Source organism: Pseudomonas sp. GM84 (assembly GCF_000282535.1).
Classification (GTDB): Bacteria; Pseudomonadota; Gammaproteobacteria; order Pseudomonadales; family Pseudomonadaceae; genus Aquipseudomonas.
This window is the reverse complement of record NZ_AKJC01000078.1, coordinates 1-56,868: the sequence shown is the minus strand read 5'-3', so window position 1 is coordinate 56,868 and position 56,868 is coordinate 1. Positions and strand designations below refer to the sequence as shown.

At 58.5% G+C, this 56,868-nt stretch carries 50 protein-coding genes and 2 pseudogenes (1 of these 52 only partly in view); 15 read left to right on the top strand and 37 right to left on the bottom strand.

Annotated features, from left to right (window positions below; translation table 11 throughout):
* The 6 genes from PMI38_RS05615 to exbB all read right to left on the bottom strand — a co-directional run.
* Positions 1-887, bottom strand: the 5' portion of a protein-coding gene (locus tag PMI38_RS05615) for an aminoacyl-tRNA deacylase and HDOD domain-containing protein (RefSeq protein ID WP_008091618.1). It extends 517 nt beyond the left edge of the window; 887 of the gene's 1,404 nt are visible here — the first part of the coding sequence; the start codon lies at positions 885-887; its stop codon lies off the left edge, out of view.
* A 78-nt stretch (positions 888-965) separates the two neighbouring features.
* A complete protein-coding gene (gene recG / locus PMI38_RS05610; RefSeq protein ID WP_008091615.1) occupies positions 966-3,044 on the bottom strand; it encodes an ATP-dependent DNA helicase RecG in 2,079 nt (692 codons plus the stop codon).
* A 3-nt stretch (positions 3,045-3,047) separates the two neighbouring features.
* Positions 3,048-3,974, bottom strand: a complete 927-nt coding sequence (locus PMI38_RS05605) for a hydrogen peroxide-inducible genes activator (protein WP_008091613.1) — start codon at positions 3,972-3,974, stop codon at positions 3,048-3,050.
* A 94-nt stretch (positions 3,975-4,068) separates the two neighbouring features.
* Positions 4,069-4,803 (bottom strand): energy transducer TonB, encoded by a 735-nt coding sequence (locus PMI38_RS05600; protein ID WP_008091610.1) that lies wholly within the window; start codon positions 4,801-4,803, stop codon positions 4,069-4,071.
* Positions 4,800-5,228, bottom strand: coding sequence for a TonB system transport protein ExbD (gene exbD / locus PMI38_RS05595; protein WP_008091608.1), 429 nt, complete (start codon positions 5,226-5,228; stop codon positions 4,800-4,802). Before exbD ends, PMI38_RS05600 begins: the two co-directional genes overlap by 4 nt.
* A 3-nt stretch (positions 5,229-5,231) precedes the next feature.
* Positions 5,232-6,203, bottom strand: a complete 972-nt coding sequence (exbB, locus tag PMI38_RS05590) for a tonB-system energizer ExbB (RefSeq protein ID WP_008091606.1) — start codon at positions 6,201-6,203, stop codon at positions 5,232-5,234.
* A 190-nt stretch (positions 6,204-6,393) separates the two neighbouring features.
* Here exbB and PMI38_RS05585 point away from each other — a divergent pair, with 190 nt between their 5' ends.
* The gene (locus PMI38_RS05585; RefSeq protein WP_008091605.1) at positions 6,394-7,251 is read left to right on the top strand and encodes an SDR family oxidoreductase; all 858 of its coding nucleotides are present in this window, start codon (positions 6,394-6,396) and stop codon (positions 7,249-7,251) included.
* 125 nt (positions 7,252-7,376) lie between these two features.
* Here the strand turns inward: PMI38_RS05585 and PMI38_RS05580 are convergent, their stop codons facing one another.
* From PMI38_RS05580 to PMI38_RS05560, 5 genes are all read right to left on the bottom strand, one after another.
* The gene (locus PMI38_RS05580; protein WP_008091604.1) at positions 7,377-8,102 is read right to left on the bottom strand and encodes a hypothetical protein; all 726 of its coding nucleotides are present in this window, start codon (positions 8,100-8,102) and stop codon (positions 7,377-7,379) included.
* A gap of 55 nt (positions 8,103-8,157) precedes the next feature.
* Positions 8,158-8,538 (bottom strand): RidA family protein, encoded by a 381-nt coding sequence (locus PMI38_RS05575; protein WP_003253379.1) that lies wholly within the window; start codon positions 8,536-8,538, stop codon positions 8,158-8,160.
* Positions 8,539-8,561: 23 nt separating this feature from the next.
* Positions 8,562-10,670 (bottom strand): bifunctional GTP diphosphokinase/guanosine-3',5'-bis pyrophosphate 3'-pyrophosphohydrolase, encoded by a 2,109-nt coding sequence (spoT, locus tag PMI38_RS05570; protein ID WP_008091596.1) that lies wholly within the window; start codon positions 10,668-10,670, stop codon positions 8,562-8,564.
* 59 nt (positions 10,671-10,729) lie between these two features.
* Positions 10,730-10,993: a DNA-directed RNA polymerase subunit omega gene (rpoZ, locus tag PMI38_RS05565; RefSeq protein ID WP_008091595.1), complete on the bottom strand. Its 264-nt coding sequence runs from the start codon at positions 10,991-10,993 to the stop codon at positions 10,730-10,732.
* A gap of 264 nt (positions 10,994-11,257) precedes the next feature.
* A complete protein-coding gene (locus tag PMI38_RS05560) occupies positions 11,258-12,130 on the bottom strand; it encodes a LysR family transcriptional regulator (protein ID WP_008091594.1) in 873 nt (290 codons plus the stop codon).
* Positions 12,131-12,376: 246 nt separating this feature from the next.
* Between PMI38_RS05560 and PMI38_RS05555 the strand changes: the two genes are divergently transcribed.
* The 3 genes from PMI38_RS05555 to PMI38_RS05545 all read left to right on the top strand — a co-directional run bounded on the left by PMI38_RS05555 (position 12,377) and on the right by PMI38_RS05545 (position 16,127).
* Positions 12,377-13,720: a glutamine synthetase family protein gene (locus PMI38_RS05555; protein WP_400714084.1), complete on the top strand. Its 1,344-nt coding sequence runs from the start codon at positions 12,377-12,379 to the stop codon at positions 13,718-13,720.
* A 4-nt stretch (positions 13,721-13,724) separates the two neighbouring features.
* A complete protein-coding gene (locus PMI38_RS05550; protein ID WP_008091592.1) occupies positions 13,725-14,504 on the top strand; it encodes a gamma-glutamyl-gamma-aminobutyrate hydrolase family protein in 780 nt (259 codons plus the stop codon).
* Positions 14,505-14,588: 84 nt separating this feature from the next.
* Positions 14,589-16,127 (top strand): APC family permease, encoded by a 1,539-nt coding sequence (locus tag PMI38_RS05545; protein WP_008091590.1) that lies wholly within the window; start codon positions 14,589-14,591, stop codon positions 16,125-16,127.
* 138 nt (positions 16,128-16,265) lie between these two features.
* Here the strand turns inward: PMI38_RS05545 and gmk are convergent, their stop codons facing one another.
* Both gmk and PMI38_RS05535 read right to left on the bottom strand, forming a co-directional pair.
* Positions 16,266-16,886: a guanylate kinase gene (gmk, locus tag PMI38_RS05540; protein WP_008091588.1), complete on the bottom strand. Its 621-nt coding sequence runs from the start codon at positions 16,884-16,886 to the stop codon at positions 16,266-16,268.
* Between the two features lie 13 nt (positions 16,887-16,899).
* The gene (locus tag PMI38_RS05535) at positions 16,900-17,763 is read right to left on the bottom strand and encodes a YicC/YloC family endoribonuclease (RefSeq protein WP_008091587.1); all 864 of its coding nucleotides are present in this window, start codon (positions 17,761-17,763) and stop codon (positions 16,900-16,902) included.
* Positions 17,764-17,990: 227 nt separating this feature from the next.
* On the opposite strand from PMI38_RS05535, the gene rph reads away from it, so the two are divergent.
* Together rph and PMI38_RS05525 are read left to right on the top strand one after the other, a co-directional pair.
* Positions 17,991-18,713: a ribonuclease PH gene (gene rph / locus PMI38_RS05530; RefSeq protein WP_008091585.1), complete on the top strand. Its 723-nt coding sequence runs from the start codon at positions 17,991-17,993 to the stop codon at positions 18,711-18,713.
* Positions 18,714-18,736: 23 nt separating this feature from the next.
* Complete coding sequence (locus tag PMI38_RS05525) at positions 18,737-19,105, top strand: DUF4870 domain-containing protein (RefSeq protein ID WP_008091583.1); 369 nt, start codon at positions 18,737-18,739, stop codon at positions 19,103-19,105.
* 125 nt (positions 19,106-19,230) lie between these two features.
* Here PMI38_RS05525 and PMI38_RS05520 read toward each other — a convergent pair whose 3' ends face one another.
* The gene (locus PMI38_RS05520) at positions 19,231-20,010 is read right to left on the bottom strand and encodes an exodeoxyribonuclease III (protein ID WP_008091582.1); all 780 of its coding nucleotides are present in this window, start codon (positions 20,008-20,010) and stop codon (positions 19,231-19,233) included.
* Between the two features lie 80 nt (positions 20,011-20,090).
* On the opposite strand from PMI38_RS05520, the gene pyrE reads away from it, so the two are divergent.
* Positions 20,091-20,732: an orotate phosphoribosyltransferase gene (gene pyrE / locus PMI38_RS05515; protein WP_008091580.1), complete on the top strand. Its 642-nt coding sequence runs from the start codon at positions 20,091-20,093 to the stop codon at positions 20,730-20,732.
* 151 nt (positions 20,733-20,883) lie between these two features.
* Here the strand turns inward: pyrE and argB are convergent, their stop codons facing one another.
* From argB to coaBC, 4 genes and pseudogenes are all read right to left on the bottom strand, one after another.
* Positions 20,884-21,789, bottom strand: a complete 906-nt coding sequence (gene argB, locus PMI38_RS05510) for an acetylglutamate kinase (RefSeq protein ID WP_008091578.1) — start codon at positions 21,787-21,789, stop codon at positions 20,884-20,886.
* Between the two features lie 30 nt (positions 21,790-21,819).
* Positions 21,820-23,193 (bottom strand): annotated as a pseudogene (locus PMI38_RS05505) (phosphomannomutase/phosphoglucomutase); the annotation flags it as partial.
* Between the two features lie 135 nt (positions 23,194-23,328).
* The gene (gene dut / locus PMI38_RS05500) at positions 23,329-23,784 is read right to left on the bottom strand and encodes a dUTP diphosphatase (protein WP_008091574.1); all 456 of its coding nucleotides are present in this window, start codon (positions 23,782-23,784) and stop codon (positions 23,329-23,331) included.
* A 5-nt stretch (positions 23,785-23,789) separates the two neighbouring features.
* Positions 23,790-25,001: a bifunctional phosphopantothenoylcysteine decarboxylase/phosphopantothenate--cysteine ligase CoaBC gene (coaBC, locus tag PMI38_RS05495; protein ID WP_008091572.1), complete on the bottom strand. Its 1,212-nt coding sequence runs from the start codon at positions 24,999-25,001 to the stop codon at positions 23,790-23,792.
* Positions 25,002-25,130: 129 nt separating this feature from the next.
* On the opposite strand from coaBC, the gene PMI38_RS05490 reads away from it, so the two are divergent.
* Positions 25,131-25,691: a JAB domain-containing protein gene (locus PMI38_RS05490; protein ID WP_008091571.1), complete on the top strand. Its 561-nt coding sequence runs from the start codon at positions 25,131-25,133 to the stop codon at positions 25,689-25,691.
* A gap of 425 nt (positions 25,692-26,116) precedes the next feature.
* On the opposite strand, the gene PMI38_RS27490 is transcribed toward PMI38_RS05490, so the two are convergent.
* The 4 genes from PMI38_RS27490 to PMI38_RS05480 all read right to left on the bottom strand — a co-directional run bounded on the left by PMI38_RS27490 (position 26,117) and on the right by PMI38_RS05480 (position 28,884).
* The gene (locus PMI38_RS27490; RefSeq protein WP_008091569.1) at positions 26,117-26,578 is read right to left on the bottom strand and encodes a hypothetical protein; all 462 of its coding nucleotides are present in this window, start codon (positions 26,576-26,578) and stop codon (positions 26,117-26,119) included.
* A gap of 38 nt (positions 26,579-26,616) precedes the next feature.
* Complete coding sequence (locus PMI38_RS27485; protein ID WP_238540171.1) at positions 26,617-27,729, bottom strand: ATP-dependent nuclease; 1,113 nt, start codon at positions 27,727-27,729, stop codon at positions 26,617-26,619.
* Between the two features lie 10 nt (positions 27,730-27,739).
* On the bottom strand, positions 27,740-28,126 hold the full coding sequence (locus tag PMI38_RS27480) for an AAA family ATPase (protein WP_008091564.1): 387 nt from the start codon (positions 28,124-28,126) through the stop codon (positions 27,740-27,742).
* A gap of 143 nt (positions 28,127-28,269) precedes the next feature.
* Positions 28,270-28,884: a hypothetical protein gene (locus PMI38_RS05480; RefSeq protein ID WP_008091563.1), complete on the bottom strand. Its 615-nt coding sequence runs from the start codon at positions 28,882-28,884 to the stop codon at positions 28,270-28,272.
* Positions 28,885-29,189: 305 nt separating this feature from the next.
* Between PMI38_RS05480 and PMI38_RS05475 the strand changes: the two genes are divergently transcribed.
* On the top strand, positions 29,190-29,423 hold the full coding sequence (locus tag PMI38_RS05475; protein ID WP_008091562.1) for a hypothetical protein: 234 nt from the start codon (positions 29,190-29,192) through the stop codon (positions 29,421-29,423).
* An 822-nt stretch (positions 29,424-30,245) separates the two neighbouring features.
* On the opposite strand, the gene PMI38_RS05470 is transcribed toward PMI38_RS05475, so the two are convergent.
* From PMI38_RS05470 to PMI38_RS05440, 7 genes are all read right to left on the bottom strand, one after another.
* Complete coding sequence (locus tag PMI38_RS05470) at positions 30,246-31,964, bottom strand: hypothetical protein (protein ID WP_008091561.1); 1,719 nt, start codon at positions 31,962-31,964, stop codon at positions 30,246-30,248.
* 57 nt (positions 31,965-32,021) lie between these two features.
* Positions 32,022-32,903, bottom strand: a complete 882-nt coding sequence (locus PMI38_RS26145; RefSeq protein ID WP_008091560.1) for a hypothetical protein — start codon at positions 32,901-32,903, stop codon at positions 32,022-32,024.
* Between the two features lie 214 nt (positions 32,904-33,117).
* Complete coding sequence (gene dsr1 / locus PMI38_RS05460; RefSeq protein ID WP_008091559.1) at positions 33,118-36,936, bottom strand: anti-phage defense-associated sirtuin Dsr1; 3,819 nt, start codon at positions 36,934-36,936, stop codon at positions 33,118-33,120.
* A gap of 519 nt (positions 36,937-37,455) precedes the next feature.
* Positions 37,456-38,235, bottom strand: a complete 780-nt coding sequence (locus PMI38_RS05455; protein ID WP_238540170.1) for an amidohydrolase family protein — start codon at positions 38,233-38,235, stop codon at positions 37,456-37,458.
* 229 nt (positions 38,236-38,464) lie between these two features.
* Positions 38,465-39,526: a hydroxyacid dehydrogenase gene (locus tag PMI38_RS05450; protein WP_008091556.1), complete on the bottom strand. Its 1,062-nt coding sequence runs from the start codon at positions 39,524-39,526 to the stop codon at positions 38,465-38,467.
* Between the two features lie 60 nt (positions 39,527-39,586).
* On the bottom strand, positions 39,587-40,975 hold the full coding sequence (locus PMI38_RS05445) for an MFS transporter (RefSeq protein WP_008091553.1): 1,389 nt from the start codon (positions 40,973-40,975) through the stop codon (positions 39,587-39,589).
* A 424-nt stretch (positions 40,976-41,399) separates the two neighbouring features.
* Entirely contained in the window at positions 41,400-42,053 is a 654-nt protein-coding gene (locus PMI38_RS05440) for a GntR family transcriptional regulator (RefSeq protein WP_008091552.1), read from the bottom strand.
* A 252-nt stretch (positions 42,054-42,305) separates the two neighbouring features.
* On the opposite strand from PMI38_RS05440, the gene PMI38_RS05435 reads away from it, so the two are divergent.
* On the top strand, positions 42,306-42,947 hold the full coding sequence (locus PMI38_RS05435; RefSeq protein ID WP_008091551.1) for a 4-carboxy-4-hydroxy-2-oxoadipate aldolase/oxaloacetate decarboxylase: 642 nt from the start codon (positions 42,306-42,308) through the stop codon (positions 42,945-42,947).
* 556 nt (positions 42,948-43,503) lie between these two features.
* On the opposite strand, the gene PMI38_RS05430 is transcribed toward PMI38_RS05435, so the two are convergent.
* The 6 genes from PMI38_RS05430 to PMI38_RS26450 form a co-directional block, all read right to left on the bottom strand.
* Positions 43,504-43,986, bottom strand: coding sequence for a hypothetical protein (locus tag PMI38_RS05430; RefSeq protein WP_008091549.1), 483 nt, complete (start codon positions 43,984-43,986; stop codon positions 43,504-43,506).
* Between the two features lie 252 nt (positions 43,987-44,238).
* A complete protein-coding gene (locus PMI38_RS05425; RefSeq protein ID WP_008091547.1) occupies positions 44,239-44,559 on the bottom strand; it encodes a helix-turn-helix domain-containing protein in 321 nt (106 codons plus the stop codon).
* Between the two features lie 514 nt (positions 44,560-45,073).
* Positions 45,074-45,433, bottom strand: a complete 360-nt coding sequence (locus PMI38_RS05415; protein ID WP_043273093.1) for a hypothetical protein — start codon at positions 45,431-45,433, stop codon at positions 45,074-45,076.
* Positions 45,430-47,832, bottom strand: coding sequence for a hypothetical protein (locus PMI38_RS05410; protein WP_008091545.1), 2,403 nt, complete (start codon positions 47,830-47,832; stop codon positions 45,430-45,432). Before PMI38_RS05410 ends, PMI38_RS05415 begins: the two co-directional genes overlap by 4 nt.
* Complete coding sequence (locus PMI38_RS26455) at positions 47,829-49,526, bottom strand: site-specific integrase (RefSeq protein ID WP_238540169.1); 1,698 nt, start codon at positions 49,524-49,526, stop codon at positions 47,829-47,831. The genes PMI38_RS05410 and PMI38_RS26455 overlap by 4 nt, the downstream gene beginning before the upstream one ends.
* On the bottom strand, positions 49,429-50,625 hold the full coding sequence (locus PMI38_RS26450) for a tyrosine-type recombinase/integrase (RefSeq protein WP_008091541.1): 1,197 nt from the start codon (positions 50,623-50,625) through the stop codon (positions 49,429-49,431). The genes PMI38_RS26455 and PMI38_RS26450 overlap by 98 nt, the downstream gene beginning before the upstream one ends.
* Positions 50,626-50,668: 43 nt before the next feature.
* Between PMI38_RS26450 and PMI38_RS26445 the strand changes: the two are divergent.
* Positions 50,669-50,836: pseudogene (locus tag PMI38_RS26445) on the top strand (JAB domain-containing protein); the annotation flags it as partial.
* Positions 50,837-50,970: 134 nt separating this feature from the next.
* On the opposite strand, the gene PMI38_RS05405 reads toward PMI38_RS26445, so the two are convergent.
* Complete coding sequence (locus tag PMI38_RS05405) at positions 50,971-52,560, bottom strand: ABC transporter substrate-binding protein (protein ID WP_008091537.1); 1,590 nt, start codon at positions 52,558-52,560, stop codon at positions 50,971-50,973.
* Positions 52,561-52,920: 360 nt separating this feature from the next.
* On the opposite strand from PMI38_RS05405, the gene rpmB reads away from it, so the two are divergent.
* Positions 52,921-53,157, top strand: a complete 237-nt coding sequence (rpmB, locus tag PMI38_RS26440) for a 50S ribosomal protein L28 (RefSeq protein WP_008091535.1) — start codon at positions 52,921-52,923, stop codon at positions 53,155-53,157.
* 10 nt (positions 53,158-53,167) lie between these two features.
* The gene (gene rpmG / locus PMI38_RS05395; RefSeq protein ID WP_003253507.1) at positions 53,168-53,323 is read left to right on the top strand and encodes a 50S ribosomal protein L33; all 156 of its coding nucleotides are present in this window, start codon (positions 53,168-53,170) and stop codon (positions 53,321-53,323) included.
* A gap of 142 nt (positions 53,324-53,465) precedes the next feature.
* On the opposite strand, the gene PMI38_RS05390 is transcribed toward rpmG, so the two are convergent.
* Positions 53,466-53,825 carry a cupin domain-containing protein gene (locus tag PMI38_RS05390; protein ID WP_008091526.1) on the bottom strand — a complete coding sequence of 120 codons (360 nt, stop codon included), beginning with the start codon at positions 53,823-53,825 and terminating at the stop codon, positions 53,466-53,468.
* Between the two features lie 196 nt (positions 53,826-54,021).
* On the opposite strand from PMI38_RS05390, the gene PMI38_RS05385 reads away from it, so the two are divergent.
* Positions 54,022-55,515, top strand: a complete 1,494-nt coding sequence (locus PMI38_RS05385) for an aldehyde dehydrogenase (RefSeq protein WP_008091525.1) — start codon at positions 54,022-54,024, stop codon at positions 55,513-55,515.
* Positions 55,516-55,699: 184 nt separating this feature from the next.
* Positions 55,700-56,839 carry an MFS transporter gene (locus PMI38_RS05380; protein WP_008091524.1) on the top strand — a complete coding sequence of 380 codons (1,140 nt, stop codon included), beginning with the start codon at positions 55,700-55,702 and terminating at the stop codon, positions 56,837-56,839.
* Positions 56,840-56,868: the final 29 nt, after the last annotated feature.

Genomic DNA, 56,868 nt, shown 5'->3' with positions numbered 1-56,868 from the left:
GTGTAGATCGACTGCTGCCAGTAGGGTGTAGCCTGCTGCGGATGATCCTTGGGCAGGCTCAGGGTCTTGCCCAGCGCCAGGCCCAGGGCCAGGTTGATCACCAGGTCGAAGCCCAGCACACGAACGATGGCATCTTCCACCGAGCGAATCTTGCCGGGTGAGGCGTAGTAGGGCGATGCGGCCCAACTGACCACCTGGGCAGCCAGGGCGGGGTCGGTTTCGACCACGCCGGTGATGTCGTCGATGCTGGCGTTGGGGTCGACGCGCAGCTTGATGATCTTCTGCGCAGTGTCGGCCAGCGGCGGGATCTCGATGGTTTCTTCCAGGCGCTTCTGGATGCGGCGGGCCGTGAACGCCTGGACGGCCTGGGTAATTTCCCTGGAGTCGTCGTCTGGCCGGTCGAGGTTAGGGCGAATCTCCCTGACCGGTTGACCGAAACCGCCGGCGCTGGCCTTTGCCAGCATGCGCTTGTAATCGTCACGCTTGATTTCCAGCAACAGGCCCGCCTCGCCAGACTGGATCAGCAGGTGTTCGGCATCGAGCAACTTGCCTTCGTAGAGGCACGGCGAACTGGTCAGTGCCGGAATGCCAGGCAGGGCCTTGAGCTGGTGCTTGTCGAGCATCTGCTTGAGGCGTGTGACGGGTACGGCCTTGAGCTTGCGACCGGTCAGCTCTTCCAGGCGATTGAGGTCGAGCAGCTTGGTCTGTGGGAACAGCACCATCAAGGCGCCGATCTCGTCGTCGAGCAGGATCGCCTGCACGCGTGCGGCGGCTGGCAGCTGCGGATGATCTGGCACCTCGCGGTAGGCCACGCCCAGTTTTTCGAGCAACAGCCGGATGACAGACGGGGCGTGCGGGGTTGCGGTGTCCAAGGCAACTTCAGTCATGGTCTGTATCCACAAATTCTTTGAAACGCGAAGTATAACCAGCCTGATCGCAAAGCTGGATCCATTCTGGGACAGGCGTCACACCTGGCCATATTGCTGGCCGTGACGCAGCCAGCGGTCAAGCAATGGGCTGACATGCTCCGGCCAGCGCGCCAGCAGGGCCTGGGCGGCGTCGCGCACCGCCGGCAGCAGGTCGGCGTCACGCATCAGGTCGGCGACCTTGAACTGCAGCAGGCCGGTCTGGCGCGTCCCGAGCATCTCGCCAGGGCCGCGCAGCTCCAGGTCCTTTTCGGCGATGATGAAGCCATCGTTGGTTTCCCGCATGATCCCCAGGCGTTCGCGACCGATCTGCGACAGCGGTGGGTGATACAGCAGCACGCAGTGGCTCACCGCGCTGCCCCGGCCAACCCGGCCGCGCAGCTGGTGCAACTGCGCCAGACCCAGGCGCTCGGGGTTCTCGATGATCATCAGGCTGGCATTGGGCACGTCGACGCCCACTTCGATCACCGTGGTGGCCACCAGCAATTGCAGGTTGCCTTGCTTGAATTCGGCCATCACCGCGGCTTTTTCCGCAGGTTTCATGCGCCCATGGATCAGGCCTACGCGCAGCTCGCCCAAAGCACTGCCGAGGTCTTCATAGGTGCTTTCGGCGGCTTGGCAGGTGAGTTCCTCGGATTCTTCGATCAGGGTGCATACCCAGTAGGCCTGGCGGCCTTCGGCACAGGCGGCGCGCACCCGCTCGACCACCTCGAAGCGGCGACTGTCGGCCACCAGCACGGTATTCACCGGTGTACGGCCTGGCGGCAGTTCATCGAGCACCGAGGTGTCGAGGTCGGCATAGGCGCTCATGGCCAGGGTGCGCGGGATCGGTGTGGCGGTCATGATCAGCTGGTGCGGGCACAGTTCGCCGGCCACGCCCTTTTTGCGCAAGGCCAGGCGCTGCTGCACACCGAAGCGGTGCTGTTCGTCGATGATCGCCAGGGCCAGGTGCTTGAACTGCACCTCTTCCTGGAACAGCGCATGGGTGCCGACCACCATCGGCGCACCCTTGGCGATCTGCTCCAGGGCGCTGGCGCGGGCCTTGCCCTTGAGCTTGCCGGCCAGCCAGGCGACTTCGAGGCCCAGCGGTTCGAGCCAGCGCTTGAAGGTGATGTAGTGCTGTTCGGCGAGAATCTCGGTGGGCGCCATCAGCGCCACCTGGTAGCCGGCTTCCAGGGCCTGCAGCGCGGCCAGGGCGGCGACCACGGTCTTGCCGGCGCCGACATCGCCTTGTACCAGGCGCATCATCGGCTCGGCCTGGCTCAGGTCATAGGCGATTTCGTTGGCCACCCGCTGCTGCGCCCCGGTCGGCTGGAAGCCCAGGTTGGCCAGGTACTGCGCCTGCAGGCGCTTGGCCTTGGGCAGTACCGGCGCGCGCAGGCTGCGCAGGCTCTCGCGCAGGCGTTGCTGCGACAGCTGGTGGGTCAGCAGCTCTTCGAAGGCCAGGCGATGCTGGGCCCAGTGCTGGCCCTCGGCAAGCTCGTCGAGGTCGGCATCGGCCGGTGGGTTGTGCAGGTAGCGGATCGCATCGTCCAGCGGCGCCAGGTGATAGTCGCGGGCCAGCTCGTCGGGCAGCCAGTCCGGCAGACTGCGCGGGCCAAGCATGCCCAGGCTCTGTTGGCAGAGCAGGCGCAGGCGCTGCTGGGTGAGCCCTTCGGTGGACGGGTAGATCGGCGTCAGGGTCTGCTCGACCGGTGGCGCTGGCTCGTCGCCGTTGAGCGCGCGGTACTCGGGGTGGTAGATCTCCAGGCCCGAGGCACCCGGCCGGGCCTCGCCGTAGCAGCGCAGGTGGGTGCCGCGTTTGAGGCCCTCTTTCTGCGCATTGCTGAAGTGATAGAAGCGCAGGCTCAACACGCCGCTGCCATCGCCCAGGCGCACCACCAGGCTGCGGCGCTTGCCCATGGTCACATCGGTACCGCTGACCACGCCTTCGATCACCGCATCCTGCCCCGGGCGCAGTTGGCCAATGGGCACCACGCGGGTGCGGTCCTGGTAACGCAAGGGCAGGTGGAACAGCACGTCCTGCAGATTCTCCAGGCCTACCTTGGCGAGTTTTTCCGCCATGGCTTCGCCAACGCCCTTGAGCGCGGTGACCGAGACCTTCGACAGCTCACTCATGGATCAGGCCGATTGTTCCACGGGCGGCTTGGCCACCGAGCAAAGGCGAATCGAGTCGGCGAGGATCTCGATGGCCTTCGGCCGCGGGAAGCTGGCGCGCCAGGCGATAGCCACGGTACGGAACGGTGCCGGTGCGGTCAGTGGGCGAACTTCGATCACCCCTGGCGCGTAGTGGTGGCTGTGCACTGCAGACAGCGGCAGGATCGACACGCCCAGGCCGGAGGCGACCATGTGGCGGATGGTTTCCAGCGAGCTGGACTCGACCGTGGTGTGCTTGGCGCCTTCACCGCCCTTGTTCAGCGTCGGGCAGGCTTCCAGAACCTGGTCGCGGAAGCAGTGGCCCTCGCCGAGCAGCAGCAGGCTCTTGTCGTTGAGCATGGCGGTGTCGATGGTCTTTTTCGCCGTCCAGGGGTGGTCGGCAGGCATCAAGGCACAGAATGGCTCATCGTACAGCGGCAGGGTCAGTACGTCGGCTTCGTTGAAGGGCAGGGCGATGATCACCGCGTCCAGTTCGCCGTTGCGCAGTTTCTCGCGCAGCACGTGGGTGAAGTTTTCTTCGATGTACAGCGGCATCTGCGGCGCCACGCGGTGCAGCTGCGGGATCAGGTGCGGGAACAGGTAGGGCCCGACCGTGTAGATGGCACCGACCTTGAGTGGGGCGGTCAGCTGGTTCTTGCCGGCCTGGGCCAGCTCGCGGATACCTTGGGCTTGCTCCAGAACCTTCTGCGCCTGGGCGACGATGCTCTCGCCGACCGGGGTCAGGCGTACCGCGCTCTTGCTGCGCTCGAAGATCAGCACACCAAGCTCGTCCTCCAGCTTTTTCACGCCGACCGACAGGGTCGGCTGGCTGACATGGCAGCGTTCGGCGGCGTGGCCGAAGTGCTGCTCCTGGGCGAGGGTGACGATGTAGCGAAGTTCTGTGAGGGTCATAACGTGCGTCCATGAAGTTGCGGGCCCAGCATAGCGGCTGCAATCGATAGACGCACGTTATCAGACTTGCTGATTTGTGACAGAAACAAAAGTATCAGCGACGGTCCAGCGAGTAGACGAACGGTGCCACGACCTCGATCGTGCCATTGTTCAGCAGCTCGGGTGGCGGCTTGGGTACCGTGCCGGCCCGGCGGATCATCTCCAGGGTCGCCCGGTCCAGTGCCGCACTGCCGGAACCACCGGCCATCGAGTACGAGACCACCTTGCCTTCGGCATCGACCACGAAGCGCAGGCGGTTGATGCCCTGCAGGCCACGGCGGCGCGCGTCTTCCGGGTAACGCTTGTACTTCGCCAGGTGACGCAGCAAGTCGCTTTGCCAGCTCGGCAACGCTTTGCTGTTGGAAGCGATGCTCGGCGCCGGTGCCGCCGACTTCTGCGGTGGCGTGTTGCTTGGCGGCGTGTCGACCACTTCTTCCTTGGCCGGTGGCTCGTCCTTCGGCGGCTCAGGCTTTTTCTCAGGCTTGGGCGGCTGTGGTTTGGGCTTGGGCTTCGGTGGCTTGGCGATGGCGATTTTCGGTTTCGGCGCCTCTACCAGCTTGGGCAACGGCGGTTCTTCGACCGGTGCCGGCGGCTGTGGGGCGGCCTTGGGTGGTGGTGGCGGTGCGGGCTCGGGCAGGGGTGCCAGCTCGACCATCATGGCTGCCGGGGGCAGCTCGATGGCCTGGGGCACCGACCAGTTGAGCGTCAGCAGCACAGCGACTACGTGCACGCCCAGCACGATCGCCAGGCTGCCACCGTAGCGCGCCATGTTTGAGCGCGGTTTCGTCATTTCTTGGCTGCCGTCTCGAGACCTACCAGACCGACCTTGAGGTAGCCGGCCGCGCGCATGTTGTTCATCACTTCCATCAGGTCACCGTAATCCACGCCCTTGTCGGCCTGGAAGAAGATGGTGGTTTCCTTGTCACCCTTGGTCTTGGCGTCGAGCATCGGGCCAAGCTGTGCGGGGGCAGGTACCTGATCGTCGCCGACATACAGCTTCTGGTCGGCCTTGACGCTGACGAACACCGGTTTCTCGGGCCTCGGCGCCGGCTTGGCGGTCGAGGCCGGCAGGTCGACCTTGATGTCGACCGTGGCCAGGGGGGCGGCGACCATGAAGATGATCAGCAGCACCAGCATCACGTCGATGAACGGCGTGACGTTGATTTCGTGGTTTTCGGCGAGGTCGTCGCCACCTTCGTTGAGATGCAGGCCCATGGCTTACCCCACTTTCACCATGTGCGGGGCAGCGCGTTCGCTACCCTGGTGGTCCAGGTCACGGCTGACCAGCAGCAGGACCTGCGCCGACGCGTCGGACACCTGCGCCTTGTAGCCGGCGATGGAGCGAGCGAAGACGTTGTAGATGACCACGGCCGGGATTGCGGCGACCAGGCCCAGGGCGGTGGCCAGCAGGGCTTCGGCGATACCAGGGGCTACGACGGCCAGGTTGGTGGTCTGGGTTTTGGCGATGCCGATGAAGCTGTTCATGATGCCCCATACGGTACCGAACAGACCCACGAATGGCGCGGTGGAACCGATGGTCGCCAGTACGCCGGTGCCGCTGCTCATGTTACGGCCGCTGGCATGCACCAGGCGCTCCAGACGGAAGCTGACGCGTTCCTTGATGCCTTCTTTCTCGCGGGCGTTGGCCGACAGGCGCATCTCTTCGAGGGCGTCGTGGACCAGGGTGTGGGCCAGGGTGCCTTCCTTGTTGGAGACGTCGCTGGCTTCCTTGAGGGTGGCGGACTTCTTCAGCTGGGCGATCTCGGTACGCAGGCGACGCTTGGCGCCCATCAGCTCGAAGCCTTTGGCGATCCAGATGGTCCAGGTGATGATCGAGGCGATGGCCAGACCGATCATCACGGCCTTCACTACCACATCGGCGTTCTTGTACATGCCCCACGGGGACAGGTCGTGGGCCATGCCCAGGGAGGTGTCCTCAACCAGCGCTTCGGTGGCTGGGTCCACGACTACCGGGGCATCGGCCGGAGCGGCTGCCTGGGCGCCGGCAGCAGGTGCCTGACCTTCGGCGGCTGGGGCAGCCGGAGCGGTGGCGGCGGCCGGAGCGCTGGCATTGGCGGTTGGCTCATCGGCCATGGCCACTGGGGCCAGCACCAGGCTGAACATCAGCGCGGCGATGGCGCGCCAGGCGCGCGACGGGGTTGGCGAAGCGGAAGGTTGAATACGTGTCATGCTGGCCGGACCTGATGAAGAAAAAAGTGAACGTTCTCCAAGGCCTCGAGATAGGCCGAGAACAGATAGGGCCGCATTATTGCAAGTAATTCTTGTTAACAAAAGTAATCTCGTTGCTTTTTTCGCCCATGGTCTAGCCGTCCATCGTGTAATCCGGCTAGCCTGACTCTTTGGTCTAGGGAGTTTTGTGATGTCAGACCTTTCTGCATTGATCGTAGGTTGTGGTGATGTAGGGGGGCGCTTGGCTCGGCAACTGCTTGCCCGAGGCTGGCAAGTCAGCGGGTTGCGACGTTCGGTCGAACAGTTGCCCCCAGGCGTTGCCCCCATCGCCGCCGACCTCTCCGACGCGGGTATGCCCCAGGCCTGGCCGCAGCGTTCGCCGGACTACCTGGTGTATTGCGTCGCCGCCAGCCAGCACGATGAGGCGGGTTATCAAGCAGCGTACGTCGAGGGTTTGCGCAATGTACTGGCGTGGCTGAGCGCACGTGGCCAGCGTCCTTGGCGTTTGCTCTTCGTCTCCAGCAGCAGCGTGTTCGCGCAAAAGGACGGGGAGTGGATCGACGAGACCGCTGCCACCGAGCCGGAGGGCTACTCCGGGCGCGTGATGCTGGAGGCCGAACGGCTGGCGCTGGAAAGTGGTATCCCGGCCAGTGTCGTGCGTTTGACCGGGATCTATGGCCCCGGCCGCGAGTGGCTGCTGAGCCAGGTGCGCCAAGGGTATCGAGTGGCTGAAGAGCCGCCGCTGTATGGCAACCGCATCCATGCCGAGGACGCTGCAAGCCTGCTGGCGTTCCTGCTACGGGCCGACGCCGATGGCGTGGCGCTCGACGACTGCTATATCGGTGTGGATGACGACCCAGCGCCGCTGGCCGATGTGGTGGCCTGGCTGCGGGGGTACATGGGTGTTACCGAGTGGTCGGATGAGCAGCGGGTGCGACGGACTGGCAGCAAGCGCTGTAGCAATGCACGGGTGCGGGCGTTGGGTTGGGTGCCGGCCTATCCGAGCTACAAGGAAGGTTATGCGGCCATTCTGCAAGATAGAGGCTGATTCTACTGGCCCTATCGCCGGCAAGCCGGCTCCCACAGGGAACCCACAGCCCTTGAGCGCAGTGGTGTACCTGTGGGAGCCGGCTTGCCGGCGATAGGGCCCGTAAAATCAGCCCAGGCCTGAAGCTAGTCCCGCTCCAGCACCCACTGACGATTACCGGCAGCCAATTGCGGCATCTCATCCGGCTTCGCACGGTTCACCGCCTGGAAAATCTCCAGCGTGTCACCCTCGCGCTTGAAGATGAACGGTGCGCCACGCTGGTTGCGCTCCAGCCACAGGCTGTCATTGCTGCCACCCATGCTGGCGCAGTCGCCGGCCAGGCACAGGGCGTAGCGGTCCGGGCCCGGCAAGCCGGTCACGCTGCCGTTGTCGGCGAACTGCACTTTGCTGCCGGTACCCTGGCCTTCGACAATCTTCCACTCACCGCCCAGGTACGCCTGGTACAGCGCTTTCTCGAAGCTGCCGCCCAGTGGCGCATTGCCCGGTTGCTTGGCGCGCACGAAGGTCTGTTCGACGCCAGACGAGTCGGTGGTTTTCAGTTCATTGCCATCGAGTGCCAGCTGTTCGGTCTGGCCGCCCTGGAAGGTGGCCAGCCATTGTTTGTCATTGGCGCTCAACTGGCCGTCGGCGGCCTCGAAACCATTGCTGAAGCTGGCTTGTTGATTGGCCACGTCGAGTTTCCACTCGAATACCGGGCCATGCTCGTTCAGGGCCTGGCGCAGGTTGCCACTTTTGGTGGCGGCCTTGATGGCGTTCTGGTTGATCCAGGTGCCGTTGAAATCTTCGGGTTTGTGGCTGGCGCAACCGCTCAGAAGCAGGGCTGCCAGCGCGAGGGGCAGTGCTTGACGCATGATGGGGTAACCTTGAACAGGAAGGTGACGGGCAGGGCGCCCGTCACCAGCGGCATCACTCGATGACCAGGATGGCGTCCATTTCGACCTGGGAGCCTTTCGGCAGCGCGGCAACACCAATGGCGGCGCGGGCTGGGTAAGGCTGCTCGAAGTAACGGCCCATCACCTCGTTGACCTTGGCGAAGTGGCTCAGGTCGGTGAGGAAGATGTTCAGTTTGACGATGTCCTTGAACGAACCGCCAGCGGCTTCGGCAACGGCCTTGAGGTTCTCGAACACCTGTACGGTCTGGGCTTCGAAGCCTTCGACCAGTTCCATGGTTTTCGGGTCCAGCGGGATCTGGCCAGACATGTACACGGTATTGCCAGCTTTGATCGCTTGCGAGTAGGTACCGATGGCGGCTGGGGCCTTGTCGCTGTTGATGACGGTCTTGCTCATGATGACTCCTTGCGGTTGGCGGACTACGTACGCATGCGGGTGATGCGGACCACGCCGGTCAGCGTACGCAGCTTCTTGATCACACGAGCCAGGTGCACGCGGTCGTGCACGCTGACCACCAGTTGGACAACGCTGATACGACCGTCGCGTTCATCCATGCTGATCTTCTCGATGTTGCCGTCGGCGGCATTGACGCTGCTGGCCAGCAGAGCGATCAGGCCGCGCTGGTGCTCGAGCTCGACGCGCAGCTCGACATTGAATTCGCCGGTGATGTCCTTGGCCCAGGAGAGTTGCACGCACTTCTCGGGGTTGTGGCGAATTTCACTGATATTGCGGCAGTTCTCCAGGTGCACGACCATGCCCTTGCCGGCAGACAGGTGGCCGACGATCGGGTCGCCAGGGATCGGTGTACAGCACTTGGCGTAGCTCAGGACCAGGCCTTCGGTGCCGCGGATCGCCAGCGGGCCTTCCGGGGCCGGCAGCTGTTCGCCTTCGGCCGACAGCAGGCGACGGGCGACCACATAGGCCATGCGATTGCCCAGGCCGATGTCTTCGAGCAGGTCTTCGATCAGTTCCAGGCGGTACTCCGCCAGAATGCCCTGGATGCGCTCCTGGGGGATCTGTTCCAGGCTGCTGTCGAAGCCGGTCAGCACCTTGTTCAACAGGCGTTCGCCCAGGCTGATCGACTCGGAGCGGCGTTGCTGCTTGAGCGCGTGGCGAATATGCGTGCGCGCCTTGCCGGTGACCACGAAGTTGAGCCAGGCCGGGTTCGGCCGCGCACCAGGGGCGCTGACGATCTCGACCGTCGAACCGCTCTGCAGTGGTTCGGACAACGGCGCCAGACGCCGGTTGATGCGGCAGGCGATGCAGCTGTTGCCGACGTCGGTGTGCACCGCGTAGGCGAAGTCGACGGCGGTGGAGCCTTTGGGCAGCTCCATGATCCGCCCTTTCGGGGTGAAGACGTAGACCTCGTCCGGGAACAGGTCGATCTTCACGCTCTCGATGAATTCCAGCGAGTTGCCGGCGCGCTGCTGCAGCTCAAGGATACCCTTGACCCACTGACGTGCCCGGGCATGGCTGCCCTTGGGCTGTTCGTCGTCGTTGGACTTGTACAGCCAGTGCGCGGCGATGCCATTGTTGGCCATCTCTTCCATTTCGCGGGTGCGGATCTGGATTTCGATGGGCACCCCGTGCATGCCGAACAGGGTGGTGTGCAACGACTGGTAGCCGTTGGCCTTGGGAATCGCGATGTAATCCTTGAAGCGGCCGGGCAGGGGCTTGTACAGGTTGTGTACGGCGCCGAGCACGCGGTAGCAGGTGTCGACCTTGTCGACGATGATGCGGAAGGCATACACGTCCATGATCTCGTTGAAGGCGCGACGCTTGCCGCGCATCTTCTTGTAGATGCCATAGAGGTGTTTCTGCCGGCCGCTGACCTCGCCCTGGATACCGTCGGCAGCCAGGCAGTTGGCCAGCGAGTGTTCGATCTTGGCGACGATTTCCTTGCGGTTGCCGCGTGCGCTCTTGACTGCCCGGTGGATCAGCGACGAGCGCATCGGGTGCATGGCCTTGAAACCGAGGTCTTCGAATTCAACGCGCACGGTGTGCATGCCCAGGCGATTGGCGATGGGGGCGTAGATTTCCAGGGTTTCCTTGGCGATGCGCCGGCGTTTTTCGCCGGACAGCACTTCCAGCGTGCGCATGTTGTGCAGGCGGTCGGCCAGCTTGACCAGGATCACGCGAATATCGCGGGCCATGGCCATGGCCATCTTCTGGAAGTTTTCGGCCTGCGCTTCGGCCTTGGTCTCGAAGTTCATCTGGGTCAGCTTGCTGACCCCATCGACCAGTTCGGCCACCGTCTCGCCAAACTGCTGGCTGAGGGCTTCCTTGGCGATGCCGGTGTCTTCGATCACGTCGTGCAGCATGGCCGCCATCAGGCTCTGATGGTCCATGTGCATGTCGGCGAGGATGCTGGCCACGGCCAGCGGATGGGTCACGTAGGGCTCGCCGCTACGGCGGCGCTGCCCATCGTGCGCCTGTTCGGCGTAAAAGTAGGCCCGGCGAACCAGGTTGACCTGTTCGGGGCCCAGGTAGGTCGACAGCCGTTCGGCTAGGACTTCTATGCCCGGCATGGTTTCACCTCTTGCCGAGGAAGAGGGCCTTGTGCCGCGCGACGTCGACCAGGCATGGATCAGACAGCCTCGTTGTTCTCGTCCTCGAACGCGGCGAAGACCGGATCCTCGGTGACGATCTCTTCGGCGGCGATGAACTCAGGGGTGACGATACCTTCGGCGATCTCGCGCAGGGCGACCACGGTCGGCTTGTCGTTTTCCCACGCTACGCGCGGCTCTTTGCCGCCGGTAGCCAGCTGACGGGCGCGCTTGGTCGAGAGCATGACCAGCTCAAAACGGTTATCCACGTGTTCCAGGCAGTCTTCAACAGTTACGCGGGCCATGGTCTTCCTCAGTAGCAAATGCGATGGGCGTGCAGCCCAATATGGGCAGGCGGACTCGATAGTTTAAAAAATCACCAGCCAATAGGGAAGCGCTGTTTTACCGGGTGGACCTGCGGTGGCTGCATCGCTGGCAAGCCAGCGCCCACAGATCCCAAGAGCACCGCCATCCCCGTGGGAGCCGGCTTGCCGGCGAAAGGGCCGCAACAGACGCCTTGAATGCTTGAACTCGACGATAACGTTTCCAGCCCCGGAAACACAACACCCTTACAACATGGCGTCGCGCAACCGCGGCGTCAGCTCCTCGAACAGCGTCTGCACCGAGCGCAATGCCCGGCAATCCGGCCGTGTCAGCAACCACAGCTGGGTATCGCAACCGGGCAAGGGCCCGCTCAGGGCCTCGACGCCAGGCAAGGCATCGACCATATAGTCAGGCAACGCCGCCACGCCAAGCCCGGTACTCACCAGCTGGGCGATGGTCGACATACTGCTGCATTGATAACGGGGGCTCAGTCCGGGGTACTGCTGGTTGCGCCAGACCACCGTGGGGTGGTCCTGCATCGAGTCGTCCGGTGCGATCCACGGTACGCTGCCGGCTGATTCGGTCAGGCGTTCGCGCCACTGGGGCTGACCGCAGATCACATAGGACGTGGAGCCCAGGCAGCGCCCGACCAGATGCTCGGGTGGGGTATTGGTCAGCCGCAGGGCGATATCGGCATCGCGCCGGCTGAGGTTGGCGAACGTGTTGGAGGTGCCCATCTCCAGCGACAAGGCCGGGTAATTCGGCATGAAGTCCGCCAGCGCCGGCAGCAGCAGACTGTGCATCACCGCTTCGGTACAAGTCAGACGAACGGTGCCACTGACCACTTGTTCGCCGCTGCTCATGGCAATGCGCGCGGCATCCAGCGCCTGCTCGGCGCGTTCCGCCTGTTCGGCCAGGGCCTGGGCGGTGTCGGTCGGCAGGTAGCCTTTGCGGCTCTTGACGAAGAGCGCGGTGCCGAGCGCCGACTCGAGGCGACGGATCGAACGGAACACCGTGGAAACGTCGACTTTGAGCAGCTCGGCGGCCTTGGCCAGCGAGCGACCACGTTCCAGGGCCAGGACCAGGGAGAGGTCGGCGTGAGTAATCTGATATTGCATTGATGCACGCTCTGCTTGCCGAATTGCCAATGTCTGTTGCGTTGCGGCCATTTTATAGTGAAACGGCCCCCGGGAATCAATGCGCCCGGTCGGGTAACCAGTCCCCACGATGGGAAAAGTTAAAAGAACAACAGCTGCAACCATCGTCGCCCGTGTGGCGCCAGCCGTATCCCCACATCGCCGCAGCACCTTCAAAGGATGTACACCATGACGTCGGTTAACCCGTGCGCCAGTTCTTCCAGCGAGATGAAAGACTTCCTCCAGGCCCATCCGGACACCCAGTACGTCGATCTGCTGATCTCCGACATGAACGGCGTGGTACGTGGCAAGCGCATCGAGCGGGCTAGCCTGCACAAGGTGTACGAAAAGGGTATCAACCTGCCGGCGTCGCTGTTCGCGCTGGACATCAACGGTTCGACCGTCGAGAGCACCGGGCTTGGCCTGGACATCGGCGATGCCGACCGCATCTGCTTCCCGATCCCCGGCTCGCTGTCCGACGAGCCTTGGCAAAAACGCCCGACCGCCCAGTTGCTGATGACCATGCACGAGCTGGACGGCGCCCCGTTCTTCGCCGACCCGCGTGAAGTGCTGCGTCAGGTGGTGAGCAAGTTCGACGACCTGGGCCTGGATATCTGCGCCGCGTTCGAACTGGAGTTCTACCTGATCGACCAGGACAACCTCAACGGTCGCCCGCAGCCACCGCGTTCGCCGATTTCCGGCAAGCGCCCGCAGTCGACCCAGGTCTACCTGATCGACGACCTCGACGAATATGCCGACTGCCTGCAGGACATGCTGGAAGCGGCCAAGGAGCAGGGCCTGCCGGCCGATGCCATCGTCAAGGAAAGCGCCCCGGCGCAGTTCGAAGTCAACCTGCACCACGTTGCTGATCCGCTCAAGGCCTGCGACTACGCGATCTTGCTCAAGCGCCTGATCAAGAACGTCGCCTACGACCATGAAATGGACACCACCTTCATGGCCAAGCCCTACCCGGGCCAGGCGGGCAACGGTCTGCACGTGCATATCTCGCTGCTCGACAAGAAAACCGGCAAGAACATCTTCAGCAGCGATGACCCGCTGCAAAGCGATACGCTGCGCCACGCCATCGGCGGTGTACTGGAAACCATGCCGGCGTCGATGGCCTTCCTGTGCCCGAACATCAACTCCTACCGCCGCTTCGGTGCGCAGTTCTACGTGCCCAATGCACCGAGCTGGGGCCTGGACAACCGCACCGTGGCGGTTCGCGTGCCGACCGACAGCAGCGAAAACGTGCGCATCGAGCACCGCGTTGCCGGCGCCGATGCCAACCCGTACCTGATGCTCGCGGCGATCCTCGCCGGCATCCACCATGGCCTGACCACCAAGGTCGAGCCGGGCGCGCCGATCGAAGGCAACTCCTACGAGCAGTTGGAGCAGAGCCTGCCGAACAACCTGCGCGACGCCCTGCGCGCACTGGATGACAGCGAAGTCCTCAACCAGTACATCAGCCCGGACTACATCGATATCTTCGTCGCCTGCAAGGAAAGCGAGCTGGCCGAGTTCGAAGTGTCGATCTCTGACCTCGAGTACAACTGGTACCTGCACACGGTGTAAGCCCATGAGCGCAAATGCGGTCCCCTTGATCGGTATCAGCGCCTGCCGCCAGCAGGTTGGGAAGAACTCCTCGCACACCGTTGGCGACAAGTATGTCGAGGCGGCAGGGTTTGCCGGGCTACCGCTGATCCTGCCGGCGCGTGACGGGGGCAGCGACACCCGGGCGCTGCTGGACCAGCTCGATGGCATTCTTTTTACCGGCTCGCCTTCAAATATCGAGCCGCATCATTACAATGGCGCCCCCAGCGCGGAAGGTACCCGGCACGACCTCGCGCGTGATCGGTTGACCTTGCCGTTGCTGCAGGCCGGGATTGCCGCCGGTGTGCCGGTATTCTGCATTTGCCGTGGTTACCAGGAGCTGAATGTGGCCCTGGGTGGCAGCCTGCACCAGCGCGTGCAGGAGCTGCCCGGTTACATGGATCACCGTGAACCGGAGGACGCGCCCCTGGAGGTGCAATACGGCCCTCGGCACCTTGTCAGCGTTACACCTGGCGGGATGTTCGAGCGCTTGGGCCTGGCCGCGCAGTTCGAGGTCAACTCGCTGCACAGCCAGGGCATCGACCGTCTGGCCCCAGGTCTGCGGGTCGAAGCACGGGCGCCGGATGGCCTGATCGAAGCGGTGTCGATGCCTGACGCCCCGGGCTTCGTGCTCGGTGTGCAGTGGCACCCGGAATGGCGTTTCGCCGAAAACCCGGTTTCGCGGAGCCTATTCCAGGCGTTTCGCGAGGCCTGCAATGCATACGCTGCACGGAAGGAGCGTGACACGAAAGTCCTGGATGACTAACCCCGAATCGCAAGCTTTCGATGAGTGAAAGCGCCTTGCTTGCAGGGCCTGTGACAACAATTCCAATAGTTACGGCATTTTCTCATGAGCAATTACACAGAAGCCGGCCGCCCACCCGACGCGGCCGACTCGGGCAGTACGCAACGCAGCAAAGGCCTGGCCAAAGGCCGTCTTGGCCTGTTGGCCAGCGTGGTGCTGGGCATTTCCACCATTGCCCCGGTCTACACCCTGACCGGCGCCCTCGGCCCCACCGTGCGGGAGGTCGGTGCTCACCTTCCAGCCGTCTTCATCGTCGGCTTCCTGCCGATGCTGCTGGTCGCCCTCGGTTACCGCGAGCTGAATTCTGCAGAGCCGGACAGCGGCACCTCGTTCACCTGGTCGGCCCGCGCTTTTGGTCCAATGATCGGCTGGATCGGCGGCTGGGGGCTGGTGGTCGCGACCACCATCGTGCTCTCCAACCTGGCAGGGGTGGCGGTCGACTTCTTCTACCTGTTCCTCGCCCAGATCACCGGCAACCATGAGCTGTCGACCTTGGCCGACAACCTGTTGATCAACATCAGCACGTGTTGCGTGTTCATTGCCTTGGCGGTGTGGATCTGTTGTCGCGGCATGACCACGACCATGACCGTGCAGTATGGCCTGGTGGCCTTGCAGCTTCTGGTCTTGATCGGGTTTGCCTTCGCCGCGTTCAGCGAAACCACCGCGCCGCCACCACTGGCGTTCGATCTGGCCTGGTTCAACCCGTTCGGCGTCGAGTCGTTCTCGGCCTTTGCTGCCGGATTGTCGTTGTCGATCTTCATCTTCTGGGGTTGGGACGTGTGCCTGACTGTCAGTGAAGAGTCGATCGGTAGCGAGGAAGTGCCGGGCAAGGCGGCGACCTGGACTGTCCTGCTGATTCTCGGCCTGTACCTGCTCACCGCCATCGCTACCCTGCAGTTCGCCGGGATCAGCGAGGACGGCCTGGGCCTGAACAACCCGCGTATCCAGGAAAACGTCTTTGCCCACCTGGCCGGACCGGTCATGGGGCCACTGGCGATCCTGATGTCCATCGCGGTGCTGGCCAGCACGGCCGCCTCGCTGCAGTCGACCTTCGTCTCGCCGGCGCGTACCCTGCTGGCGATGGGTTACTACGGCGCGGTGCCGCAGAAGTTTGCCAGCGTCTGCCCACGTTCACAGACGCCGCGTTACGCGACCATCTGTGCAGGTGTGGCTGCAGGCGTGTTCTACGTGACCATGCGTACCCTGAGCGAGAACGTGCTGGCTGACACCATCACCGCGCTGGGCATGATGATCTGCTTCTACTATTCGCTGACAGCGTTCGCCTGTGTCTGGTACTTCCGCAACAGCCTGTTCGACAGCCTGCGCCACTTCTTCATGCGTGGCCTGTGCCCGCTGGTGGGTGGGGTGATCCTGTCGGTGATCTTCGTGCGCACAGCGATCGACAGCGCCTCGCCAGACTTCGGCAGTGGCTCGCATGTGGGTGGGCTGGGTCTGGTGTTCGTGATTGCGGCGATCATCTCGGTGCTGGGGATCGTACTGATGCTGCTGTCGCGGATGCGCGCGCCGGCTTACTTCCTGGGGGCTACCCTGCGTCAGCAGGCGACCTTGCAGCTGCAGGAATAATTGAAAGGGGCTGCTTCGCAGCCCATTCGCGGGGCAAGCCCGCTCCCACAGGTTCACTGCTGACTTCGACACCAGCGCTGTACATGTGGGGGCGGGCTTGTCCCGCGAATGGGCCGCAAAGCGGCCCCTTTCGGTCTATCAGGACAGCAGTTCTTTCAGCAGCCCATTGTTGCGCTGTTGCTGTTTCTTCAGCAGCAACCGGTTGGCCACGAACACCGCCTTCAACTCCTCCAGCGCCACGCCGAAGTCATCATTGATGATGACGTAGTCGTACTCGTCGTAGTGCACCATCTCGCTGACCGCTTCCTTCATGCGCCCGGCGATGATTTCTTCACTGTCCTGACCACGTCCATCCAGACGCTGACGCAGGGCCTCCTGGCTCGGCGGCAGGATGAACACCGACAACGCTTCGGGCATCAGCTTGCGCACCTGCTGGGCACCTTGCCAGTCGATCTCCAGGATCAGGTCAAAGCCCTGGTCGAGGGTCTGCTGCAGCGCGCTGCGCGAGGTGCCATAGAAGTTGCCGAACACTTCGGCATGCTCGAGGAAGTCACCCTGCTCGATCAGTGCCTTGAATTCCTCGTGCACCACGAAGTGGTAGTTGACCCCGTGCTGCTCGCCCGGGCGCATGGCGCGGGTGGTGTGCGAGACCGAGACGCGGATCTGCTGGTCGTCCTTGGTCAGGGCGGTGACCAGGCTGGTCTTGCCGGCACCCGACGGTGCCGAAACGATATAAAGGGTGCCGCTGCTGTGGTTCATGGTAGGGGAGGCCTTACTCGATGTTCTGTACTTGTTCACGCATCTGTTCGATCAGCACCTTCAGGTTGACCGCCGCTTGGGTGCTGCGGTGGTCAAAGGCCTTGGAGCCCAAGGTGTTGGCTTCGCGGTTGAGCTCTTGCATCAGGAAGTCCAGGCGCCGGCCAGCGGCACCACCGGACTTGAGCACACGGCGCACTTCGTTGACGTGGGTGCTGAGGCGATCCAGCTCTTCGGCGACGTCGCTCTTCTGTGCCAGCAGCACCATTTCCTGCTCCAGGCGCTGCGGGTCGAGCTCGGCCTTCAGGTCGCCAAACCGGTCGATGATCTTCTGCCGCTGTGCGGCGAGCATCTGTGGCACCAGGGCGCGCAGGGTGGTGACCTCGCTGGCCATGTTGTCCAGGCGCTCGTTGATCAGCCGGGCCAGCTCCTGGCCTTCGCGCAAGCGCCCGGCCTTGAGTTCGGCCAGCGCCTCGTCGAACAGCGCCACGGCTTCGGCATTCAGCGCCTGCGGGTCGCTGGCATCGGCCACCAGCACACCTGGCCAGGACAGCACTTCCAGCGGGTTGAGCGGTGCCGGTTGCTTGATCAGGCCGGCCACCTCTTCGGCGGCGGCGACCAGCTGCGCGGCGCGCTCACGGTCGACTTTCAGCGGTTTGCCGTTGCTGTCTTCGTGCAGGCGCAAGGTGCATTCGACCTTGCCGCGCGACAGGCCCTGGCGCAGGCCTTCACGCACGGCGCTTTCGAGATCGCGCAGGGCGTCCGGCAAGCGCAAGTGGGGTTCCAGGTAGCGGTGGTTGACCGAGCGCAGTTCCCAGACCAGGGTGCCTTGGCTGCCTGCGCGCTCGACACGAGCAAAAGCGGTCATGCTGTGCACCATGGGAGTACCTCGCGTAGATGGAGTGAACGGGGGAAGCCTTACGGCTGCAAGGCGCAGGATTGTAGCGCAGTGGGGGCCATGGCGCCCAATCCAGCCATGTTACAGAGCACGGCTGAAACGATGGGAAAAGGCGACAGGCTGTCCGGGGCGCGACAATAGGCATGTCTTCGCCGGGCAGCGGGCTCTATAATGCTGGCAGATTCAAAATCCCAGTACAGGTATCCCAGATGAAACGTCCAAGTGGTCGCGCCGCCGATCAGCTCCGCTCGATCCGCCTCACCCGCAACTACACCAAGCACGCCGAGGGGTCGGTACTGGTCGAGTTCGGCGACACCAAGGTCGTCTGCACGGTCAGCGTCGAGAATGGTGTTCCCCGCTTCCTCAAAGGTCAGGGCCAAGGTTGGCTGACCGCCGAATACGGCATGCTGCCGCGTTCCACCGGCGAGCGTAACCAGCGCGAAGCCAGCCGTGGCAAACAGGGTGGCCGCACCCTGGAAATCCAGCGCCTGATCGGCCGCTCCCTGCGCGCCGCGCTGGACATGAGCAAGCTGGGTGATATCACCCTGTACATCGACTGCGACGTGATCCAGGCCGATGGCGGTACCCGCACTGCATCGATCACCGGTGCCATGGTCGCCCTGTGCGATGCCCTGGCAGTGATCAAGAAACGTGGTGGCCTGAAGGCCGGCAACCCGCTCAAGCACATGATCGCTGCCGTTTCGGTGGGCATGTACCAGGGCGAAGCGGTGCTCGACCTGGACTACCTGGAAGACTCCGCCGCCGAGACCGACCTGAACGTGGTCATGACCAGCGCCGGTGGTTTCATCGAAGTGCAGGGCACTGCCGAAGGCAAGCCGTTCCAGCCTGAAGACTTCAACGCCATGCTGGCGCTGGCGCAAAAGGGCATGGACGAGATCTTCGAACTGCAGAAGGCCGCACTGGCCGACTGAACCCAGCCAGGGAGGTGCGGGGCATGAGCGATCCTCAATTGTCGGTCACCCCGCCCAATGCCGATGTGCGGCAATGGGCGATGTTCTGTCACCTCAGCGCGCTGCTTGGCCTGGTGGTGCCCTTGGGGCATCTGCTGGGCCCGCTGGTGCTGTGGCACCTGAAGCGCGAGCAAGATCCTTTCATCGATGCCCAGGGCAAAGAGGCGCTGAACTTTCAGATCAGCGTGACCGTTGCCGGGTTCGTCTGTTTCCTGCTGATGTTCGTTTTCATCGGCCTGGTGCTGTTCGCCATGCTGATGGTGGCGGTGCTGATCCTGATCGTCATTGCGGCGGTCAGGGCCAATGAAGGGAAGCCTTATCGGTATCCCTTGATCTGGCGGCCGATCAAGTAGATTTTCTGTGTCCCCAATCGCCGGCAAGCCGGCTCCCACAGGTACAGCGCAGGCCTCAAGGCCAGTGGAGTATCTGTGGGAGCCGGCTTGCCGGCGATCAGGGCTGCAGGGCAGCCCTCAGGGGATCAGATAGTCAACGTCCAGTCATAGTCGACGATCAGCGGCGCATGCTGCGAGAAGCGCGGCTGACGCGGCAGGCGGGCGTTGCGCACGAAACGGCGCAGGCCCGGGGTAAGGATCTGGTAGTCGAACCGGTAGCCCAGGTTGAGCATCTCGGCCTGCTCGTTGTCCGGCCACCAGCTGTACTGGTCGCCTTCGCGACTGACTTCGCGCAGGGCATCCACATAGCCCATGTCGCCGGTAATCGCATCCATCCAGGCACGCTCGGGCGGCAAGAAGCCCGGCGACTGCTGGCTGTCACGCCAGTTCTTGATGTCGAGCTTCTGCTGCGCCACGTAGAACGAGCCGCAATAGATGTACTCGCGGCGTTTACGGCGCTGCTTGTCCAGGTACTTGGCGAAGTCGTCCATCAACTTGAACTTCTGGTTCAAGTCTTCGTCGCCGTTCATGCCCGAAGGCAGCAGCAGGCTGGCAATACTGACTTTGTCGAAATCTGCTTGCAGGTAACGCCCGTAGCGGTCGGCTGTCTCGAAGCCCAGGCCGGTGATGACTGCCTTGGGCTGCATGCGCGAGTAAAGTGCCACGCCACCTTGGGCGGGCACCTCCGCATCGCAGGCATAAAGGAAATAGCCATCGAGCTGGAAAGCTGGGTCGTCGAGTTCAAAGGCCGAGGCGCGGGTATCCTGAAGGCAGATGACGTCGGCATTCTGGGCTTGCAGCCAGCTGAGCAATCCACGCTCGGCCGCAGCCTGAATGCCATTCACGTTCACACTGATGATCCGCATAAATGGCCCCAAAAATCTCGTGCGTGTATGATACCCGAGCTCAACCCATTTAGCTAAATCCGTGGTGTCCGGGACTTTCCATGCAGCCGTATCAGCGCGACTTCATTCGTTTTGCCATCGATCGTGGGGTTCTGCGTTTCGGTGAGTTCACTCTGAAATCGGGGCGTACCAGCCCGTATTTCTTCAATGCAGGCCTGTTCAACACCGGTTCCGCCCTGGCGCAGCTGGGTCGTTGCTATGCGGCGGCCATCGTCGACAGCAAGATCCCGTTCGACGTGCTGTTCGGCCCTGCCTACAAGGGTATTCCCCTGGCGGCCACTACCGCCGTGGCCCTGGCCGATCAGCATCAGCTCGACGTGCCATGGTGCTTCAACCGTAAAGAAGCCAAGGATCACGGCGAAGGTGGCAGCCTGGTCGGCGCACCGCTGGCCGGTGACGTGTTGATCATCGACGACGTGATCACTGCCGGTACCGCCATTCGCGAGGTCATGCAGATCATCAACGCCCAGCAGGCCAAGGCCGCAGGCGTGCTGATCGCGCTGAACCGTGAAGAGCGCGGCAACGGCGAGCTGTCGGCGATCCAGGAAGTGGAACGGGACTTCGGCATTCCGGTCGTCAGCATCGTTTCGCTGACTCAGGTGCTGGAGTTCCTGGCCGATGACCCGCAGCTCAAGCAGCACCTGCCGGCTGTGGAGGCCTATCGGGCGCAGTACGGGATCTGATTCCGGCCTGGTAAACAAGAAAGGCGACCTTTGCGGGTCGCCTTTTTTGTTTGTGTTGCCTTTACCGGCCCTATCGCCGGCCGGCTCCCACAGGGTTCGGTGCGATCCTTGTGGGAGCCGGCTTGCCGGCGATGAGGCCAGTGCAGCCCAATCAGCGAGGCTTGCGATTGCTGATCAGGGTACCCACACCGCTGTCGGTGAAGATTTCCAGCAGCACCGCATTCGGCACGCGGCCATCGATGATGTGCGAGCTGTTCACACCGCCCTGGACCGCTTCCAGCGCGCACTTGATCTTCGGCAGCATGCCGCCGTAGATGGTGCCGTCGGCGATCAGTTCGTTGACCTGCTCGGTGGTCAGGCCGGTGAGAACCTCGCCCTGCTTGTCCATCAGGCCGGCGATGTTGGTCAGCAGTATCAGCTTCTCGGCCTTCAGTGCTTCGGCCACCTTGCCGGCCACCAGGTCGGCGTTGATGTTGTACGACTCACCGTTGGCGCCCACGCCGATCGGCGCGATCACCGGGATGAAGTCGCCTTTCACCAGCATGTTCAGCAGGTCGGTGTTGACGCTGACCACTTCGCCGACATGGCCGATGTCGATGATTTCCGGCTGGGTCATCTCCGGCGTCTGGCGGCTCACGGTGAGCTTGCGGGCGCGGATCAGCTCCGCGTCCTTGCCGGTCAGGCCGATGGCGCTGCCGCCGTGGCGGTTGATCAGGTTGACGATGTCCTTGTTGACCTGGCCACCGAGGACCATTTCAACCACATCCATGGTCGCCGCGTCGGTGACGCGCATGCCGTCGATGAAGTGGCTTTCGATCGACAGGCGCTTGAGCAGGTCGCCAATCTGCGGGCCGCCGCCGTGCACGACCACCGGGTTGATACCCACGGCCTTCATCAGCACGATGTCACGGGCAAAGCCGGTCTTGAGCTCCTCGCTCTCCATCGCGTTGCCGCCGTACTTGATCACCAGGGTCTTGCCGACAAAGCGGCGGATGTAAGGCAGTGCTTCGGACAAAACCTCGGCTACATGGGAAGCGGCATCGCGATCGAGGGTCATGCAGGGCTCCTGTCAGGAACAGATAATCGGTCAGAACGGCAGTTGCAGCTCAGGGGCAACCCGCAGCAACTGGGCGCGGAAAACATCCTTGATACGTTGCAACTCGGCGTCGTTTTCGGCCTCGAAGCGCAGCACCAGCACCGGGGTGGTGTTGGAGGCGCGTACCAGGCCCCAGCCGTGGGCATAGTCGACCCGCACACCGTCGATGGTGGTCAGGTTGGCTTCGCCCCAGTCGGCGTCGCGTTGCAGAGCATCAATGATGCTGAATTTACCCTCGTCGGTCACATCAATGTTGATTTCCGGCGTGGAAATATCGTCCGGGAACGCGGCGAACAGGCTTTCGGCGTCCTGCCCGGCCTTGCTGAGGATCTCCAGCAGGCGCGCGGCGCTGTAGATGCCGTCGTCGAACCCGTACCAGCGCTCCTTGATGAAGATGTGCCCACTCATCTCGCCAGCCAGCAGCGAGCCGGTCTGCTTCATCTTCTTCTTGATCAGCGAATGGCCGGTCTTCCACATCAGTGCGCGGCCACCGTGCTGTTCGATCAGCGGGGTCAGGCGGCGGGTGCACTTGACGTCGAAGATGATCTCGGCGCCAGGGTTGCGCGACAGCACGTCCTGGGCGAACAGCATCAGCAGGCGGTCCGGGTAGACGATGTTGCCGGTGTTGGTCACCACGCCCACGCGGTCGCCGTCGCCGTCGAAGGCCAGGCCGATGTCGGCGCCGGTTTCCTTGACCTTGGCGATCAGGTCTTCGAGGTTTTCCGGCTTGCCCGGATCTGGATGGTGGTTGGGGAAGTTGCCATCCACTTCGCAGAACAGCGGAATCACTTCGCAGCCCAGGGCTTCGATCAGTTGCGGTGCGATCACACCCGCAGCGCCGTTGCCGCAGTCCACCACCACCTTGAGCTTCTTGGCCAGCTTGACGTCGGCGACGATCTGCTGGAAGTAGCGCTCGAGGATCTCGACCTTCTGCACGCTGCCTTCAGCGCGGGTCAGGTCGTTGGTTTTCAGGCGGGTCAGCAGGGCCTGGATCTGTTCGTTGGCCAAGGTGTCGCCAGCGATGACGATCTTGAAGCCGTTGTAGTCCGACGGGTTGTGGCTGCCGGTGAGCATCACGCCGGACTTGCCGGCGAGCACGTTGGCCGCGAAGTACAGCGCCGGGGTCGGCACAAGGCCGACATCGCTGACGTGGCAGCCGGCGTCGACCAGGCCCTTGATCAGTTGCTCGACCAGCATCGGGCCGGACAGGCGGCCGTCGCGGCCAACCGAGATCTGCGGCTCGCCCTGGGCGAGGGTCTGGGCGCCGATGGCGCGGCCGATCCAGTAGGCGGTTTCGGCGTGCAGGGTTTTGCCGACCACGCCGCGGATGTCATAGGCGCGGAAAATGCTGTCAGGCAGTGCGGGGACCAGTTGGGCCATATCGTTCATCTCTGGAAACTCCATCATCAAAGGCTTTCTGGGCTGGCGCAAACTGAACGCTTGGACGGTGGTTTCGTCAGAGAGTTCGCCATCCTTGGCCTGAACGTCCGTGAGATGGGCTCAGTGGCTGCCGGAATGGCCGAAGCCGCCAGTGCCGCGCTGGCTCTCGTCGAATTGCTCGACGATGTCGAAATGCGCTTGTACCACAGGCACGAGAACAAGCTGTGCGATGCGCTCGCCGACGGCGATGGTGAACGGCGTGTTGCCGCGGTTCCAGCACGACACCATCAGCTCACCCTGGTAGTCCGAGTCGATCAGGCCGACCAGGTTGCCCAGCACGATGCCGTGCTTATGGCCCAGGCCAGAGCGCGGCAGGATCATCGCCGCAAGGCCCGGGTCGCCGATGTAGATCGACAGGCCGGTGGGGATCAGCAGGGTCTGGCCTGGCTCGAGGACGGTGTCCTCCTTGAGCAGGGCGCGCAGGTCCAGGCCGGCGGAGCCGGGGGTGGCGTACTGTGGCAGGGGGAATTCGGTGCCCAGGCGTGGGTCGAGGATCTTGGCTTGAAGAGCGTGCATGTAACTTATTGAACCTGATTGAGCCGTTCGGCGATGAAGGCGACCAGTTGCCGGGCGATCTTGCCCTTGCTGGTCTGCGCGAAGAGGGTCTGGTGCTGCTGGCGGTCGATCACGGTCAGGGCATTCTCCTCACTGTTGAAGCCGATGCTGGGGTTGGCCACATCATTGGCGACGATCAGGTCGAGGTTCTTGTCCTTGAGCTTGCGTGTGGCGTAATCGAGCAAGTGTTCGGTCTCGGCGGCGAAGCCGACGCTGAACGGGCGGTCGTCGCGGCCAGCGAGGGTGGCAAGGATATCGGGATTGCGCACCATCTGCAGCAGCATGCCGTCGCCGGTCGTAGGATCCTTCTTCAGCTTTTGCGTGGCGACGACCTCTGGGCGGTAGTCCGCGACCGCTGCCGAGGCGATGAACAGGTCACACGGCATGGCGGCTTCACAGGCTGCGAGCATGTCCCGCGCGCTGACCACGTCGATCCGCGTGACCCGGTCGGGTGTCGGCAGGTGCACAGGGCCAGTGACGAGGGTCACCCGAGCCCCGGCTTCGGCGGCCGCTTCGGCCAGGGCGAAGCCCATCTTCCCGGAGCTATGATTGGTGATGTAGCGCACCGGGTCGATGTTTTCCTGGGTCGGGCCGGCGGTAATCAGCACATGCTTGCCGGTCAGCGCCTGGCGCTGGAAGCTTTCGGCGGCACACCAGGCCAGGTCGGTGGCTTCGAGCATGCGGCCCAGGCCCACGTCGCCACAGGCCTGGCTGCCGGAGGCCGGGCCGAATACCTGGATGCCACGGCTCTTGAGCAGTTCGAGGTTGGCCTGGGTAGCAGGGTCGCGCCACATGGCCTGGTTCATGGCGGGCGCCACGGCCACGGTGGCATCGGTGGCCAGCACCAGGGTGGTCAGCAGGTCGTCGGCCATGCCTTGGGCCATGCGCGCCATGAGGTCGGCGGTGGCGGGGGCGATGAGTACCAGGTCGGCCCACTTGGCCAGTTCGATATGACCCATGGCCGCTTCGGCGGCGGGGTCGAGCAGATCCATGTGCACCGGGTGTCCGGACAGCGCCTGCAGGGTCAGCGGGGTGATGAACTCAGCACCACCACGGGTCATTACGACGCGCACCTGCGCGCCGTGCTCCAGGAGTCGGCGAATCAGCTCGGCACTCTTGTAGGCGGCAATGCCACCCCCTACGCCGAGAACGATGCGCTTGCGATACAGCCGCTGCATAGGCTTGCCTTTTTCCAGTGAGAGCGGGCGGCGACGAAAAATACTGCCTGCGGCAGAACGTCGCATGTACGAGGCGAAATAGATTAACACAGGGCCGAAACGTGCCGTAGTGGGGGCAAAGGAGCAAGGATGAATATCAGGGAATGGCCGGCGGATGAGCGGCCGCGGGAGAAGTTGCTGCTGCGCGGGGCGGCTGTGTTGTCGGATGCCGAGCTGGTAGCCGTGTTGCTGGGCTCGGGGGTTGCCGGCCGCAACGTGCTGGACCTGGCGCGTGGGTTACTGGTGCGTTTTGGTGGCCTCAGGCAGTTTCTGGAGGCGGATCGTGAAGCCGTTCTGCGCGAGCCTGGCTTGGGGCCGGTGAAGTACGCCCAGCTGCAGGCATTGCTGGAGATCGGCCGGCGTTACCTGGATGAGGGCATCGAGCGCACCGCGGCTCTGGAAAGCCCGGCGGCGGTGCGGCGTTATCTCAAGGCCATGCTGCGCCACGAGGCCAGCGAAGTGTTCGGCTGCCTGTTTCTGGACAGCAAGCACCGACCGCTGGCTTTCGAAATCCTGTTCAGGGGGACGATCGACCGGGCCAGCATCTACCCGCGCGAAGTGGTGCGCCGTGCGTTGATGCATAACGCGGCGGCCCTGATTCTGACGGGTTATGGTGTCAAGCAACGTGTTGCGGCTTTGCCTAATACCTGAGACAGAGCCATTTCATTGGTTCTTTGCTCGATCTGATGTTTCATCACCATTTGTTGCACCTCGGCTTTCCTCACCTGGACAGAGGAGGGCGGTGAAACGCTGTTCTTGTGGCGGCCAGTCACCGATCGATCCTGACCTCCCCCGCCAAGCGTGCTTCTCTACTTCCATGTTTTCAAGGAGGCCGGATCAAGCTGCTACGACAGCGTAGGGAGCTTGTTAACCACTTTTTTTAACTGTAAACCACCGTGGTTTACAGTTAAAAAAAGTGGTTAACACCAAGGCCGGTGAAACCGGTCATTCTGCCTGAGCACCAGGGGCTGATAGCATTCGGTTGCCCATTCCTGTACGCCATTAGCGTCACTTTAAAGCGCTGAGGCTTGCTCCTGAGCTCCGAGCGGCTCGGCCGCCGGAGCGCAATGGATCTCTCACTTTAAGGCGTTGTTAATCGCGGTGATGAGGTTAGAGCAATTGGCAATTTCGTCTGCGCTGAGGTCATCAACGCTGTGGTCCCTCGCCCAGCGCAAGAATGCTTTGGATAATTTATATTTAGAGAAAGCATTACCATACTTTTTCGTAAAAATGTCCACAATCGGACGGTCAGATGCTGCGGTCGCCTCAGCTTCGATATCCCACTGAAGCTCTGTTTTTGCAACGTTGATCAATGTGGCTCGAACGAGGTCTTCGATTTCTGCCCGGGCAATGGTGGGGTTGGTGAAGTCGGTAGTCCGAAGGATCTTTTTCGCTCCCAGACGATGGACCAAAACCTCCTGCTTAGCTGCCTGGTCCCCTGCGTTGTCGGAGTCGAGCAGCGCTGCTACTTTCAGATTTTGAGCGACCAAGATTGTGGCAAAGTACACAACCTTGCTGGCTGTATTGGCTGGAACCATTGCTACTTTGTCGTGGAGGGCAACTTTGTTACCATCTTTCAGTAGCCCTGAAATCGCCTCGATATACCAGTAACCGTTAACCCCTCTAGAATAAGGTTGCGTTGACTGGAAAAAAGGCTCTGTGCCAAGTCGTAACCGAGAGCCTCCTGCAACGGCAGAATCGCTGCGGGATCGGTAGAGGATAACGTAGTGTGCACTTTGGTGCCGGTGGCACGGTCTGCTAATTCGACAACTCTAACGATGTCTAGTTCGTCTGGCCCCACCATGAAAGGTGAGTGTGTCGAATAGATAGTTTGGTTGTCTTCAGCTAACTGAGAAATCGTCCTGCGGAATTCTCGTTGTTTCAACGCATGGAGGCTTACACCTGGCTCGTCCAAAAGAAGAACTGTGTTCGCATGCTTTCCCTTCGCCTCAGAAAAGAACACGATGAAGAAGGACACTAGCCATTGGAAACCCTCTGACCTTTGATCTAACTCTACTTCGACCCCGATACTGTCCTCTACGACAACTTTTAGATATTGACCGTCTGCGCTGATCCTGAGCTTGCTGACCTCTTGCTCATTTTTACTCGGATTCCAGACTTTGACAATCTGTTGGGTAAGTTCAACGCTCGCCGAGTTCAATTGATAAGCTCGTCGGTCTAGCTTTTCACGATATTTGTCAAGCTCAGTGGTATTGCTCGCTGGCTCTTCTGCTCGGCCTAGGTCAGAGAGCTCTTTGGCCGAGAAGCCAAGAAGATTCAATAAGCAAATGTTACCGTAATCGTAAGCATCATCTTGAAGGACGTTGGTTCTGATTCTCTCCGCCAAATTAGCAAGATGGAGAAGCGGTTTTACTCGAAAATAATTACTGTACAGTACAAATGTAGGCTTATTCGCATCCAGATATTCCATGAATTTTGCGTATTGGAGTGCGTAGTCACACTCGTCCTTCAAGCGCTGCCAGCGGCTTTCTTCATCTGCGTTTTTTTCATCAACCTTGGTATAGACTGTGTCTAACCACGTTATAAGCGCAGGTGCGAGTTCGTACAGGCTCTTTGAGTCAGCGGAGTCTCCAGTTATTTTCGCCAAGCTATCTGAACTGGCCTTTGGCTGGCCTTCTGGGATCTCTCTGTCGAGGTGAGCCACCATCCGCATGAGATCTTTTTTCACGCTTAGATAGTTAGGGTGTGCTACGCCTTCGATCCAGTGCACCCCCCCCGTTGTTCATTTTGCGATAAAAGATATATTTTAGCTCTTTTCCCTTTAGGCGATCAGGTGCATTAGATATTTCTTCATCGCTAAGTGAAAATGTACCTCTAACGACTTCCACGTTTTCGGCATCAACTTCCTTGCGCGAAATTTTATGGTACTTAGAGCGAGGGTAGTCGCGTAGTACGTTAAATTTTGGTGCTTTCGCTGGAGGGTTTAACTGTTGCAGGGCTTGCAGTATAGCGGTCTTGCCCGCTTCATTCGGGCCAACCAGAATGGTTTTAAGGTTCTCAACCTCGAACTCTCCCGTATCGATGATGCTGCGATAATTTTGCACCCTTGCTTTAATTAGCCGCATACTTCTTCCTTAATCATTCTGTTGGCCTTGCCATCTACCCATCGGTTGGCAATCACCGAGGCTACCTCAAACCGTGTGCTGGCAAAAGGCCTTGATTCATTTCGAGCGACGACGCCTAACCTTCCCTAAGGTGCTGAGCTTAGTTAGTCACCGCGCAGTCGAGCGGCAAGCTTCAGTCGCCAATCTTCGACTACAAGGGTTGGCAATGCCTTCGCATTTGCTCGGTCGGTGATCGCACCTAATGCGTAGTACAGGTTGTCAGCGAGGTCATTGCTAGCAGACATCCCTATTCTCGAAACCAGTTCTATGGTTTTTTTCGAGAGTGATTTTGCGTCCGCCCAATTCTGGGGCCACTCATGGCGGTGCTTGAAATAGTTCGCGGCTGCGTTAGCGATTTCCTGATAGCTGAGCCCCGAAGCGCTCGTTGTTGCTTCTAGACGAAGAATGGGCGTTTTGTTTTTTGCGTTGCCGTCTAAAATGTAGATGCGGTTTACAATAGAAATGGTCTCAGTGATGCCCGCTTGTAGTAGAACGAACATCGCTCCAAGGTGAATCCCTACCTCGTCATACAGCAGCTCTGCGGGAGTGTCCCAGAAGCGCCGACCTGGATCACCGATTCTCCGTAGGTGGTCCGAATGTTCCTCCTGAGCCCGTTCCGCCAAGCTGACTTGCTCTCTAATCACACTCGCCAACGGAAAGTGATAAAGCAATTCTTCCAGGTCCTGTACCGCTCCTGTTGCAATGAGCTTCGTATTCAATATGCCTCCCCAAATCCACAATCCACTGTGACTGAACACTCGCGCTAGGATCTTGCATCACCGGCTGATCGCCCGTCGAGTGGCTATTTTTCAGAGCATTGCGTCCGGTCTTCATAAGGGTAGGGGCCCGGCGCCTGAGCCGTTTAGCTGGGTCACCATGTCCGCCTGGGGGATGGTGTGAGCACTGAATGCAGAGTTGATCGATCTGATCCGTACCTAGAGAGTTCCGACACCAGCCCCTTTCTTCAGGGTAAGCCCCGAGCCCGGCTACACTCGCCATGCCAATACATTAAGGAGCAGTACCCGTGACTCACTACGATCCGCAGGCTAACTACGATGTGAATTATCAGGGGGCGAGGGTAGGGGAGCTGCGAAAGGGCCGCTACTTCGAAGGGACCTGGGAAGTCGGCTACATGGAGGGAGAGGTGTTTCACTACAACGGTAAGCCGCGGGGTAAGCGTGAAGGCCTGACCCTGACCCGAAATGACCCGCCTGGCGAGCTGACTCAGTTTGAGCTGGTACTTCAGGAAGCCGAGTAGGCTTGGGCCTGTCCCCAATGTGGAAGCGAGGCCTCCGTGGCCAAAGGTGCGGAGGCCTTTTTGTTGCCTGAGGGGATCAATGTGTTGAGAGCGATCGCCGATATGAAGCACGCGGGTCTTGTCTGCCTTGCCTTCTGTCTGGGTAACCTAAACCCATAACCTTGACCCTAGCCTTGCCGGGAGGTGTAGGCTCACAAAAAAGCTGACATCTGCGGTCCAGTGTTTTCAGCTAAAGTTGCATCTTTTCTGTGGCTCATCAGTAGAAATTTCACAGAAAAAATGAGAATTGCCTACCGCACTCACAAATAAGCTGATGCATCCAAAACGGCGGATCGTCATCTGCAACCTCAGCGTCGATTCTACCTAGGTTGGTACTGACAGCCCCAGCAACAACGAGCGCAAAAAAAAGGCACCCACGGGTGCCTTTTCAATATGTCCGAGGAGTAGTCGCAGCGATCCTTTAGCTCCCAGTCTAATGACCTTGGGTTCAGAATCCGACAGGCTAGGCCTGTCGTCACTACTTCAGAGAAACCAGCTTTCTCAGCTGCCAAAAACGCCGGGGGGCCTTTGCTGGTACCCAGTCACGACGAATGCGCGGTTGCAGTCCTCCGCTACGACGTTACCCGAGGAGGTAAGCTCGTTCAATCACATGCGATGAAAGGCTCAGATTCCTCACAACAGCCGGGGGTTTGGGATCGAAAGCGGTCGGTCGCGAATGACCGCTTTCGACCCATAGCTGCCTCTCGCGAAGGGCAGCAATCGGCCAAAAGCAGCCGTATCGGCAATGGCAACTTTTCGACCATAGACTCGTTGTGGCTTTGATCAGTCAGCGGTGCCGGGTTCCGAGCAAGGCAGCAGAACATCAGCACCAAGGATTGGTGTGTCCGGGACGATACTGGTTTCCAACTCAAGTAAGCGCTGATGCCCAGGGTGACTCTCCACTGCGAGCGCTACCAGCCGACGGCAGTTCACCATATCGTCCGCCATCCGGTACCGCTCTGCTAAATCCAGTGAAATTGCTGCTTCATAAAATCGTGGGAAACGTATTCCACTAGGAGAGCCACGTCGTTTGAAATAAGTCTTGATGGTTTGATCGTGTACCTCCAAGGTCCATACAGGAGCCTTACCTGCGACCGTGTGTACTAGGAGAGCTTCCGGTGAAGGCTGCGATAGGTCTTGATGGATCAGCTTTTCCATCTTCTCAGATACAGGCGCCTTCTGCTCCACAGGGACCACCATGTTAAAGAGTGTATAGAGCGCCAGGTACGGTAAACGCGGGTCTCTCTTAGCGCCCAACACATCATGAGCTACCGCACTCAAGACCGGGCGCAAGTCTGTAAGCACCGCACCCTCCTCACCCAACTGGCAAGAAACCAATTGCTCTAAAAAGCCCTCAAGCTTGCTTCGCCCAGCAGCCAGTAAGTCTCCTTCCTCATTACCCACCCAATACTGAGGGGCCATTCGCAGTTGAACGATGTTGGTCCTCTCCAAGTAGTAACCAGGGTATGGCTCTCGATCTAGGGATGGCTGACTAGCTACGAATTTAATAATCACGTTACGCATCAATCGGGATAACCCTTGGAGGGTTAGATAAGCCTGGCGTTCGTGAAGCACTGTTTCACCATAGCCATGACCAAGCACAACTACGCTAGGTAGTAGCATGAGCTGATGTACATATTTAGAGCGGGCCTGATAGGCCATGGACAAGGCCTCGGCAATGTCGGTGCTAGAAAGCGCCTGGCCTGGGACTAACGTTACGTCGCGAAAATATTCGGGAGGTGTATAAGCAATCGCGAACTCGCGGAAGCGGCGTGCCAACGCCGTATGCTCCACTTTCATCAGCGCATCCCGAACCCTTTGTCCCAACGCTTTGTCCGCACCTGTCAAAGCGTCGTCAACCGCTTGCCGCTTGCGCTGGTCGTAAGAGGCCCAATCGCTTACATGACCATCAAAATCCTGCGCTAGCGACTCTACCGATGCCACCAGCAGCGTGTACGCCAACTCCAGGTCATCCGCGATCCGATGCATACCGTTTATGTACGTCCGGATCGCTCTCATCACACCGCGATAGGTCTGACGCGGCAAACCGATTAGCTGGCCAACAAACTCTTGAAAGAAAGCCACTTCCTCAGGCTTACACCAAAGCTCTGGCTCGAAGAAGCGGCTAACAAATTGATGCGGAGATGCACGAGTTGCTAGGCCCTTTTTCCCACTGGTCAGGCGCCGAGCGAGATCGATATCTGGTGAACATACGCAATTCAGCGCGAATGAAGCCACAATTGCAAAATCGCTTAGGTAGGGTTCAGCGCCACAGGACACGAGTACTCCTGGCCCCTCCTCCTGTGCCTCTATCCTTTCCTGCATCTCATAGACGACTACAGTCGGCTGAATCGAACTTATTGAAGATGGCACCAGCTTTCCTGCTGCCGTTTCTACTACAACCTCAGGCGCTAGATTGGCGTTGGTATAAAACATGCCGCGTAACAAATTTTCTCTCCCTACGGGGAGACTGAAGAGCTTGCCAGTGGCAATCTGAAGCATACGACCTCCAATATTACTCAGTGGCTCAGCGCCATTAAGCGGTTCCTGCCTCAGAAACTACTCAGGAGTCTGGAACTCTTGCCTTGTCATAACGCTGTCGTCTATTCCTTCCAAGTACTCTGTCAAAGTCGTTATCACGCGGCGAAACGACATGCGCTTCACCTCCCCATTCTGCAAAAATATGCAGTGCCCAAGATCATAGTCGCCTTTATTTGGAAATCCGGCGGTATCAGCTGGCATGTTAATCATTCCCATAAACTCGCCAAGTACACCGACCACTACCCCAAAGCAGTCCTTGCCAGGAATAATGAGCACACAGGAGCAACTGCTTTGCTGCACAATCATTTTGAACATTTGTAAATTGCTTGGATCGTGTAGCTCTTGCTCGCTTTGGAAGCGGGTGTAAAGCCTGACATCTGGCCGAATATCAGCCAGAGAACTAGCGTTTACTATCTTGCGGGCTTCTGAATGCATGACGCCTTTTCGAAACAGATCTCCATATGCATAGAAACCCGCGGCCAGAGCTACCTTTGCCACAAATTTGATGTCTGCGTTTAGATCCAGCTTTAGGCCATCGATTTTTACCTGGCCTCCTCGGCGCTCCCCTTTTTCCACATATTTACGTTGCTTTAAGTCGTAAATCTGTAAGCCGCTTTTTGAAAAAGTTATTTGTACGGGGGAGCCGTCAATCAGTGTCGCTCGGCGGGCTACTGGCTGCGGCTGGGCTCCCGAGTGACCTTTGGCATTCGCCTTGTCTCGGTTAAAAAGCACCAAAAAGTCATTGGCCACAGCGCCATCGACTTTTGATCCCACGGCATTATTGAACTGCCTATCTGCCTGAATGCAGAAGCCGTCGAGCCCCCCGAGCGACATCGGGATGATGTGCTCTTTGCTCAGATCTGCACTGGGGCCATCTAAATAGATGCAGTAGTCGCTCAATACATCAACTCCGTGTTTGATTCTCCGGTGATTCGACTTCTGCTCTTGGCCGACAGCAGAAATCTATGGAGGGCTGCTTTGGGTGGAAAGCTGTCCCTCGCGAATGGCGGCTACCGGCCACAAGCGGTCGTTCCACCTGTCCACCAAGCTAGAGGCAATCCACCGTTCTCACATTATCAATTCACACAGCCCGCCGGTCAGAGACGTTCCTCAGTCAAAGCATTCCATGACGACGCGCATACTCAGCCAGCCTGAGGTACTCTGCACTGTCAGATAACCGCGCCTGCGCCTGAATAATTTCTTCCAAACATGGACAAAGATCAGGAGATAGCCAAGCTTGATCGTCCACCACCGCCGCCAGCAGACGCAATGCATCCGCCGGGAACGCGGTGCATAGTCCGGACTCGCGTAGCCTATGCACGGCATAATGCATATGCTCTGTGGGGACCAGCCAATCGTAGACGGCCTCCAAAGCGGCAGGGAATTCGTTCCCAGCCGCAATGGACATTCGTATCAATGACTCAGCGATGGTAGGTGTCACTAGCTCTTGAGATTTTGGCCAAACATGTTGCCAGAAGGGCAAAATCCGATTCTGCCAGTACTCCTCCCGCTGTTCCCCTGCCCCCTCCAGCGCTTGCGAAAGGGATTGAGCACAATCTTGTAAAGCCTTCAAAGGAAAAGCGGCAAAAGCGAGACGGAATTCCTCTGAGCTATATCCTTCAAGGGGGCCTAGAGCTGCATAGGTGAAAATCGCAGCGAACTGTTCATCGTGCTCCCCTAAATCCTCGTAATGGCCAGCGGTATCGAGGAAATCATCCTTGAAAGCCAAGAGAAGCGGGCGATATAGACGCGGCGACCAAAGGAACCCCTCCCACGCCCTTCTAGCTTCGGCTGAATGGTTAACCCAGCTGAAAAGTGGAAGTAGATTAGCTCTTGTCCAGGCCTCATCAACTCTGAACAGGGAGATGAGTCTTGACGCGAGCAAAACCCTGCCATGACGGTATCTCTCCACTCCTGTGTCACATAGCTCCGTGAATAACAGATTGATCTCCTCTGGGAGTCTATCGCCATCGCTAAGCTCAGATTTCTGCCATATATTCAGCAGTGCTTCGGTTACGTGGCCAATCGGATGGTTGATAGCTTCGGTAACCGGCTGATTGATCGGTTCGCCATTACTGGTCATGCCCGTATCCGCATCAAGAGGCAGCCCCATGACTCTGCGGCAAATCCTCAAGAATACTGCGAGGCCTTCAAAACTGGATTTGGACACCTCGTCAAGCCAACGTGTGACATCGTAGATGGCTTCGGAAAGAACCTCATCCGGCATGGCTTCAATCCATGGCGCGACGTGACGCCACGATTTCCGAGCAACACCTGTCTCACTCCATGCCTGGAGAGCCTCCCGCCAACGCCTCGTAAGCCACTGTCCCTCCTTCGCTAGGTCCGCCAGAGCATAGAGGCTGTTGAGAAGATGTTTTTTACAGACTTCCCGCCAGGTGTCCTGGTCGAAGAATTCATTTTCGGCTGGGGGATTTCGCAGCCATTGAACGAGCGCTTCACGCTTATAAGGCGCAAGCCTGATGACTCGTTGATCCTCATAATCGGGATCTCCGGTGCCGCTCATCCAATGAGAAAACTCATCGCTCTCGTTTTCCGCCAAGCGCAGATGCGGGTAAGCCGCAGATAACTCATCAAACCGTTGCTGAGCTCGAATACCGAGGATAACCCCACCCAATCGGAGCTTCGCCAAGGTCCTCCAAACCGCATGGTCTACACGCTGTTGGTAGTGTTCGTCAGTAATGTCCTCTAAGAAATTTTCTCTTGGAGGCCCGAGCAACACCGCCGCCTCCAGCATTTCTTGAGCCGCCAGGGGTAGCCTCTGCCCTTGCAACACAAGCAAGCGATACACCTCTCGTTTCGTGGAGATTGACCACAACCAGCGCCCATTCTCTATTACTAGCCATTTGGCCCACTCTTCTGAGGGAATAGCGCCATCCTGACTCGCTGCAAAGAACGCCAAACGCTTGAAAGTAGGGTACGGAATTTCAAACCAACCGCGCGCGGTCTTCGCGGCAGATTCAGGATGCTCTCCGAAATTGGCCAACCACGAATCCCGGAGCAGCTCAATGAGGACCACCCATTCGCGGAAGCCGCGGTTCTGCCAATGATGGCTAACCGAAGGCAGATCCCAGAATGAACGATCCTCAGAGGAGTCAGCACTCCCTAATTCCTGCAAAAGGTCCAAGGCATCACGAAGCAATACTTGGAAATCTTCAAGAAGCAATGGCAAGGCCGACGACCACTCTCCAGCAGAAGATTCGGAGAGCGTGGATCTCACATGATCAGAGCTTAATACCAACTCCCAATTCACTAGATGGTGCAGATTGGTTGTTGAGACGTCCACATCGTCCGACAATCGAAATGGCTTGGATATGGCAACCACGGGTGAAAGCAACATCCGCAGTTGTAGTCGAAGGCTTGCAGTCAATCCATCCCGTTTTAATCGCTCGGCCCAGCTGTAAAGATCCAGCTCCCTCCAAGGCGACTTGATCCGCTCAGCTAGGAATAGCCCCCACAGCTTGCGCATGAGAGGTCTTGGCACAGCCCTCGGGGAGCTTTTCCGGATGGCATTTAACTCAGAGGTGTTCCCTTGGTTCTCAAGCTTGGCTAGCTGCCCCAATTTATCCTGGATGAGAAATGCAAGACGCTCATGAATGCAGGCCCCTCGGGCAGAGAGCCAAAGTAAGAGGTCCGGATCATCGAGATGCCTCACAAGCCATCGAGCTATATGGAACATTACATCATCCCAGTAACCCGAACGCCCTCCCAGGAGCGTCATCGGCGCTGCCAAATGATACGGAGTTGGCCTTTGAACCAGACTGAAGTTGAGCTTCGTATCAGGCTCCGGGTGGGCAGGAATCCCAAAGCGCCCAAGATCTGAGTGGCTGTAACGTGGATCACTGAACGCGTCCAACAGCCACTCTAAGGACGGTGCGGGGTTGAAATCTGCAAACCTACGCGCCGGTATCCCTGACCTATCGGAGAGTGCCCACATCATACGTCCGACAAAATCATCCTGCCGAGTGCTAGCTGAGGGCTTTGAAAGAGCGTGGGTGGTTACGATCCGCTCCTTTCCAGTCGTCCCATCCTTATACGTCTCAGCCCAAGCTTTAAGAGTCTGATGCAACCCTCTATGTGAGTTAGCCCCAGGTTGGGTGTGATATAGAATGGGAGCTACGCCTTTGGCCTTCCACTCGGCAGTCTTCTGGCTTTCATCCCCAGGACTACATGACCCGAATGCCCATGCTTGGGGAGTGATTTCGCCAAGCATACGATCAGCCGCCAACGCATCCATCATGTAGCGCAGAACGGGATCACTGACACTGTATCCGACGAAGCAAACCACGTAGTTGCGGAATAGCTCACTTACGAATCGGGCTGCCCAACGCTCAGTCAGGTACGCAAGCCCGAAGTCACCGCTTGTGATAACGAGTCGGTTGAGTTCGTACACGGTAGGTTTACTCGGCAGCAAGCCGTGCAGGTAAACAATCCCATCCCAGCGACTATTTTTAGGAAGCGGAAGCATCGGCGCAGAGTATGAACTGAAGGGCTGCTTTGTGCGCCGCGCTGCGGCATCGAAGACTCGATCGAAATTTGTTGTGACAAGACGCAGCGCACCGGTCCGACACCTCCCCAAGTTCAGTAACGCTGCGTGCGTGTCTGTTGCCCCTTTGCGCCGAAGATTGGGCTTTAGTGCCCGTGCCAGCGCCTCTCGAACGGCGGCCCGCCCGTTCGGCAAGCGCCGCTCAAGAAGATCCAGGGTGGCATCGAACTGATAGTTCTCGAAGGCCTTCTGCTCTGCGCTGTCGAAATTGGTCAGCGCCTCTTTGTAAATGAGCTGTACTAATCCTTTGAAATCCAGGAGCCCAGCTGGATAGGAGATACCCGCTCCGCAAAAGAAAACTACCCTTCCCTCTTCATGAGCCTGAAGCAGCTCGTCTGGGATATCCGGACCGTTCGTTACAAATTGCATCCCTGCTCCACCTAGCGCCTGATGGCGGCAAGCCATCTATCGATGACCTGTTTAGCACGGGAGGCCTGTTTTTACCATCGAAGGACGCTAGCAGAATGTTGCCATCCGGAATATCTAGAAGATGAGACTAAGGCTTAGCCGTACACAGGCCAGTCGCCCACCGCATGCTCTGCTCGTTCAATCTCAGAGGCTATGGAACATCGCAATGCGTTGAGCATTCCTGGACTTCAAAAATGATTTCCACGAGAACTTTATCATGCCGGACCGAGACCATAGCTAGATGACAGGAGTCCACTATTGCTACCCGTCACGAGAGGCAGCAATGGGTCGATTGCGGCCACTCGCGACTGTCTGCTTTCGACCCAAAGCGAACATTGCTCAACAAGTTAACGGAATGCATCAGGTGATCGAGAGGCTTGTTAGAACGGCGAACGCTCCTGAGATAGCAATAACCTGGCCTATCAAACCTCGCATGGACGGGCTTGATCTAGAGTCCGCAGCCTTGCGAATCCTGTTGAACTATGTGGGAAAGCCATACAGCTTGCTCGGGTTCAACGACAATATCTGATTCCGAATTGATTCAGACGGTATCCATCCAAGAAGTAAGTCCGCCAGGAGTGCATCGTCTGGCTTAGACCCTTTTTCAGTGACGTGCGGCCAATCAGATCCCCATACGAAACGATCAGGGCGTTTTGCAACAAGAAGCCCTGCCAGCTGTCCATAATCCTCGTACGAAGGGGCTCCGACAGCAGAGCTGATGTAGGCGCCCGATAGCTTGATCCACACCTTGTCCGTATCCAGCAAACGCTGCAATACCTTGAACGGTTCAGAGTCAAAGCCGCCAGGTTGCTCTACTTCGCCTAAGTGATCGATGACCACAGTACCGGGGAGCTTGCGCAATCGCGCTTCTAAGCCGGGCAACGCCTTCCCTGGGGATACAAACTGAACATGCCACCCCAGTTCATTCACTCGAGCAGCTAAGGGCTCAAGATATTCGATGCCAGCTCCACCAAAGCTCAAATTGATGCGAACGCCGCGTACCCCGGCGGCATGCATCTTTTGTAGATCGTAATCGGTGATAGTCGGCTCGATTACAGCGACCCCGCGAGCGTTGCCGTTACTGGCTTCCAAGCCGTCCATCAGCACCTGATTGTTAAAGCCGTAGGTCGAAGGCGTAACTATTACCATCCGATGAACCCCCAGACGCTCCTGAAGCTGCTGGTAGTCAGCAAGGGTAGCATTCGGTGGTCGAAGCTTGGCATTTGGTACGGGAGGGACGCGGTCGTCGAACAGGTGCATATGACAGTCGACGCTACCGGAGGGAAATTTTAGTCTGGGCGGTTGCTCGCCTGTAGACCAGGGGACAGCAGCCAAACTTTGCCCTGCGGCTGCGAATCCTAAAAGTGAGGCCGAAGCCGCTACGAAATGCCGTCGCGTGAGGCTCATGAGTCATCCAGTGAAATTGAGGTCGAGCTTTACGTCAGTCCCCGCACTGACAATGACCGTCCATGCGGGGGCTCAAAGTTACTTACACAGCCTCGGGCTGCTCTAGCCGCCCTAGAACTTCTGAGCGCCGCGACAGGAACCGGTCCCAGACCTCAGGATTTAGCAGATGGGGAGGTCTAGTGCCTTCGAGCATGGAAATCAGCTGCTCTGCGGAAGAGCGCGCGACGTTGCGACGTCCGCCATGACTCACCCCTGCGGTATGGAAGGTCGCAACGACATTGCTGAGGCTGAGAAGCGGGGCCTCATGGCGTGGTGGTTCAACTTCCCAAACGTCCAAACCAGCACCTCGCAGGTGCCCGGTTTTAAGCGCTTCGTACAAGGCGGCTTCATCATGAATTCCACCCCGAGCGGTGGAGATAAACACCGAACCCGGCTTCATCATTGCGAATGCATCAGCGCCGATCATATGCCTGGTTTGAGAGTTCAGTGGGCAGTGCAGCGAGACGAAGTCACTGCGCTGCAGAAGGTCCTCCAGGCTAACCGGCTCTGCCCCACGTGACCGGATTTCATCCGGAGTCAGATGGGGATCGTAGGCCAAAACCTCCAAACCGAAACCCTTCGCGACGTTTGCCGTACGGGTACCAATTTCACCGATACCGATGATGCCGAACGTGGCTCCGTGAATTTCATCCCCCATCAGATCTTCGCGTGTGAAGCCGGTTTCGGTCCTGAGCTTTCTATCGGACTCAACCACACGTTTGACCACAGCCAGAAGTAGGGCGAATGTGTGCTCTGCCACCGAGTGGGCATTCGCACCAGCCTGATTCACGACAGGGATGCCTGCAGCAGTGCAAGCATCGACGTCCACTGTGTCGTATCCGGCCCCACCCGCCGACACACAGAGGAGGTTGGGGCAAGACTTGATCAACGCTTCAGTCACCCACCAGCGCTTGGGCAGATCATCTTTAGCTGCGCAAACGTGGTACCCATGGCTTTGTGCTAACGCATTAGCCGTGTCCGAGTCCTCTGGATCTCGGGATGCAATCTGTAGATCGACGTTGGCATTGCGTGCCAGCGTTTCGTCAAAGATGGGGTTGATCCAGAGATCCAGGCGGCACACCCGTGCCTTGAAAGCGGCAGTCATTTAAAAATCCTCTGTGGTGAAGCAAACCAGTAACAGTCGCTCGCAGTCGGCTCAAACCAACTAGGTATTGGACGGTTTCAGCTCAGCTTGATGTTGAGTGGTGGCGTCTGCGTCCAAAGTGATAACAGCAGCTGCGGGAACGGGCTCTTTAATAGTGAGCAGAATTAGGAAGCTGACGAACGATGCGATCGCCATGCACAGAAACACTTGGGACCAGCCGTAGCTGTCGAGAAGCAATCCCACGAGGAATGGCGCTGCTGCCCCGCCAAGCTGTCCACCCGTGTTAACGATCGAGCTCGCCACAGGGAATACCTTCTTCGAGGCCAAACCCATCGGGTAAACCATGTAGGATGAATAGCCGATGCTGATGAGCGTGCCCGTGAGGAACATCAGCCCTGCGTAGAGAAGCGGATCGTTGGGCGAGTTGATCAAGGCGTACATCATCCCGGCCGTTGCCAGAGCAGAGAGCATCATGCCCGGCTTCCGACGCTTGCCCAGAAGGCGGTCGGAAAGGATGCCGCCCAGCAGATTGCCGAAAATAGCGCCTACCCAAGGCGCCGCGGCCACGAACCCCATGTTCATGATCGAGAAGTTTTTGACGCTCACAAGATAGGTAGGGATCCACGACAGAAGGATCATAGAGATGCCGACCTGAAAGCTGTAGCCAAGTGAGCAGCCGATGACGTTCCAAGAGCGGAAAAGGCCCTTGCTAGTAGAAATGGGTTCTACCGGCGTGACACGGATAAATTTGTCGAGCTTTTTGAAGTCCCGGCGTGCAGCTTTGTCTTGATGGCTAATAACGTTGTTAGCTTCATCGGCGATGTATTCGAGCTCCTTGGAGTTTACGAATTTGCTTTCCGACGGCTGATTGGTAACTAGGAAATACCACATGATCGCCAAGATGACCCCTGGAATGGCGAAGAAGTAGAAAATTTCGCGCCAACCCCACATCGCAACGATAGCCACGCAAAGCGGTGGGACCAAGACTGGACCGAATTTGACGGCGGCTAGGAAAATGCCTGTCGCCGTGCCCTTTTCCTTGCCCGGGAACCAGTTGTTGATCGTCGAGGCGATGCCAATCGGCAGAGGCCCCTCGGCAATTCCGAGCAAGAACCTACAAATTTTAAGGCCCACAACCGAACTGACGGTGCCCATTAAGGCCGTGAAGACGGAGGTGGCGATCATGGAGAAGGAAAAAATCTTCCTTACGCCATAACGACTTGAAGCGAAGCCGGAGGGAATTTGCGCCAAAGCGTATGCCAAGAGGAATACGCTGAGCAGCGCTCCTGCTTCGGCGTTGGTCATTGGATATTCTTCCCGGATAAACGGGAGCGCCACTCCGAGGTTTGCTCTGTCAGCCGACGCGACTGTATAGACCAAGAAGAACAGTCCGGCGACGACCCACCGGAACCGAGATGGTTTTTGGGCGTTGTTGATACCGTTACTCATGCTTTCACCTGCTCTTATTATTAACGGTTGCGGGTTATCAGCAGGTCGCTCTTGGTTTGTTTACGGCAACAGCATGCCGTCGGACCTAAGCCCGTGCATTTAGCGACCTTACCTTGATTGTTCGAATGCCTGTGCGCTTTAGGACGCAAGGCCTTTAAGTGCTAAGTCGGCGGATCGAGAAGATGCAGATGCTGAGGATGGCGGTCGGGGCGTCGACGATGACTGAACCTCGGCACGGCGATAGCAGGCCATGACAGCATCGAAAGAGGGCGAACCATTCGGGAGGTTCGTGAACTGCTAAACAGGCGCGCAGATACAGGCAGTTGCGCGTCAGCCGTTTTTGGGGGGGTGGGGCTCATGGCTCCTCCGAAATTGTTCTTATGGAGCCGACTATAAACCAGATTGTACTGGGATTGTATTTTTTTTATGAGGGCCCTGTTTTTCCCGATCGGTGGGCCATGAAGCGCCGGTAGGCCATCCGAATATGCGTCGTCATGGCCTGCTTGGCGAGCTCCCCGTCTCCGATTTCGATCGCATAGGTGATGTCCAGGTGCTGCTGCAGGCTTCGGGCGAAGTCCGCTTCAGCGTAGAGAAAAAAGGACCGCGTAATCACAGGCATGTCGATAAGGGTCTGGAGCATGGAGCGCAATCGTTGGGAGCGAGCAGTCTCCAGCAACTGATGATGAAACTCCCTGTTTGCCGCCTGGACATCAAGCTGGACGTTCTCGTCACCCCGCTTGATAGCGGATGCCATTGCGTCATTTATTCGATGGAGAGCTTGTACGTCCTGCTCTGTAGCCCGCATGGCAGCTAGCATGGCGGCGTGCGGTTCCAGCAGTTCCCGCAAGCTGAACATCTCTTCGACGTCCCACTTCGTCCATCCCGCAACGAATACACCCCGATTGGTCTCCACGACCGCCAATCCGTCATCAACAAGCCTCTTGAGGGACGCACGGACAGGCGTGCGGCTCAGCTCGAACTCTCGACTGAGAGGCTCCTCCTTCAACTGAGTCCCAGGCTCATACTGACCGGCAATGATGCGATTACGCAAAGTCTCGTAGATTTGCTCACTAGCCATATCTGCCGCTCTCTCTCCTGTCTGTCTGAACTACCGCAGGCACCATGAAATCCTTGCCCGATGCACCGGCATAGCGCTCATTATCGCAACGGGCCCTACCGTTTGTACCGAAATTGTTTGCATAAACCATGATTGTACTTTTATTGTATTTGCAGACACTTTCTGTGTCCGCTCAAGCAACGGCGAAGCGTGATCATTGATCAGCGAGCAGTCCTCAAGGCTTGAGCCCGATCCAACCAGACGGATACAGCCATGCCCATCCCACAAGAACAAATCGAAGTCCTCAAGAAGCTCGGCTCAGCCACTATTCATGAAGCCCAAGGTCAGACCGGTGCGCTTGATAGCTGCTTCAAACCGATTGATCCGACTGTGAGGCTATGCGGCCCGGCCCTGACGGTTGACTGCCGCCCTGACGACAACCTCGCGATTCACTTCGCTTTGACCAAGGCTAAGCCAGGGGATGTGCTCGTCGTGGATGCCAAGGGCTTCATGGAAGCTGGCCCGTGGGGTGATCTGCTTACCCTCGCCGCACAAAAACTCGGCATCGCAGGACTGGTGATGAACGGCGCGGTGCGAGATGCGGACGCCATCATCGAAATGGGTTTCCCTACCTTTGCTCGTGGGTTGAGCATCAAGGGGACGAACAAATGCCAGCCTGGAAAAGTGAACGTGCCCATCGTCATCGGCAACGTGCATATCCGGCCTGGCGATATCATCGTCGGTGACCGAGACGGCCTCGTAGTCGTAGAGAAAGATCGCGTAGAGGAAGTCATTAGTCTGAGCAGGGCTCGCGAGGACAAGGAGGACGGCATTCGCCATGGCATCGAGGCCGGCATCAGTACCGTTCAACTACTGGGGCTCGAAGCTACGCTCGAACGGCTTGGAATGAAGTAACTGTCAATGCGCCTGGGGGTCAACCACGACTTGATCCCATCAAGGGTTCCCAGGCGCACCTACTCATGACTTATTTTGCCCGAAAACTACTATCCACCGGTCGCGTGGCCATGTCTCAATCGGTTGAATGAACGTCCGCTATGGGTCGATAGCAGACACTCACAGCTACCGCTGACGCCTCATGGCACCTCTATTTGGGTCCCATTATGAGGCTTGGAGGTGTCTAGGATACCAGGGGCGATTCAAGCGTAGCTTCCGCCCCTGGTTGCCAAGGCGTATGACTGATACCCGTACGCTCATCGAGGCCTGCTGCTCTACCCTGCTCGGGCAGCGCATTACGACAGGATGTACGCATCTAGAAGTTGACACTTGTGATACCGTTTTTGCTATAGTTGTGGCGTCGGCACAGACTGGAACCTTGGAAACAAGGGGTGTCGATCCGGAGGCGAAAGCCTCTCCGAGCCTTGGCTGGATAAGCACTACGGTGCGAAAAGGTAGACCTTTAATGAGATTCACAAAAAGCCCCTGGCGCTTCGGCACCAGGGGCTTTTTGCTTTCAGAGCACGATACCTTTGACCCGCTGGCCCAGAACCCACGAAAGGTTATGGTTTTTGCCTTTGGGCATCATCGATCGCCCCCACTGGTCCAGGGGGTAAGCCGAAATGATCACGACTTTAAGCTCATTGGTGGTGTTGCCAGGCTTCGTGATCTGAAAGAACAGGGCGTAGTCGTAGATGTCCAGGCAGAAATAGCGGCGTTGGTTCGAGCTGAGATGCAGGGTGACCTGAGCGTCCAGCATGCGCTCGCAGATCCAGCCCCGGAGGTCCTTGCTCGCTTCCCATCGAGAGGGCGAAAAATTGCGCCGCTCGCCCCGGTTGAAAATCAGTCCGCCGTCACCTTTCTCGTCCGTGAAACAGTGAAAGCCAAATGTAAAGTGGATCGTTATGTCACTCTCATCGACCCGAAAGACGTGTGTGAACGGCTGTAGGTGCGCCATGCTGTAGACGCGTCCATTGTCTGTGATGTCTGTCCAGCTCATTGCACACGTGCCCCGGGAATGGAGGCGTTGAGATTATGGTTTTGAGGCATGTTGTCAATCGTCTTGCTCGCTGAGTGACACGGCAGCTTCGCGTCACGACGCGCGTGCCAGAAGCCCACGAGGAAAAAAAGTAAGTTTTCTTCGAGGTCCCCAGCGTGGATCAAGGCGATCTCAAAACAGAACGTCTGTGGCTACGACTGGCACTGATTACCGGCAGGGTCGGGGAAAGCGGTTCTCCGCGTGTAAGGTGTATCAGCTCTGGCGGGTGGACTTGCCCAGTTCTGGCAAAGCGGCCTCAAGGCCCATGCGTTCAGCTTCTTGAGCGATCTGAGCGAGGAGGTCCTTCGCTGATCGGCTCTCCTTCAGGGCATAGCTACCCACCAGTAGCGTGACCGGATGGACCCCGAGCACTGGCGCGATGGTGTCCAACTTCTCGATGGTCGGAACGTACCGACCTCTCTCCAGTGTGCTGATGTAGGTACGGCTGCTCACATTCGCAAAGTCTTCTTGGGTCAGCTTCTGCTTGACCCGCATCCATTGCAACACCCTACCGAAGGCGCTTCTCAATTCCACTTTGCATCTTCCGCAAAAGGAAAGATGAGGCGCCAGCGAACAGTATATGACTACAATGTATGCTGTTCATTTGATAGGGGGTCGGGATGTTTATCACCAACCGATGGGCAGAGGTGGACCGTTCCTACGCTTGGCTCGCTGAGGATCAGCAGGCTTGGCATTTTGTAGAGCAACGGCTTTCATCGCCATGGCTCCACATCACAGTTACCAGATCACGAGAGGAGGACACATGTGTCGAGGTCTTTTTCTTGGAGGACATGCGAGGCCTTGAGCATTTCACACGGATGACTCTGGATGGTGCTGCTGAGCTGTCCCTGCAGATTGTCACCCCTGGGTGGATGAACGGTAGCGGCGGGTGGTCAATGGAGTACCTGGAGGTCATTCATGAAAGCGAGGATGGCCTCTACAGGTGTTACACCGTTCAAAGCGGCCGGCGGTACTACCAGCCTAATAGCTCTGAATGCCGTGAGTATGGCTTTTCCAAGGAGCTTTTCCGTCGAAAATAATGGGCTACTCAGCTTGTAGCATCTTCGAAGTACCGTCTTGGATCAATTGCATCCTCTGTCATTAACTGAGCAGCTTTGACGATCGTCTGAATCAGCCGATTGTTCTCCATCCGAGCTTTATGTAGCTGTGCTTCGAGAGAATAAATTCTGGCATCGATACTTTTGCGCCCGACCTTTTTGACATCTTTAAGATGGATCTGAGTTGCCGTATATAAAAATCGGATTTCCTCATCTCTCCAGAGCGTTTGACGACTAACACCCGCTTGCTGGGCAAGGCCATTTTGGGTGAGCGGTCCCTGACCCCGTCCGGCCTTATATTCGGCGAGAATAGACCGTACGTGGTCCTTCCATTTTTTTTCTTGCTTCATGACGAAGCCTTCTTAGTTTTTGAGTACGATTCTAGGGCCGTTTTGCAGCTCGTAACCATATCCATCACAAACAGAACGTGCTGATCGAAAGCATGAGTATTATCGAGTTCAGCCTCAATGCTAGACGTGATGTCAGTTTGATTGTCAAAAATTGCCTTCAAAATTTTCTCGTACTCGCTGTGTAAGCTCTCGATAGCGGCCTTTGCTTCCAGATCATCAGGGTTCAGGTGAAAGGATTTACATCCAGAATCTGTACCGAAGCCTCTGATACACATGAGGCCCCTGTCGCACGGACTGATATAGAGCTCACGTGTACACCCGCCCCAAGGCGTTAGGTTGAGAATGCTGAGCTTCTCGATGATCATCTCTTCGATTTGTTCGTCAGCGATTGACTCCTCCCGCCACCGGATTACTAGTCGGCCCAAAAAATCTTGAGGAGGGTCAACGGCCAGGTACAAAGATCTCACATATTCTGCTCGCTCTTTGGCAGTACGGTAGTCATATTGACGGCTTTGGCGTGGGGTTCGCCCCATCCATAGGTCCACAGCTGTTTCAGAGGGACCAGAACGAAGAATTGCAGTGGTAACCCAACGACGGATTTGATGAGGAGTGATGGAAAAGATTTCCCCGTCTTGCCCTCGTAGGTCAAGGCGCTGAAAGATTGTTTTTTTCGAGGAGTTCGAAGAGAGATAGTTGTAGAGATCGGCTCTAAATAGGGGGCGGGGGATGATCCCTAGCTCAGATATCGAGTCAAACTGGTTTTCCCAGATCACAAGTAAGTTGTCACTCAGCTTGCTAGGATAACCTTTGGCAGTGTGCTTCGCATGATAGGATGCTTCACCTCCATCATCAGGCATTGAAAATTGTTCTTCAAAATGGCGTCGTAGGTGAAATCTGTATTTATCTTCTAAAAGGCGCTTGAGCAGTCTGATATCTATGACCAGAGATGGAACTCCCGCCCCGAATCCTCTTTGAGATAACATAAGTTCTCTGATGCTTGCCCACTCATTCCGGATGTCGAAGAGTTGCGCATGTGAAGGTTTGTTTCCAGGCTTGAAAAGCCCGTCGTGAACCATTCCCTTGAGAAAGGTGCGCAGGTGGTCTACAAACCACTTGCTCTTTTTTACCGACGCTTCGGAGGATTTTGTGTGTTTTGCAATGTCAATGACGGATACACTATAACAGTTCTTTTTGTACTCATTGAGAAAGTTAGACCAATCCCATTGATGCATTCGTTCATCTATCCAAACTGCGATTCGAGCGGCCGTTATTCTAGGGAGTTCAACGCTGCTGCTGTAAAATCGCCCACCACTGTAGAGCTCTTTTGGAGATACGGGAAAGCACTTACATATCTCCTCAACAAAGTAGTGATGTTCTACGGGCAGGCCCAGGGATGAGAGTTGATCCACCGCGCCGGGATCTAACGGGTGGTCTCCGCGATAGGCTGCGAGTGCTTTATCTATAAACGAGAAACCTGTGGCTTCAATATCAAGAGCGCGCTCTCTAGCATCCTGGCTGGCAGCCAGTAAGTACTCGTACGCTTCGGTGAGTGGTGCGCTCCATAGGTCTGCGACGGGTACGGCGTTGGGGATGCAGTTTTTTTCTACAGGCACTCGTACGAACGTCGTGTGAGTGTTGGGATCCTGGAAAAGGCAATTCTTTGGAAGATTCGCGATCTCACCAACTCTCAAACCGAGCGCCATTCCGAAGCAGGTCGCCTCAAGTCGAATTCTATCGAAGCCCGCAGTTGGCTCCAGATGTGGGTTCTGCTTGATCAACCACCTGGCTTGTGCAATCCCTTTGTGCAAGTCAGAAGTGTATAGATTTTCTTCTCTTTGCTGAAACTCTCGTGATGTGAGTTCAAGCGCACTATGAGTCGGGTTGGGGATCCCAGTTTGCCATTTGATAAACCTATCGATGAATCGCAGCAGTACTCCATCGACCATTGCGCTAAGTTGGTTGAGGAAATCAACAAATGCCTTGAGGGCATTTGCTCTATGGTAAATGGTAGAGTCTGAACGTCCATGACTGATCGAGTCTACGGTGCGGTCGAAGACTTTGCGCGTTATGTCGCTCCACTCAATGTTTTCGCTATCCATTACTGCGGATAGATGCCTAATCGAGGCCATTCTGCCGATGATCAGCTCTGCTGACGGATGTGCCAGAATCTCTTTGACTATAAAGCAGCGCGCGAGCTTGCCAATCACTAACGGGAGAGGGGGTTGGTCATGATTTCGCCTGTTGAGAGGATCGAGTGATGTGAAGGGAATATTACTCGATCGATACTGCCATACCTTGCCCTCGAAATCTCCTGCTACTAATCCGTTGGCCTTGAGGTCATTAAATTGTTGCTCTGCATGTTTGTATCGGTCGTCTAAGACCATCATTGATATGCTCATTCTTTCAACTCCTTCACGGCGATGATTACTGACTTGGCACCGTGAATTGCTGCCTCGACCTGTTGGGCCATAGCGCCAGTGGAATTGCTCCCGAGCATCTGTTGGAATTTAGTAATGTCTGCTAAAGCCCCTTGATGATTAGCATGACGGCTAGGTCTGAATTTGGGACATGCATAGCAAGTGACCGTCGGGTGGTAAGGGCACGGTTCTTTAGAGTTGCATGATCCTAGTCCGCTTATTGGTCTTAGCGAAGATCTGTCAGAAATTTCTTCCACAAATTTCCCGCACCACATTTGCACAGCGGCATTGATCTCCGGGCTTGCCATGTGAGTCGTATTTATAAACTCTTGCAGCTCAAGGTTGTAGTTGAAGTAGTGCTTTATAGAGTTCAGGTTAGAATGATCTAAAGCTTCAGCGACTTCTTCAGGGGATGCACCGGAAAGAACCATTGAGGTAGCCTTGGTCCTGCGCAGTCGGTACGCTGTGATCCGCATGAATGGCTCTGATTTTTGTATGGCCCGATGAGGGTCTGGTAACTGGAGTATCCAGGTCAGAGATGTTAGCGCATAACTTATTCTATGGTTATCGAGATGTAATGTGAACGGTGTCAGCTTGGGGTTGGTTAGGAAGCGTAAAAGGCGGTTTTCGGTTTTGTACGCGGAGGGAAACAACGGTGTAGGAAGCACTGGAGTGCTTATTCCATGCCTAGCACATATTGCGTTAATGTCCTTCAATGTGGCATGGCATTGGGTCTCAGCTAAAGTGCACTGAAGTTCTACTGCCTCTGCAGTATCGTTGGCGATGTAACGCTTTACCAGGTTGCTCGGATGCCTCCTGAGCCTTGAGCGTCTAATTCCTTTAACACTCGGCACCTTTACAAAGGGGCCGCCCTCATCAATCCCGAAGTCAGTAACCTGCATTAAAGCCAACTGTATAGGGCGAAGAGCCCAGTCGCGACAGAGCAAAAAAAGCGTGCGTTGGGCATGAGTGATGAGCGGATTGTTGGCAAACTTCATCTCAATGTTCGCGAGTTGTGCCCGAGTGAAAGGGCCAAAGTCATCATCTCGCATCGTGACCAAATGCTTGTTATCAAGCGCCTTTACTTTAAGGTGGGAAAGTTCAAGCCCGTCATGTTCGTTGAAGCCTGAGACCTCATCGTCCAAGCACCATCGATAAAATGCTCGAAGAGCAACTAGATCCTCATAGCAGTTTGCTGCTTTTAATCGGGTACATTCACGCACAGCAAATGTCGATAATTTATTGCCAATAGTATCCGCGTCATTCCCCGAGAATTTATGCGGGGCCAGAAGCCGCTGAACGACAATCAGAGGCCTAAGGTCAATGTGGGTTTGGATTCTGTCGACGAACCACTCTCTGAGTAGCCACTCAACTAACAAATTGGAATGTAGCGGCATGCTCCACGCAATACTTATCGGAGCACACCCGACAATTTCCACCGTTAATTTTTCAATCCATGCATCATCGTTGTGAATGGTTATTGTCTGGCCAAAGCTAGATTTAACTGCGAAAGGAAATGCATCAGTCTCTATGCCGAAGCGGAATTCAATCTCGGTTACAAGTTCGGCAGGCGAAAATTTAATCATCTTCATTGCCTCGATAAAGTGAGCTGTCGGAGTTCCTGATGATTTCGCCGAGCCGGTCAGATATGGCTTGCCGAGAGTAGCGCTGAACACTTTCGCTGTTCGGACTCCATCCCCCCAGATACGCCAGGGCATCTTTTAAATTAATGCTGGGGACGCCGCTTTTTTCAAGTTTTTTGCGAGCTATATTCGCTCCGGTCGCCCTCAATCCGTGCGGATGGATCCGTGTTGAAAATTTTGGCAGGCCGAGGCTGGCGGCAACCGTACGAAGAATGGTGTTTACGGTTCGCGCAGATAGCCGCCTTCCATCACGGGAACTCACGAATAGGGCTGTACAAGGTCTTTTTGGTTTAATCAGTTTAGGGCGATGATCGGAAATGTATTCGTTCAAAACCGCGGCTACCGATGCGGTTATGGGGACTATCCGACCGCGCGTCTTGAGACTAGCCCCGTCCTGTCTCCGCTCCCTGTTGATATCGCTGGGGCGCTTGATGCGTATTGTAGGTGACGGGCCAAGGTCAACGTCGTCGAGTTCTATGAGTACCACTTCGCCACGCCTGGCAAGTGTTTCAAGCATTACCAAGAACAGACTGTAATTGCGTGCCTGTATCTGCTTACTGTGGAATGGGTTCCTAAAGTCATCAGGACTGAGCACCCCTTTGAATAAGGCTTGTCCCCCGGAGTCAAGTGGCGTTGCAGGTAGCGGCGGTTCTGATTGATATGCAATCTTGGTGATTTTTTTTTGAAGATTTCGCAGATTCTTGGCTTTGTTTTTTTCTGCTTGGCTTTGCTCAAGTAGGCCTAGTCGATTGAGCTCAACGTAGTGCTCGAAGGAGAAATCTATGAATGATTTGATAGCTTCGAGTCGTCGGGTGCATGTCGATTGGCTCGCACCCGCACCGCGTTTGGTGGAGCAGAGGCGTTCGGCCAGCGATGTCAGTTCCGCTGAGCTGAACACCGCTAGGCGCTCAAGCTTCGCTTCCAGTGGAGAACCTCGGCTGAGAGCCCACTCGTACGCGATAGCGATGTCACGTAGGTAATTTTCGACGGTATTGAGACGCGATCTGTGGAGCAAATCCTCCGCCCAGAGGTTTGCTAGGATCACTGGAACCCCCTGCACCAGCAGGTATGGCCTGAGGCCGCTGGAGGCAGTGCGGATCATTCGGATTTCGCAGAAAGGGACGTCTGGCATTGGTAGCTCCAGATCTGCAACGTTTCCGAACATATACCATAAGTGCCACAACCACCCTTCGGGTAACAGCGAGCCCAGCCAGGACGATGTGCACATGACGCTCTCATTGAAGCGGGGGTTGGGGCTGATCGATGTGCGGGTGCTCGATCACATCATCATCGGCGACGGTGAGCCCCTGTCGATGGTCGAGCAGGGGTGGATTGTGGCCTAGTGCATGACTGGCCACTTTGTGCTGTCGGTACCGGCCCGATCGCCGGCAAGCCGGCTCCCACAGGTTCCCCACGGTTCTCAAGCTCAGTGTGGGAGCCGGCTTGCCGGCGATTGGCCGGGCCTGCAGGCGTGGAGTCAGCGGTTAACCGAGACCTTGCTCAAATCCAGCCGCCCAAACGGGCTCACCTGATACCCCTCGACCCCCTGCCGCAGCAAGGCCGCCGCCGTCGGATGCGCCAGCGGCACCCACAGCGCCTGCTGCTGGATCAAGGTCTGCGCCTGCTGGTACAGCCGGCTGCGCACGCTCTGATCGTTGGTGGTGCGCCCGGCACTGATCAACTGGTCCAGCCGGCTGTCACAGAAGCGCGCGAAGTTGGTCCCCGACTTGACCGCCGCACAGGAAAACTGCGGGCTGAGGAAGTTGTCCGGGTCGCCGTTGTCGCCGGCCCAGCCCATGAACAGCAGGTCATGCTCGCCGGCCTTGGCGCGGCGGATCAGTTCGCCCCACTCGACCACGCGGATCTCGGCCTTGATGCCGATCTTGCCCAGGTCGGCCTGGAGCATCTGTGCGCCAAGGCTCGGGTTGGGGTTGAGCAGGCTGCCCGAAGGGCGGGTCCAGATCGTGGTGCTGAAGCCCTCCGGCAGGCCGGCCTTGGCCAGCAGCGCCTTGGCCTTGTTCACGTCCAGCGGGTAGCCGGGCAGGTCCTTGGCGTAGCTCCAGGTGTTGGGCGGGTAGGGGCCATTGGCCGCGGTGGCGGTGTCTTCGAACACGGCCTTGAGGTAGGCCTGCTTGTCGAAGGCCAGGTTGATTGCCTGGCGCACCTCGGGTTTGTCCAGCGGCGGGTGTTCGCTGTTGATGGCGACGAAGGCGGTCATGAAGGCCGGGGTGCTGGCGACCTTGAGGTTGCTGTCCTTGCCGGCTTCGGCAATGTCCAGGGGCTTGGGCGACAGGGCCACCTGGCATTCGCCGCGCTTGATCTTTTGCAGACGCACGTTGGCATCGGGGGTAATGGCGAAGATCAGCGGGTCGACCTCGGGCTTGCCGTCGAAGTAGTCCGGGTTGGCGCGGTAGCGCACCACGGCGTCCTTCTGGAAACGCTGGAAGACGAACGGGCCAGTGCCGATCGGTTGGCTGTTGAGCTTCTCCGGGGTGCCGGCCTTGAGCAGGTTGTCGGCGTACTCGGCGGAGTAGATCGAGGCGAAGCCCATGCTCAGGGTGGCCAGGAACGTGGCGTCGGCGTGGCTCAGCGTGAAGCGCACGCTGTTCGGCTCCGGCGCCTCGATCGATTTGATCAGGCTGCCCAGCTGCAGCGATTGGGCGTGTGGATAACCGCCCGGGGCCGTCTTGTGCCAAGCGTGGGCGGGGTAGAGCATGCGCTGGAAGCTGAACAGCACGTCGTCGGCATTCAGCTCGCGAGACGGCTTGAAGTAGGGCGTGGTGTGGAATTTGACGCCTTCGCGCAGCTTGAAGTCGTAGACCATGCCGTCAGCCGACACTGTCCAGCTCTGTGCCAGGCTCGGAACCACCTTGCCCTGGGCCGCGTCGAACTCGACCAGACGGTTCATCAGCACGTCGGCCGAGGCATTGGTGGTGGTCAGCGAGTTGTACTGGACCACATCGAAGCCCTCGGGGCTGGCTTCGCTGCAGACGCTCAGCGGTGCAGCCTGGGCGAGGCCGGCTGCAAGCAGAGAGGTGAACAATAAGGAAAGGGCGGCGGCACGCATCGTGACTCCTTGGCTGTCAGTGGCCCATCTGCCAGTGCAGTCTGGAAACGTCCTACCCTAGTGCGCGCTGTTGGAAATGGCCACCCTCTTTTTCAGTGGATCGGCGACGAGCGGTCGACAGTTCGCCGGACTAGTCGCTATGCTGCTCGCGCGCCATTTGCAGCAAGCAGATGCTCATATTCTGTTGTTGTGGCGTAGTCTTTCTGGTATAAAGCAGCGCTCTTTTCTAGGGGCTCGGCCTGTCGCATCAGCGGATCCGGTCGATAAGACCTCCAGAATCACGGCGCCTGGCGCCAAAGACTGAGAGATTAAGCGGCCAACCCATGCCGGGTTGGGCATGTGGTTTTAGAGGGCTGAGTCATGTCGAGAGTCTGTCAAGTTACTGGTAAGGGTCCAGTAACCGGGAACAACATTTCCCACGCAAACAACAAAACCCGTCGTCGTTTCCTGCCGAACCTGCAGCACCACCGTTTCTGGGTTGAATCCGAGAACCGTTTCGTGCGTCTGCGCGTTTCTGCCAAGGGCATGCGTATCATCGACAAGCGCGGCATCGACGCCGTTCTGGTTGACATCCGTCGCGCTGGCGCCAAGGTCTAAGGAGAACATCATGCGTGAATTGATCCGTCTGGTTTCGAGTGCCGGTACCGGCCACTTCTACACCACCGACAAGAACAAGCGCACCACTCCGGACAAAATCGAGATCAAGAAATATGATCCGGTTGTTCGCAAGCACGTGGTGTACAAGGAAGCCAAGATCAAGTAATTGATCGGCGACCTGAAAAAAACCCGCTTCCGTTCAGGAAGCGGGTTTTTTTTTGCCTGCGAGGGACTCATCGCCGGCAAGCCGGCTCCCACAGGTACAGCAATGCCCTCGATAGAGGCTGTGGGAGCTGGCTTGCCAGTGCTTATTTCTGCTCGAACATCACATAGATCTTGCGGCAAGGCTCCAGCACTTCCCAGGTGCCCTTGAAGCCGGCCGGGATGACGAACCGATCACCGGCACGCAGCGTTTTCGCACCGCCATCCTGATCGCGCAGCACCGAAACACCCTGGACGATCTCGCAGTATTCGTGCTCGGTGTAGTTCACCGTCCACTGCCCGACTTCACCTTCCCACACGCCTGCGGCGAACTGCCCGCACGGGCTGGAATAGTGGTTATAGACCGCTTGGTCCGGCTCGCCCTTGAGGATTTTTTCCGCCGCTGGGCGGTAGCGTTCGGCTTCGGTAAGGACCTGGGCGAAGTCGATAATGTTGGCGATATCCATGGTGCGGCTCCTGTTGTTGTTTAATAAAATGAACATCAGTAGGCTTTTGAGCCATTCGTGTCAAATATATTGATAGTTTACCCGGCCTGGTTTAGGGTATCGCTTGCCGGTGTGCGCGTGTCGCCCGGCCCGAATTCTGACAACGCCTGTGAGTCCTCAGTGCGGCGTTGCACCTAAACAAGAGGAGGAGTTTCGTATGACCACCCTGACTCGTGCAGACTGGGAACAACGTGCCCAGCAATTGAAGATCGAAGGGCGTGCCTTCATCAACGGCGAATACACCGACGCCGCATCCGGTGAAACCTTCGACTGCCTGAGCCCGGTCGACGGACGCTTCCTGGCCAAGATCGCCAGCTGCGACGTGGCCGACGCCAACCGCGCCGTGGAAAACGCCCGCGCCACTTTCGATTCCGGTGTCTGGTCGCAACTGGCTCCGGCCAAGCGCAAAGCCAAGCTGATCCGTTTTGCCGACCTGCTGCGCAAGAACGTCGAAGAGCTGGCCCTGCTGGAAACCCTGGACATGGGCAAGCCGATCGGCGACTCGTCGACCATCGACGTGCCGGGCGCAGCCAATGCCATCCACTGGACCGCTGAAGCCATCGACAAGGTCTACGACGAAGTCGCCCCGACCCCGCACGACCAGCTCGGCCTGGTTACCCGCGAAGCGGTGGGTGTGGTCGGCGCTATCGTACCGTGGAACTTCCCGCTGCTGATGTCCTGCTGGAAACTCGGCCCGGCCCTGGCCACCGGTAACTCGGTGGTGCTCAAGCCGTCCGAAAAATCCCCGCTGACCGCCATCCGTATCGCCCAGCTGGCCATCGAAGCCGGTATCCCGGCCGGCGTGCTCAACGTGCTGCCAGGCTACGGCCACACCGTGGGCAAGGCCCTGGCCCTGCACATGGACGTCGACACCCTGGTGTTCACCGGTTCCACCAAGATCGCCAAGCAGCTGATGGTTTATGCGGGCGAGTCGAACATGAAGCGCATCTGGCTGGAAGCCGGCGGCAAGAGCCCGAACATCGTCTTCGCCGACGCCCCGGACCTGCAAGCTGCAGCAGAAGCGGCCGCCAGCGCCATCGCCTTCAACCAGGGCGAAGTCTGCACCGCCGGTTCCCGCCTGCTGGTCGAGCGTTCGATCAAGGACAAGTTCCTGCCCATGGTGATCGAGGCCCTCAAGGGCTGGAAGCCAGGCAACCCGCTGGACCCGCAGACCACCGTCGGTGCGTTGGTCGACACCCAGCAGATGAACACCGTGCTGTCGTACATCGACGCGGGTCACCAGGACGGCGCCAAGCTGGTGGCCGGTGGCAAGCGTACTCTGGAAGAGACCGGCGGTACCTACGTCGAGCCGACCATCTTCGACGGCGTGACCAACGCCATGAAGATCGCCCAGGAAGAAATCTTCGGCCCAGTGCTGTCGGTGATCGCCTTCGACACCGCTGAAGAAGCCATCGCCATTGCCAACGACACCCCGTATGGCCTGGCAGCCGGCATCTGGACTTCGGACATTTCCAAGGCCCACAAGACTGCCCGTGCCGTGCGTGCTGGCAGCGTCTGGGTCAACCAGTACGACGGCGGCGACATGACCGCACCGTTCGGTGGCTTCAAGCAGTCGGGCAACGGCCGTGACAAGTCGCTGCATGCGCTGGAGAAGTACACCGAGCTGAAAGCGACCTGGATCAAGCTGTAATCCAGAGGGGCCGCTTCGCGGCCCAATCGCTGGCAAGCCAGCTCCCACAAGGACTTCACTGAACCCTGTGGGAGCTGGCTTGCCAGCGATGGGCTGCCCAGCAGCCCCAGCCACAGCCGGGCCGGTTCTCACCGTCCCGGCTTTGTCGTTTCTGCTGTTCAAGAATTCTGCCTGGGAGGCTGCAATGCGCTGGGGTACCTACTTCGCCGTACTGGCATCGGTGTTGAGCGTCGGGCTCGCGCTCGGGGTGAGCATGCCGCTGGTGTCCCTGCGCCTGGAGGCCTGGGGCTATGGCAGCTTCGCCATCGGGGTGATGGCCGCCATGCCGGCACTGGGCGTGCTGCTCGGTGCCAGCCTGGCCAGCCGCCTGGCCGGCTGGGTAGGTGTGCCCTCGGCGATGCGCCTGTGCCTGTGGGGCGGCGCCCTGTCGATCGGCCTGCTGGCATTGCTGCCGAGCTACCCCTTGTGGCTGGCGCTGCGCCTTCTGATCGGCATGTCGCTGACCGTGGTGTTCATTCTCGGTGAAAGCTGGATCAACCAACTGGTGGTCGAGCAGTGGCGCGGTCGTCTGGTAGCGCTGTATGGCAGCAGCTACGCCCTGAGCCAGCTGGCTGGGCCGCTGGTGCTGGGTTTTCTCGGCTCCGACGACGATTTCGGTTTCTGGGCCGCGACCGGCCTGTTGCTGTGCGCCCCCTTGGTGCTGCTCGGGCGCGGTGGTGCGCCCAGCACCGAGGCCTGCAGCGTGACTTTCGGTGACTTGTTCGGCTTCTGCCGACGCCTGCCGGTGATCGCCTGGGCAATCGCCTTGTTCGCTGCCTTCGAGGCGATGATTCTCACCTTGCTGCCGGTGTACTGCCTGCAGCAAGGCTTCACTACCGAAATTGCCTTGTTCATGGTCAGCACCGTGGTGGTGGGTGATGCTGTGCTGCAATTGCCCATCGGCGCGCTGGCCGACCGCATGTCGCGGCGCAGCTTGTTCACCGGCTGTGCGGTGACCTTGCTGTGCTCCAGCCTGGCGATTCCGCTGCTGTTGCAAACGCCAGCGATCTGGCCGTTGTGGGTGCTGTTCGGGGCCAGTGCCGGTGGCTTGTTCACCTTGTCGCTGGTGCTGATCGGCGAACGCTACCGGGATGATGCGCTGGTGCGCGCCAACGCCCATGTGGCGCAACTGTGGGGCATTGGCTGCTTGCTCGGGCCGTTGCTGGCAGGGGCGGGGAGCCAGTGGGTCAGCGGGCATGCGCTGCTGTGGCTGATGGCGGCGGGGGCGGCGGGGCTGGTGTTGCTGACTCGCCGGCGTGGGGCGTTCGAGCCGGCTTCGGCCTGAAGTATCTTGGGGCCGCGTTGCGGCCCAAT

Excerpts from the sequence above, each read along its gene's own strand:
- recG (WP_008091615.1), bottom strand. The coding sequence starts at position 3,044 with ATGAGTGAGCTGTCGAAGGTCTCGGTCACCGCGCTCAAGGGCGTTGGC.
- PMI38_RS05605 (WP_008091613.1), bottom strand. The coding sequence starts at position 3,974 with ATGACCCTCACAGAACTTCGCTACATCGTCACCCTCGCCCAGGAGCAG.
- PMI38_RS05600 (WP_008091610.1), bottom strand. The coding sequence starts at position 4,803 with ATGACGAAACCGCGCTCAAACATGGCGCGCTACGGTGGCAGCCTGGCG.
- exbD (WP_008091608.1), bottom strand. The coding sequence starts at position 5,228 with ATGGGCCTGCATCTCAACGAAGGTGGCGACGACCTCGCCGAAAACCAC.
- exbB (WP_008091606.1), bottom strand. The coding sequence starts at position 6,203 with ATGACACGTATTCAACCTTCCGCTTCGCCAACCCCGTCGCGCGCCTGG.
- PMI38_RS05585 (WP_008091605.1), top strand. The coding sequence starts at position 6,394 with ATGTCAGACCTTTCTGCATTGATCGTAGGTTGTGGTGATGTAGGGGGG.
- PMI38_RS05580 (WP_008091604.1), bottom strand. The coding sequence starts at position 8,102 with ATGCGTCAAGCACTGCCCCTCGCGCTGGCAGCCCTGCTTCTGAGCGGT.
- PMI38_RS05575 (WP_003253379.1), bottom strand. The coding sequence starts at position 8,538 with ATGAGCAAGACCGTCATCAACAGCGACAAGGCCCCAGCCGCCATCGGT.
- spoT (WP_008091596.1), bottom strand. The coding sequence starts at position 10,670 with ATGCCGGGCATAGAAGTCCTAGCCGAACGGCTGTCGACCTACCTGGGC.
- rpoZ (WP_008091595.1), bottom strand. The coding sequence starts at position 10,993 with ATGGCCCGCGTAACTGTTGAAGACTGCCTGGAACACGTGGATAACCGT.
- PMI38_RS05560 (WP_008091594.1), bottom strand. The coding sequence starts at position 12,130 with ATGCAATATCAGATTACTCACGCCGACCTCTCCCTGGTCCTGGCCCTG.
- PMI38_RS05555 (WP_400714084.1), top strand. The coding sequence starts at position 12,377 with ATGAAAGACTTCCTCCAGGCCCATCCGGACACCCAGTACGTCGATCTG.
- PMI38_RS05550 (WP_008091592.1), top strand. The coding sequence starts at position 13,725 with ATGAGCGCAAATGCGGTCCCCTTGATCGGTATCAGCGCCTGCCGCCAG.
- PMI38_RS05545 (WP_008091590.1), top strand. The coding sequence starts at position 14,589 with ATGAGCAATTACACAGAAGCCGGCCGCCCACCCGACGCGGCCGACTCG.
- gmk (WP_008091588.1), bottom strand. The coding sequence starts at position 16,886 with ATGAACCACAGCAGCGGCACCCTTTATATCGTTTCGGCACCGTCGGGT.
- PMI38_RS05535 (WP_008091587.1), bottom strand. The coding sequence starts at position 17,763 with ATGGTGCACAGCATGACCGCTTTTGCTCGTGTCGAGCGCGCAGGCAGC.
- rph (WP_008091585.1), top strand. The coding sequence starts at position 17,991 with ATGAAACGTCCAAGTGGTCGCGCCGCCGATCAGCTCCGCTCGATCCGC.
- PMI38_RS05525 (WP_008091583.1), top strand. The coding sequence starts at position 18,737 with ATGAGCGATCCTCAATTGTCGGTCACCCCGCCCAATGCCGATGTGCGG.
- PMI38_RS05520 (WP_008091582.1), bottom strand. The coding sequence starts at position 20,010 with ATGCGGATCATCAGTGTGAACGTGAATGGCATTCAGGCTGCGGCCGAG.
- pyrE (WP_008091580.1), top strand. The coding sequence starts at position 20,091 with ATGCAGCCGTATCAGCGCGACTTCATTCGTTTTGCCATCGATCGTGGG.
- argB (WP_008091578.1), bottom strand. The coding sequence starts at position 21,789 with ATGACCCTCGATCGCGATGCCGCTTCCCATGTAGCCGAGGTTTTGTCC.
- dut (WP_008091574.1), bottom strand. The coding sequence starts at position 23,784 with ATGCACGCTCTTCAAGCCAAGATCCTCGACCCACGCCTGGGCACCGAA.
- coaBC (WP_008091572.1), bottom strand. The coding sequence starts at position 25,001 with ATGCAGCGGCTGTATCGCAAGCGCATCGTTCTCGGCGTAGGGGGTGGC.
- PMI38_RS05490 (WP_008091571.1), top strand. The coding sequence starts at position 25,131 with ATGAATATCAGGGAATGGCCGGCGGATGAGCGGCCGCGGGAGAAGTTG.
- PMI38_RS27490 (WP_008091569.1), bottom strand. The coding sequence starts at position 26,578 with ATGGTTCCAGCCAATACAGCCAGCAAGGTTGTGTACTTTGCCACAATC.
- PMI38_RS27480 (WP_008091564.1), bottom strand. The coding sequence starts at position 28,126 with ATGCGGCTAATTAAAGCAAGGGTGCAAAATTATCGCAGCATCATCGAT.
- PMI38_RS05470 (WP_008091561.1), bottom strand. The coding sequence starts at position 31,964 with ATGCTTCAGATTGCCACTGGCAAGCTCTTCAGTCTCCCCGTAGGGAGA.
- dsr1 (WP_008091559.1), bottom strand. The coding sequence starts at position 36,936 with ATGCAATTTGTAACGAACGGTCCGGATATCCCAGACGAGCTGCTTCAG.
- PMI38_RS05455 (WP_238540170.1), bottom strand. The coding sequence starts at position 38,235 with ATGCACCTGTTCGACGACCGCGTCCCTCCCGTACCAAATGCCAAGCTT.
- PMI38_RS05450 (WP_008091556.1), bottom strand. The coding sequence starts at position 39,526 with ATGACTGCCGCTTTCAAGGCACGGGTGTGCCGCCTGGATCTCTGGATC.
- PMI38_RS05445 (WP_008091553.1), bottom strand. The coding sequence starts at position 40,975 with ATGAGTAACGGTATCAACAACGCCCAAAAACCATCTCGGTTCCGGTGG.
- PMI38_RS05440 (WP_008091552.1), bottom strand. The coding sequence starts at position 42,053 with ATGGCTAGTGAGCAAATCTACGAGACTTTGCGTAATCGCATCATTGCC.
- PMI38_RS05435 (WP_008091551.1), top strand. The coding sequence starts at position 42,306 with ATGCCCATCCCACAAGAACAAATCGAAGTCCTCAAGAAGCTCGGCTCA.
- PMI38_RS05430 (WP_008091549.1), bottom strand. The coding sequence starts at position 43,986 with ATGAGCTGGACAGACATCACAGACAATGGACGCGTCTACAGCATGGCG.
- PMI38_RS05415 (WP_043273093.1), bottom strand. The coding sequence starts at position 45,433 with ATGAAGCAAGAAAAAAAATGGAAGGACCACGTACGGTCTATTCTCGCC.
- PMI38_RS05410 (WP_008091545.1), bottom strand. The coding sequence starts at position 47,832 with ATGAGCATATCAATGATGGTCTTAGACGACCGATACAAACATGCAGAG.
- PMI38_RS26450 (WP_008091541.1), bottom strand. The coding sequence starts at position 50,625 with ATGCCAGACGTCCCTTTCTGCGAAATCCGAATGATCCGCACTGCCTCC.
- PMI38_RS05405 (WP_008091537.1), bottom strand. The coding sequence starts at position 52,560 with ATGCGTGCCGCCGCCCTTTCCTTATTGTTCACCTCTCTGCTTGCAGCC.
- rpmB (WP_008091535.1), top strand. The coding sequence starts at position 52,921 with ATGTCGAGAGTCTGTCAAGTTACTGGTAAGGGTCCAGTAACCGGGAAC.
- rpmG (WP_003253507.1), top strand. The coding sequence starts at position 53,168 with ATGCGTGAATTGATCCGTCTGGTTTCGAGTGCCGGTACCGGCCACTTC.
- PMI38_RS05390 (WP_008091526.1), bottom strand. The coding sequence starts at position 53,825 with ATGGATATCGCCAACATTATCGACTTCGCCCAGGTCCTTACCGAAGCC.
- PMI38_RS05385 (WP_008091525.1), top strand. The coding sequence starts at position 54,022 with ATGACCACCCTGACTCGTGCAGACTGGGAACAACGTGCCCAGCAATTG.
- PMI38_RS05380 (WP_008091524.1), top strand. The coding sequence starts at position 55,700 with ATGCGCTGGGGTACCTACTTCGCCGTACTGGCATCGGTGTTGAGCGTC.